This is a genomic window from Sphaerimonospora thailandensis (genome assembly GCF_016863115.1).
Taxonomy (GTDB): Bacteria; Actinomycetota; Actinomycetes; order Streptosporangiales; family Streptosporangiaceae; genus Sphaerimonospora; species Sphaerimonospora cavernae.
Map to the genome: position 1 here is coordinate 1 of NZ_BOOG01000048.1, position 57207 is coordinate 57207.

Here is a 57207-nt window from a genome sequence, read left to right on the forward strand (position 1 = left end):
GAAAACTTTCGGCAGTGGGCAAGCATTATAGGTGGGCATCACCAGTCACCCGCGGTAAAGCCGGCAGAGCACCGGCGCAGGGGGGATCGTCAACATGACTTGTACGTGGTGCGGTCGGAGTTCCCATGGCGGTACCTGCCGACCGATCTGCCGCAGCGGTTACCCAGTCGGCCCTGCTCCCGGCTTTATCGAGGAGGAACTGGACGACTACTACGCTCGTCGGCACCGCCGCGCAGCGGGCATCTTGCGAGCAATGCGGAGCGACTAGTTGGGGTCAGCGAACCTCAGGGGTCCTTCGGGAGCCAGATTCCACTCGTGTGCGTGAACGAGCGGAACCTTGCCCAGGGTAAGCAGGCGGCTCAGCACAGGTTCCATGTCCGCACTGTCCAAAGTGTCATCACTGCTGATGCCCGCGCCCTCCATCAACATCCCGGCTGCCCCCCAGGTTTCCACATAGAGCCGCCAGAGCTGGTCGAGCGCAAACGATGCGAGGTGCTCTCGGAATTCGGGCTTATCCGTGATCATCTTTCCTGAAGGATGCCCCCAGCCTCGGCGCATGATCTCACCCGCAGAGAAATGCAGCGCGCGACTTGTGGCAGCGTGGAGATAGTCGTAAAGGTCTTTCTGGCCGGCACGTTCAGCAATCCAGGCGCCGGGCGGTAGATCGCCACCTGGCCACCCATAGTGCTTCTTTAGCTCTCTCAGCTGAAGGCGAACTTCGTCTCGTTTGGCCTGCACAGCGTCGAGAAATGCCGGTGGATACCAAAGCATCCTCATGACGTCATCACCGACGTAGTCACGCTGAGCAAGCAGCGATCTCGTCGCATCCCAGTTGCCAAGCAGTAGGAACAGCCGTTGCGACTCCTCAAGTGTTAGCGACCCGAAAAAACTGAGGTATATGACGTCCTCGAGTGAAGCACGCACGAAGACTACAGCGAGATGCCCGAAATTTTGCCTAGTGAGCATTGCAGCGGCCCTCAGACTCTCCAGTTGACGGCGGAGAGCTACGTTTATCGCAAGCAACCGAAAGTCAGCCTCGACCTCCGCCCACCTGAGATCACCCACTGCGACAAGACGGCTAGCGACATCGATGAATGCCTCCACCGCTTCAACTCGCTCGGTGACGCCCGCGGTGTGGCCAACCAACCCTGTGAGGTCGGCGGCAGCCGCAGGCTCGGAGTGGGGTACGTCTCTAGAATCCTCCACAGGTTCTCCTCCTTTATGGGCTGCCCCGTGGCTTCCGGTCCTCGGGCCTGGCGGCCCTGCGGTCCGGGTCCACTTGGCACCGGATGACGAGGGCGGGACGTCGGACGTGGGTCGTCGGATGAGGTCCAGTCGATGAGCAGGGCCGGGAAGGTTCGGTGTCCATCCTTCGCTGATCGCCTTCCGGATGCACTGCGCGACGAGGGCAGGGCGCACGCTCATTGATTGTTCGAGGAGCCAGTTGTCGGGTCTGGCGTAGGGGAGCGTGACCAGGAGGACGCTGCCCGGCTTCTCCGCGAGTTCGACGGCGAAGGTCATGGGGGTCCAACCGTTCCCTTGGCAGTAGGTGGGCTTGTGGCGGACGCGCCAGCGGTACGCCACATCACTTACTGTGATCAGGCGCGAGCCCTTTCCGGGAAGCGTCACCGGACACCTCCTGATCTTGGTCTGTTCCGTGGCTGTTCCGTGGGAGCGTCAAAACCGGCGGCAACCGACGGAAGGTCTCGGCAAGCGTATTCCCTGGTCAGCGGCAAGATCTAGCGGTTATCGCAGGTCGCCCAGGAGTGCGGCGGAGAACACCCAGATCTACGAGGGCACCAACCAGGTCCAACGCATGGTCGTGGCCCGCCAACTCCTGAAGTAGCTCCTGACGCTCGAGAGCCCCGCTTCCTTCTACAGGAGGCGGGGTTCGCTGTCATCTTGGGACGAGCGGTTCCAATCCCGTGAGGAGGTCGCTGGCCAGGAGGGACGTAGCCAGCGCGACGGTCTCCGGCTCGCCGATCCCTTCCTCGGCCCGCCCTGCCATCAGGGCGCCAGGCGCGTCAGGCCCGGCCGCGAACAGTTCGGCGAGATAGGTGATCGCCTCTGCGGTCGTTTCGGCGCTGACCGGATCTTCGCGCAGGATTTTGAACACACGAACCAGTTCGGCAGTGTCGGTGCCAATCAGGATCCGGTAGGCGTCGTGGGCGTCCTTGTCGTTGAGGCGGTGCGGCGCGGCTATCCGCTCTGCGATCTTGTGAAGCTTGGCGACCAGTAGTGCCGCAGGCCCCGCGACTCTGGCCTGGTATGTACGTGAGTCCATCGGATCGAGGGCCGTGACCGTCATGCGGGGGCTGTCGACGACGGCGGCCTCAAGCCCCCGAGCGCGGCGAGCGGCCCGCCGGTCGTGAGGAGGAATCCTGGCGCCACGGGTGTTCTTCGTTCCCTGCCCGGCCAGGGCCTCAGGCACCATCAGATCGACGGGAATGCCCTCGGGGCTGAGCCAGGAACCGGGCTGGCTGCTGACGGGATCCCGATGGAAGCCCGCACGGGTCATGGCCTCCTCGAGGAGCGGGTCGTCGTCGAGTCGGCGGGGGTCGAGGGCGATGTCGCTGTCCTTGGTCGTCTCCGCCAGCGCGACGGGAATCCCGGCCGTACGCAGGTAGACCGCCTGGGCCCCGATCACGATCACCGCCTCCCGGTGCTCGTCGAGCGCCCCGAGGGCGTCGAGGAGGGCGGATCGGGCGCGGACGAGGAGGTCGTCCCTATCGACGCCAGGATGCTTCATTTCGCTTCATCCATTCAATGAGTTCTTCGGCTTCGGAGGGAGCCCGTCCTGGACCGGTCATCAAGTCGACCGCGACCTGTGCCGGTGCCGCGATCGAAAGCTGGGATGCGGTGACAAGGTGCCGTGTGAAGACGACGTCGATCTGGGGTTCGGCCAGCATGACGTTCGCACCGGCATCCGTACGGCGAAGACCCCACAACATCGCGGCCTGCTCCGCGTCCGCAACATAGATCATCGCCGAACGCGCGGGTGCGTACGGAGCCCATTCGGCAGCCGCGACCGTACCCGTGAAGACATAGGTGACGCTGCTTGCGCTCGCACGCCTCACCAGATCCGGCAGACCTCTCGGGGCGATCCACCGGGTGACCAGGCTGTTCCCCACGAACCCGTAGTCAATGCTCCAGCGGCGTAGTACAGAGACCCAGTCGGGCACGATCACCGCACCCGCGTCGTCCCGTACGATCAGACCCTCGCTCTCCAGGTACTCGATCACTCGATAGGTCGACCCCGTCGATACGCCGGCGAAGTCGATCAGCGTACGGATCGGCCAGGCCCTGTCGGCATCTATCAGCGCGCGCACGATCCTCGCGGCTGGAGCGCCCTTCAGAGTGCCCCGCGGCCGGCCGGGACCCCGCCATGGGTCCCGATCGGCTCCTCGATCCGCTATGTACAGCCCCGGGTGGCTCACGTTAATCCGGACATTCCCGGTGGCGTCGACGTAGGAAAGGCCCGCGTCGGAGAGGCGTCTGCGCACAGGCTCCGACAGGTACCGAGCCACGACCACCCCGTGGCTGTCAGGGAGCTTGCCCATGAGTGTTTCCAGGCGCTCTAGGAGGTGGGGAACGTCGCGGCTCTGAACCAGGCGTTTCACCTCCAGCACCAGCGTCGCCGTAGTGCCGCCTGGTGCCGTCACCGTCGCCAGCCTGTCGAGGTGGTCCCTGTGCGGCAGATCATCCTCGCGAACTCGCAGTGCCCATCCGTTCGGCAGGCGTTCGGTCAGAACGGCTATCCCTGCCCTGAGAACCTCCGCCGTGCGCAGAGGTGGTGACGCTTCCATACTCGCCCCCCCTTCGGTGTTCAGGAAAAAGCCTATCTCCGCTGCCTGTGGAGAGCATGTATTTTCCGAACACCCAGCAAGATGACCAGCTGGACTCCCCAGCGGATGGCCCGACCCGGCTTGGACGTAGATAGCTGCATTCAGCACCCAGTAGAAAAGATCATTCAGATCGGGTGGTCACAGGACCAGGCCAGCCCCACCTATGTAACCGTGGCTGTTCGTTCGCCCGTCCGCGCGGGCGCGGCAGCGGGATGGGCTGACTGATCGTCATCTGCCAGTCTGCGGTGGTGCGGCGGGTAGTTGCACCGTGACGCGGAGCTCGCCGGCGGGGCGTGGAGTGAGGGTGAGGGCTCCGTCGTGGGCTCGGGTGATGCTTTTGACGATTGCCAGGCCGAGGCCGACACCTGCGTGGTCGGTGCGTATACGTTCGGTGCCGCGCCGAAACGGCTCGACAAGCGTGGAAACCAATTGTGGGGCGAGCTTCTCGCCGGTGTTCTCGACAGTGAGCACCACAGTCTCGGGGTGAACGCTGGTCGTGACCCACACGGCGCCCTGTCCGTGCAGGTTGTGGACGATCGCGTTGTGCACGAGGTTCGTCGTCATCTGCAGCAGGAGCGCGTGGGAGCCGATCGTGGGGGTCATGCCGCCGGAGGTCTCGATGGTGAGGCCGAGTTCTTCTGCGAGCGGGAGGAGCCAGAGCGTGGGCAGCTCGGCGGTGCCCATCAGGATGGCGGGCGTGAAGGCGTTGATCAGGGCGATCAGCCCGTAGCCGAGACCGACGCCGACCAGTGTCCCGGTCAGCGACGCGAGCATCGTCTCGGTCCTGGTCATCGCGAACACGTTCTCCATCCTGCTCGCGCAACGACTCCGCGACTTCGCACTGCTGCGCTGCATCGGCACGACCCGGCGGCAGGTGGTGCGTTCGGTACGCCGCGAGGCGGCCGCCATCGGGGTGGCGCTCGCTGCTCTCCTCCTGGTCACCGGGCCGGCTCTGCTCGGGGTGGCGATGGTCCGAGGCGGTACGGCGCTCATGCTGGCCGGCGGAGGATCGGTGTTCGCCGGCGTACTCCTCTTCGGACTGGTGCTCGTCCCCCGCCTGGTTCGGATCATCGGCCCCGCCGGGCGGCTGGCGACCAAGAACGCGGTGCGCAATCCGCGCCGGACCGCCACCACCACCGCCTCCCTGCTGGTCGGCGTCACCCTGACGACCGCCGTACTCACCGGAATGGCCACGTGGCGTTCGTCGTTGGAGAGCAGATCGGCAGGGACCACCCCATTGATGTCGCGCTCACCGATCGGAGTCGGGTTCGCCTGGGTCGGCTACGAGACGGTCGTGAAGCGGGCTCTCAGCGACGCCGCCATGCACGTCCCCTGGCTGTCACTCGGCGTCGTCGTCCTCATCGCCGCCCTGGCCGGACTCCTCGCCGCTGTTCTCCCGGCACGGCGGGCCGCCCGGGTGACTCCGGCCGCAGGGCTGTCCCTCGACTGATACCTCCATCAACCGCTCAGGCGAGCGATCTCTGGGCAGCTTGATCCTCCCAACGGTAGGATTAAGGCATGGGTGAGCCGCTGAGGACCGACAAGATGAGCATCACCGTGCCCGCGGATGTCGCCGCCGAACTGCGGGCCCGGGCAGGACACGGCAACGTCTCGGCGTACGTCACGCATGCGCTGATCCGGCAACTGGAACATGATCGCTTGGGAGACCTGGTGGCGGAGCTCCGGGAGATCCATGGCCCGGTCACGGAGGAGGAGTTGGCGGCGGCTCGCGCCGAGTGGCCGACCACGTGAAGCGTCGGCAGAGAGTGCGCCCGCGCGAGCATGGTGCGCTCGTCCTCGACAACGAGGGCCTGTCATGCGCGGCAACGGACAGGGCGATGTACGTCCGGCTTCAGGCCGCACACCTGGACGGTCGGCGTGTACTCACGTCGGCCGCCATCCTGGCCGAGACGCTACGCGGCGCCCCACGGGACGCGGGCATGTATCGCGTTCTCGGTGGTGTGGTAGTCGAACCGGTGAGCCGCGAGATCGGCGAACAGGCCGGGAAATTGATCGGCGCGGCGGGGCTGGCCACAGACCAGGCTGTTGACGCCATGGTCGCGGCCACGGCAGTCGCCCAGGAAGGACCGGTCGTGATCGTCACGTCCGACGTGCCGCACCTGACCGCCCTGACCGCTGGTCACGAGCGCATCCACGTCGTCCACGTCGACAAGATCGGCGCATAATGTACCGTACGGTGCGTGCGGCCGTGCGCACGTCTACCCACAGTTGGGCGCCGCCGATCCGGTCGAATTCCGCGACCGATTCACCGACCGGACGGCGTCGATCGCCGCGGCCGAGCCGGCCTGGTTCGCCGAACTGACAGCGGCCAACGAGCTCGACCTGGCCGACCACGATCCGGCCTTCGCCGCGAAGTACGGACCTGACCTGCTGACGCTGTTCACTCGCGCCCGGCCGCTGTTGTCGACGGCGGCCTGGGCGGACTGCCAGACGATCCTGGCCGGGAAAGAGCCGACCGAGGCGGACTGACCGGCTCGACCACTCCACACGGGCCGGACAGCGTCACACTAAGTCCATGCCGAGCTGCAACGTCGCGCGGCTGAAGGTGGCGAGGATCCGCTGGTGGGTCTGCCGGGGGAGGGATCGGGTTCCGGGCTCGCCGAGTGGTGTGCCCGGCCGGGCCGGAGCCTCGCTCAGCAGGTCGTCGAGACCGGCGCGAGCCACCATCAGGAGTCCGTGCGTGGCGCGGGTGCAGGTGACGGCGAGCCGGCCGAACGCCGAGTTGAACTCGTCGAGGTGGTCGGCGCCGGAGAGCGGGTGGATGGCGACGGTGATGGCGTTGGTCTGGCCCTGCCAGGAGTCGACCGTCGAGGCGAGGAGCACGCCGTCCGGCAGGTCGTACTTCTCCGTGAGGCGTTCGACCAGGGCGGTCGCGTCGTCCACGGCCTGGTTCCGGGTGGCGAGGACGACGATCAGGGGGTCACCGGAGGGCGCGGTCGAGCTGATCCGTACCTCGTCCTGAGGGCTGCCGACGCCGTCGTACCGCCGCCGCACGACCGTGAACTCGTTCTCCAGGAGCGGCGTGAGCAGTTCCTCGATCACCCCGAGGAGCGGCGGGTCGATGTCGGCGGCCTCGGGGTCCGGCAGGCCGTCGACCTCGAGCAGCGTCGGGGTGCCGGTGGCGACGGACGCCCAGACCGCGCCGGCGGCCCCGGCCAGGACCGGCAGTTCGACGGTACGATCGCCCGGAGCGGCGACGCAGTCCAGCCGGTCCCAGTCGCTGTAGAAAGCCCGCCAGAGCGGAAGCTGGGCGGCCGTGGGGCGCCACACCGCGGGCAGATCGACGGTGAAGGTGCTGTCGTGGTCTTCGTAGGCGGTCGGCCAGGCACGGTAGGGGTTGTAACCGGGGTCGCCGCGCCACGGGTTCTGGCTGGGATCGATCGGCGGCAGTTGGCCGACATCGCCCACGCCGACGGAGAGCGGAGCCAGGCCCTCGACCATCGCGTACCGATGCAGTGGCAACTGCCACGCCTCGTCGACGAACAGGACGTCGTACGGCAGGTCGGCGTTGGCGGCGGGACCGAGATGATCGAGGAAGCGCTGCGCTTCACCCCATGCGCCCATCTTGTGCGAGGTTCCGAGGACCACCGCGCACGTCGGGGGGATGCCGCCGGTGGAGGTGGCGACCGAGACGTGATCGAGCACGTCCTGCGGCACCTCCGGCAGCCGGTTCGCGGCCACGAACAGGCAGACCCGGGAAGCGCCCAGCTCCTTGCCCAGCTCACCGGCGAGTGGGAACACCTGCTTGTTGGCGAAGGCGGTGACGCCGACGCGGGTGCAGTTCGGATGGTCCAGGGCTGCTTCCACCATGCGTACGAGTGCGTAGGACTTCCCGGCGCCCGCGGCGGCGCGCAGCAGGATCTTGTCGTGGTCCGCCTCACCGTCCAGCACGGACAGGAGCGTGGTGATGGCCTGCTGAGCGGCCTCGATGTTCCCGTTGGCCGCGGCTTCGTGATGGATCGCGTCGCCGACGGGCGGGGCGGGAGCCGCAAAGGTGATCGTCATGGGGTTTCAGTCCAGGTCGTCGATGGTCAGCCGGTCCGGGGCAGGCGTGGGCGAAGGCACCGCTCCCTCAGGCAGCGGTTCATCGTCACCGGGCCCGACGTCGAAGCGTTCGTCGTCGACCAGGGGCGGCCAGACCTCGGGGTTGAGCTCACCGCGGGCCCGGCGCTCCGCGAGCTCGTCCGACCACTCGGCCTCGGCGATGGCGTGCGGCCGACAGCACCATTTGTGGCTTTCGGGGTCGGCGGCGTACGTGTCAGGCGTGCACGTGGCCTTGGGGGCGGACTGGTTGTCCAGGGACGGCCGTGTCACGGTGATCTCATGGCCGGACCGCAGCGCCTTGCCGAACCAGTCGGCGTCGGCCAGGACCAGTACGTCACCGACGGCCAGGTCGGGCAGCACGGCGGGGTCCCAGCGGAGTCCTTCGACGCCGTCGATCGAGCTGAGCGCGCCGACCGGCAGCTGCCCGAACTTGAACGACCCTTTCTGGACCTTGATGGTCGTGCTCGGCTGCTCGACGAGGCCGCGGCCGTTCATGTGCAGCGCGACGACCCGTGACCCGCCGGCCAGACGTCGTGACCGCACCTCAAGGCGGACCGGGTCGAGATCGATTACCGTCGCGAGGGCCAGCTCGCGAATCCCGGCGTCGGCCGCCCTGTCGCGCGCGATCGAAGCGTCGGCCAGGCAGGTGAGCTGGTCGAAGCATTTCCGGTCGGCATCCAGCATATCGACCTGTGAGTTGCGCCAGCTCCGGTGCGTACGAGAGAAGCGGACGAGATCGGAGGCCTGCAGTGCGACCCTGCGGCCCCAGACCTCCTGCGCGTCGCCCTCCAGGACGCGGTGCACATCGCGTAGCCGGGAGATCGGCAGCCTGTCGAGAACGCTCTGCGCCCTCTCGATCACCCCGATGCGATAGTCGAGGGCCGCCTTCACCAGCGACTCGTACGCCGCTGTGTCCTTGTCGTTCAGCGCCCGGTGGATCTCGTCGGAGGCGGAGTTGGAGAGCCGGGCGCCGGGGGTCTCCGGCTGCGCGGCGATGGCGTCGGAGACCTGGCGGTGGTCCAGCGGGTCGGCGGCCTCGGCCCAGGTGACGAGGTAGTCCAACCGGCCGGCGTCCACGGCCGGACCGCCGGGCGTCACATGCGAGGCCATCACGGCCCGCATGTCGACGACGGGCGAGCGCAGGCTCATCGCCCGGGCCCGGTCCTCCTCCAGGAGGAAGCTGACCGCGAGCCGCTCGTCGGCCAGCAGCGGGTCCGGCAGCGTAGCGGGCTCCCCGTCGAAGGTCAGGGCCGGGCGGCCGCTGTCCAGGTCGTGCTGCCAGCGCAGCCGGCTCAACTCGATCCCGGCCAGGGAATCGGCGGCGGTGGCCAGCAGGTCGGCGGTCGGACGGTCCGGTACGACCAGGTGGACCGGACCGAGGCCGGCCTCCTGGATCTCCCGGATGGCCACGCCCAGCATCCGCATCACCGCCCGTCGGGTGATCGGCGAATGCGGGTCGGAGAAGACCCGCCGCACCCAGCGGTCCGGCCCGTCCGCCCCGACTTTCCGTACGGCCACGCCGTGTACGCCGAGAGCCGCGCCATCCGACTTCACGAGCACCAGGTCGATCGTGCCGGCCGACCCGCACGGGTCGGTACGGAGGCGCCCGGCCCATTGCGGGAGGCCGCTGATGGTGGCGCTGACCTGTGCCACGGTGCTGGGGGCCACGGTGCTGGGGGCCACGGTGCTCGGGGCCACGGTGCTCGGGGCGACGGTGTTCGGGGCGACGGTGTTCTGCGGTACGAGCCCGGACACGAACCCGGCCACGGCAGGCCGGCTGAAACGGTCGATTCCGATCTCGGCGAGCACGGCGAGCGGGTCGTCGTCGGCACGGAGCTCCTGCCGGCAGTACGCGAAGAGGTTGCAGGTCACGCAGCTGTGGGGGTCGAAGGCCGCCGTCAGATGAGCGAGGTACGCCGACAGTTCCTCCTCCCCCGGGGAGGATCCACCGAGCTTCGCCTTCGCCTCAAGTCGTTCATCCGCCCTCATCCGGACTTCGACCCGGTGGTCGTCCAACAACTCCACGACGGCCTCGGGCTGCAGGAAGGCGTTGCGCGGTACGGCCAGCGCGCCGTAGCGGTGCACCCGCATCCCGCTCGGCAGCCTGCTCCAGGCGGCGGCGGACTCGGCGCCCAGGGCGACCTGCAGGAACCCTTTGAGCATCCGGCCGTCGTCGATGCGTGAGCGAATCCGCTCGTAGTCCTTCGCGTCGCCCATGATGAGCCAGGAGCCGCCGCCCTCGCGGGGGCAGACGACCGCGAAGTCCGGTTGAACGGCGGTCGCGTCGGAGACATCCTCCAGGTTGACGTACGGCACGGCGAGCGCGGTCACCATGGTGGCCTCGCCGGAGGAGGTCGCCTTGGCGTGCGCCCGGGCGAGTTCGGCGGCCGTGACGGCGACATCGCCGTGACAGTCACGTCGGCGCACGGCTTCCGGGCGGGGGAGGTCGAGCTGTCCGACTGTCTTCGTGAGCAGTTCGGAGACGAAGCGCTCGGAGTGCACGAGGCTCTCGAAGGTTATCGCCCGCATCCAGCGGGCCTCCGGGATCCCGGCGGTGATGTCGGGATGGCCGACCTGCGCGGCCAGTGCCTTACGGGTCCTGCGGGTGAGGAACGGATCCGTCAGCCGGAACCGCTCGCATCCGGCATGCGCCGAGGCCGCGACGGCACTCGTGCCACCTCCTGACTGAAGTCCCCCCACGCTCTGTGCTCCTTACTTCCCTGTCGCTTCCGCTAGGGCACTGTAGAACGAGATCCGAGCAGATGGGACGCCAGCGCTCGCCCTGGCTCGCGATGGGTCAGGATCTGTCTGAGCGACACGAGGAGATGTCCAGCACCTCGGATTCCAAGACCTCCGCGGGTGTGCCATCACCCACGACAGCGAGCATGGCATCCAGCTCATCCGGACCCATGCACTGCGGCTAACTGAGAAGCGTAGATTTCCGACGTTTCTCAGTTGCGCTCAGTCGCACTCAGTGGTGTCTGCGAAGCTGCGGCGGTGACAACGATCGAAGCGGATTGGGAACAGCGGATCGCGACCCTGTGGGCTGGCATCGACGACCACGAGCCCGAGGAGTTTCTCGCGAAGGTCCGCGAGCTGACCTCAGAACGCGTGCCGGATGACGCGAACGCGCTGTTCGAGCTGGCCTCGGCGAACGACTCAACCGGCCACGGCGACCAGGCCGCTCCGCTCTACCGGCAGGCCCTCGACATCGGGCTGACGGGTGAGCGGCGGCGGCGTGCCGTGATCCAGTTGGCCAGCACCCTGCGCAACCTCGGCCGGGTCGAGGAGAGCGTGGCCCTGCTGACCGCCGAACGAGAGGCCGGCTCGGATCACCTCGATGACGCGGTCGCCGCGTTCCTGGCCCTGGCGCTCGCCGACGCCGGGCGGGAGAGGGAAGCCGCCTCGCTCGCGCTCGGCGCGCTGGCCCGTCATCTGCCCAGGTACAACCGCTCCCTCGCCTACTACGCCCAAGCCCTGCTCGACACCCCTGAACCCGCATGACCCCCCCCTTGGTCGGGGAGCCGGGTTTACGAATGACATGAACGTGTCATGACCCTTCTTGGCGCTTTTGCAGATCGGGTGGTCGAAGGAGGACGCGCGTGATGGGGACATCGGCGGCCGGAGTGCTGGCGGCGGCCCCGCCGGGAGGGGAGGGCTGGTCCGAGGTTGTCAAACTGGGGTTGGCGTTCGTCCTGTCCGCGCTCATCGGGTTGGAGCGGGAATGGCGGAACAAGAGCGCCGGCCTGCGCACCCACACCCTGGTAGGGGTCGGCGCGGCGCTGTTCATGCTGGTCTCCAAGTACGGCTTTGGCGATGTGATCACCTCCGAACTCGTGGTGCTGGACCCGTCCCGGATGGCCGCCCAGATCGTCTCCGGGATCGGTTTCATCGGCGGCGGTGTGATCTTCGTACGGCGGGACGCGGTGCGCGGGCTGACGACGGCCGCCGTCGTGTGGGTGGTCGCCGCGGTCGGGGCGGCGGCCGGGGCCGGTCTGCCCATCCTGGCCACGGGGGTGGCCGTCGGGCACTTCCTCGTGGTGTTCGGGCTCACCCCGATCGCCAACCGGCTTCCCCGCCCGGCCCGGCTGCCGTTCCAGCTCCGGCTGACCTACCTGGAGATCTCCGAGGCGCTGCCGGAGGTGCTGGAGACCTGTCGACGCCGGAAGTTCACCGTCTCCGACGTCAGCGTCGAACGGTCCGCCTTTCACGTAGAGCACGGCCACCTCATGGAGGCCGGCCGCGACAACGGCCGGGAGCATCTGCTGGGGGAGCAGGTCGCCGGTTCGTCCAAGACGTCGGCGGTGCTGTCCATGCGGGGGACCGGCTCGATCCCCGACCTGGTCGCCGAGGTGGCCGCCCTCTCCGGGATCGTCACGGTCAGCGGCGGTGTCAGCGAGACCCCCAACGAGTGACCGACCCCCATCCGCTCACCTCGGCAGGATCGGGCTCTCCTCGATGTCGAGCACCCGCATCACGATCTCGGCGGCTCTGCGCAGATCTGAGCTCGTCCCGACCAGGTCACCCCACGACCAGCAGAACACCACCAGCTCCCCTCTGGGCTCGGCGACGATCGTGTCGGTCATCGAGCACGAGTTCAGCGACGTGACCCGGATCGCCGGACGCTGGCGATACTCCACCAGGCGTACGGAGAACCGGTCCTTGTCGATGAGCTCGCCGAGGCCCTTCAGTGCCTCCTTGGGAGTGATTCGCATCGGCTGTCCCCTATCTCTCACGGTTGCGGACATCCAGAATCCCCCTGGAACATTACTTTCGGTAGACCTAATATCTACACAGTGCAATCAGTGGGATCGTCCGCCGGGCGCGGTGGTGTCCCGTGGGATCTGGTACGGCTAAGCCGTACGGCTGGGAGGATCGGATGCCGCCCGCTCGTCAACTCGACCCTGGCGCGTCTCCGCTGTCATTCTTCGGCGCCGAGCTTCGACGGTTCAGATCGCGCTGCGAGATGAGCCAGGAGGCGCTCGCCAACAAGATCAACTATGGGTCGTCCCTCGTTGGGATGATCGAGACCGCGCAGCGGATGCCGACCATGGAGTTCGCCGCCGCATGCGACGAAGCGCTGGAGACCGACGGCGTGCTGGGTCGGCTCTGGCCGCTCGTGTCGCGGGAGCGCCACCCGTCGTGGTTCGCCCCTTGGCGGGAGATCGAGCAGGAGGCGACGTCGCTGCGGACCTGGCAGCCGCTGGTCGTGCCCGGCCTGCTCCAGACGCCCGACTACGCCCGGGCGCTGCTGCGCTCCGAGGACGCGGTCGCGGCCCGGATCGAACGCCAGGAGATCTTGAAACGCGAGAACCCCGCGCCGCCGACGCTTCGCTGCGTCCTCGACGAATCCGTCCTGCTGCGGCCGGTCGGATCCATCGAGATCATGCGGGCGCAGCTGGAGAAGCTCGTGAAGGACGCGGAGAATCCCCGGACCTCCGTCCAGATCGTCCCGATGGGCGTGCATCCCGGCCTGCAAGGCGGTTTCGTCTTGGCGACCACTCCGACGGGTGCTGCCGTAGGGTATTTGGAGACGGCGGCGAGGGGCCAGGTCACTACTCACCCCGACGACCTCAACGTGCTCAACGAGGTTTACGAGGAGATCAGGACCGAGGCGCTCTCCCGCTCCGATTCGCTCGCCCTCATCACACGGACGGTGGAACGCACATGGACGTGAGCCGGCTCTCCTGGCGGAAGAGCAGCTTCTCCGGCACGAACGGCGGAGACTGCGTCGAGGTCGCCGAGCTTCCCGACGGCGGACGGGCCGTCCGCGACAGCAAGGCTCCCGAGGGGCCCGTGCTGCGGTTCACCCAGTCCGAGTGGGTCGCTTTCACCGTCGGCGTCCGCGCTGGCGAGTTCGACTGACCACCTGCTACTTGCAGATGTTCTGGGTGGCGGTCCGGGCCGAGGGGGTCGCCGTGGGCGTGGGGGAGGAGACCGCCACAGGAGCGACCGTCACCTTCTTGACGGTGTTGTGCCGCTGACCGAGCACTACCTCGATGCCGGAGACGTCCGGCTGTTCGCGCAGCTCGGCGCCGGGGATCGCGGCGGCGACCGTGCGGGCCGAGTCCGCGCGGCCGGGCGGGTAACGGACCACCGTGTTCACGAAGTCGCGCCTGGCCGTGTTGCCCGGTGTGGACGGCACCATGAATCCTGCGGCGACGAGTGCGGTCTTGGTGCGGGCGCCCAGCCCGGTGACCGTCGTCCCGTTGAGCACGCGGACCGCGATCCGCTCCGGTGGGATCGTGAGCGCGGTCGGCGACGGTGACGGCTGCCCCGACGCCCCGGCCGAGGGCTGACCCGACGGCCTGGCGGAAGCGGAAGCGGAAGCCGTACCGGAGGGTTTGGGCGACGTCTCGACCAGGGGTTGATCCTTGGCGATGCGCTGGAAGAGCTCCTGCGCGGCCGATTTGTCCCACAGCACCGCGGACTCGCCGGTCGGCGTCCGGTAGTTCACGTCGGACAGCGGCACGGTCGCGAACGCCACATCGTCCGTCGAGACGCCCTTGAGCTGGTTGGCCAACCCGAGCAGGTCGTCCGCCAGGGCCTTGTCGACAGTGATCGCCTTGAGTGCCGAGCCGACCATCCCGGTGAGCCTCGCCGGGTTGCTCAGCGTGCCGCCGCTGATCGCCTTGTTCAGCAGGGCCGAGATCACCTGCTGCTGCCGGTCGATCCGGTCGAGGTCGGACCGGGCCGTGGCACGGGTACGCGCGTAGGCCAGCGCGTTGACGCCGTCCAGGTTGTGCGTCCCGGGCTGCATGGTGAGCCGGGTCTTCGGGTCGTCGATCGGCACCGGGGTGCAGACGGTCACGCCGCCGAGCGAGTCCACGACATCGATGAAGCCGAGCACGTTGACCTCGATGTAGTGGTTGATGCGCAGTCCCGTCACCTGCTCGACCGTCCGTACGGCCAGTCTGGCGCCGCCGAACTGATAGGCGGAGTTGATCTTGTGGGCGCCCTTGCCGGGGATCTCGGTCCAGGTGTCCCTGGGCAGGCTGACGACCGTCACCCGCTCGTGATCCTCCGACAGGTGGATGACCATCATCGTGTCGGTTCGCTGACCGACCTCGCGGCCGAGATGGAGTTGGTTCTGCTGCTTTCTGCTGAGGTTGTCCCGTTTGTCGACGCCGACCAGGAGGATGTTCATCGCGCCGCGTGGTCCGGCGCCACCCGCGGTTCCGGCGTCCACCGACTGGATCTGCTTGGCCGCGTAGCTGGACGCCAGCCACAGCCCACCGGAGCCGATCATCACGACTCCCGAAAGGGTGCCAGAGATGATGATCGATCGGAAGTTTGTCCGTTTTTGGCGGGCGCGTCGGGCTGCGATCTTGACCCCGCCGTAGCCGTCGCCGCCTATGCGGACGCCGGAGTCCTCCTCTTGGTCGCCAGGCATTCCCGTCCTCCGGTTGCCGCCTCCACCCCCCCGTACAGTAGCGTGAGCGCAACCATGAAGCCCTTTTCCGACTCGCGCCAGCAGAGTCAGACGCCCACGCGCGGCTGGCCACCGGTCTCCGTGATCATGCCGGTGCTCAACGAGGAGCGGCACCTGCGCGAAGCCGTACGGCAGGTCCTCGACCAGGACTACGAGGGCCCGCTGGAGGTCGTCCTCAGCGTCGGCCCGTCCAAGGACCGCACGCAGGAGGTGGCCGACGCGATCGCCGCGGAGGACCCGCGCGTCATCGTCGTGCCCAACCCGACCGGCCGCACCCCGAACGCGCTGAACGCGGCCATCGTCGCGTCCCACAACCAGATCGTGGCCCGGGTCGACGGACACGCGATGCTGCCCCGCGACTACCTCCGCACGGCCGTGGAGACCCTGGAGACCACCGGGGCCGACAACGTCGGCGGCATCATGGCGGCCGAGGGCATCACCCCGTTCGAGCAGGCCGTCGCGTGCGCGATGACCTCGAAGATCGGCGTGGGCAACGCGCGCTTCCACACTGGGGGACAGGCCGGCCCGGCCGACACCGTCTATCTGGGCGTCTTCCGCCGTACGGCCCTGGACCGGGTCGGCGGCTACGACGAGCATTTCCAGCGCGCGCAGGACTGGGAGATGAACCACCGCATCCGGGAGACCGGGGGACTGGTCTGGTTCCAGCCGCGCATGCGGGTCACCTACCGTCCGCGGCCCAACGTCCGCGCGCTGGCCAAGCAGTACTTCCATTACGGCAGGTGGCGCCGGGTGGTCGCGCGCACCCACCAGGGCACGATCAATTTACGTTATCTGGCGCCGCCCGCCGCGGTGGCGGCCATCGTGCTCGGCCTCGTGGTCTCGCCGTTCTTCTGGCCGGGGTTATTGATCCCCGGTGGCTACGTTGCGGCGATCCTCGCCGGTTCCGTCGCCACCGGCCGGGGTCTGCCGCCGGCCGCGTTGGTACGGCTCCCGCTCGTGTACGCGGCCATGCATCTGTCGTGGGGCACGGGCTTCCTGACCAGCCCGCCCAGCCTCAGCAAGGAGCCGTCCGGCAGTCAGCGGGTCGGCAGGTCGCGGCAGGAGGCCGAGCGGGTCGGCCTAGAGGACCTCTTTGAAGACTGAGGTGTCCAAGGTGAAGTCGATCGGGTCGGGAATGTAGATCTCCCGCCCGAACGTCACCGTCGAGATCACCTGGTAACGCCCCTCCTTGGGCTCGCTGAACACGGTCACCGTCCCCGACTCGGCGAGGGGGTCGATGAGCAGCATCACGGGGACGCCGCCACGCGCGTAGATGTCCGGCTTCAACTCCCGGTCGTCGTGGGCACTGCCCGGGGAGACGACCTCGGCGACCAGCTTCAGACCGGACGACAGCAGTTCCCTGCCGCCCCACCGCGTGCAGTTCACCGGGGCGAGCACGAAGTCGGGCACGACCGGTTCGTGCGTGCCATCGATGCACACATCGACGTTGCGCGTCCAGGCATGCCAACCGCGCTCGTCGATGATCGGGATGAGTGACTCGAAAAGCTGCATAGCCGCCCTGGCATGCTCGATGGTGCCCAAGCGGCTTACGATCAGTCGACCGTCGATGATCTCTGCGCGGAGACACTCAAGGGGAGGCAGCGCGTCGAACAGCGCGCGAGGTGTGCTGGGCAGTGGCCGACCGGGAACTGGCGCCAGCGCCGGGCCGAGCGAAGTTTCCGAGTCCGCGACCATGGTTCGCACATCCCTTCGTATCCATGTCGATACGCACTGTAGACAACGCGAGTATTGCACCTGTCCCTGACAAGCGCATTCCTATGCGTGTACGGGCTCTCGCCGGGCTGCCCGGGCACAGGCGGTCTTGATCGCCTCCTCGAAGCGCGCCAGGGAGTCCCGGTGGTCCGGGCCGCCGAGCAGGTGGGCGCGCAGCCGCCGCCGGTCTTCCGCCATGACGTCGTCACCGTCCCCGAGCAGGCGGAGGATGCCGTCGAGCTCGTCGAGATCCCCGGTGAGCAGATAGGCCGCCTCGGTGCTCGGATAACGCGTGCGGAACTCCGCGTCCGGCAACCCGGCGACATTCGTGACGACGTACGGCTTGCCGCTGGCCAGGAAATCGGACACGACACTCGATATGTCGGAGATGAGCAGGTCGGCCTCGTTGAAGCAGTCATACAGGGCGAGCTCAGATTTGGTGACGGCCACATGTGGCACGGCCGAGCTCCCCGCTGAGCTTTCCGCCGCACGCAGCATCGCCATGATCTTCCGGTGGGCGGCCCGGGCGGCGGGCGACCGGTGGCCGGTCAGCGGGTGGGGCTTGTAGATCACCCGGACGCCCTGCCCCAGCAGGGCGCGCACCAGCGCCGGGCCCATCGTGACGATCGACGTGTGGAACAGGTCGTCGCTCCAGCCCTCCCAGGTCGGCGCGTAGAGAACCGTGCGGTACGGCACGGCCCCCTCGGCGTACGGGCTCGTGCTCGCGATGCCGGCGAGCTGGGGGCGGCCGACCTCGGCGATGTCCTCGTCACGGACGCCCACGTCCGCGCGGCGGTATCTGTCGCGTCCGGCCGGACCGGCCACCCAGACCTCGTCGTACACCCTGGTGAACGGGTTGAACGAGGCCTCCTTGTCGCTGTCGCCGTGGCCGATGAACACGCTGCGGACTCCCGGCACCCGCAGCATGTGGATGTTGTTGCCGGTGTTCGCGGGGAACAGGGCGACCCGGGCCGAGTCGAACCCCCGGAAGTTCATCAGGTCCACCGATGAGGGGACGCACACCACGGGCAGCGTCGTCGGACCCAGCGCGGCGACCATGGCGCGCTCCCGGAGGACGACGAGCACCCGCAGACCGATCCGCTCCAGCGTGCCGAGCCACATCGTGACCTGGTAGGTCGCGCTGCGCGGCCCGGAGAAGTAGAGCAGCACCTCCGGCCGGTAGGCCCGCACCCGATCCTCCACGGCCGCGACGATCCGCCCGCGGTCACGCAGGTGCCAGGCCCGGCGCAGACAGACCACGAGGGCGGCCACCGCGGCCGCCTCTATCAGGAGCGCCGCGCCCGCTCCGGCCACACCCGGCAGACCGGCGGCCGTGCCGTACTCGCCGGACGGCCCGCCGACCGACTGGCCGACCGACTGGCCGAACGACCAGACGAGCGTGCCGAAGGCGGCCAGCCCGACGGGCAGCGCGTCCAGATACAGCAGGCGCAGGCCACGCCACCGGACGAGCGCCTTCGGCGGCGGCGGGGGGATGCGCAGCGACGGCAGGTCGAGGTTCCTGGTCGTGATCGGCATCAGTTCGTGGCAGCGGTGCAACTGATTGGCGAGCCCGCTCTGCACGGCCCGCGCCCCCTGGAACAGGAACAGCCCCCCGGCGAGCAGCACGAACCACCGGGTCCGGATCCCGGGCGTCCGCGCGAGCAGCAGTACGGCCGCCGCCTCCCGCGTCATGAACCGGAGCGTCGTGCCCAGATGGGCCCGGCCGAGCGCGTCGGCCGCCCGTTTCGGCAGCGCTATCTCCGCCGCGTACGAAAGCGGCACCAGCGCGGCGAACGCCCACGGCAGCGGCCACAGCGCCGCCGCCGTCAGCGCCGGATAGGAAGCGAGCAGCAGTCCGGTGAGCAGGGCGTTGCGCCCCTTGAGCCATCCCCCCATGCACCGCTGCCTACCCACCACGGCGGCCGTTTGATCATCGTGTCATCGCAGGTCAAACCGTCTCAGACCCGGCTCAGCCGTACATCCACCACCTGCCCGGTGAGGCGGGACAGGAGGACGTCGAGGCTGGTGCGGGCGACGGCCTCGGCCGACAGCAGGGTCGTGGCGGGTTCGTCGCCGAAGGCGCGCAGGCGCATGGGAGTGGCGGTCCGCTCCGGGTTGACGCAGTTGACCCGGACCCCGTGGCCGGCCCACTCGTCGGCGAGGGCCTGCGTGAGGTTCACGACGGCGGCCTTGGAAGAGGAGTAGAGGCTGTAGGCCGCCCGGCCGCGCGTGTAGGACGAGGAGGTGTACAGCAGCAGGTGGCCGTCGCTCTCCGCGAGGTACTTGAACGACGCGCGGGCGACGTTGATCGGACCGAGGTAGTTGACCCCGACCGTCTCCTCGATGACGTGCGGGCCCGCCTCGTCGAGTCTGCCCATGTGCAGCACGGCGGCGGTGTTGACGACGTAGTCGATCCGGCCGGTCTCGCCGTACACGCGGGCGAGGGCGTCGGCCACCGCCGCCGGGTCCTCGACCCGGACGCCGTTCTGGGTGCGGGAGAACGAGTGGACGGCCGCGCCGTACCCCTTGGCGAGCTCCACGATCTCCGCGCCGATGCCGTAGCTCCCGCCGAAGACGACCAGCGTGCGCCCGGCCAGGCCGTCGCGGTAGGCGTCGCCGGTCAGGGCCGGGGCCGCGCTCTCGGCGAGCTGGAAGAGCTTGTCGGCGATGAACACGTCGACGGGGTGGGTGACCTTCATGTTGTGCTCGCTGCCCGGCACGATGTAGATCGGCACGTCGGGCAGGTAGCGCAGCACCACGCCGCAGTCGTCGGTCGCCGGCCGCTCGGCGAAGGCCGGGTCGGCGAACGCGCGCTCGTACGCCGCGCGGATCACCGACAGTCGGAAGCACTGCGGCGTCTGCCCGCGCCGCAGCAGGGAGCGGTCGGGGATATCGCGGATGATCTCCCCTCGTGGGCCGGGGGCGGCGACCACGATCGTGTCGGCGGACGGGATCGCCACCTCGACGGCCTCGTACCGTTCGAGCGCCGCGACGCACTCGCTGATGATCCGCGGCTCGACCAGCGGCCGGACCGCGTCGTGCAGCAGCACGTCGCATTCGGCGTCACCGATGGCGCGCAGGGCCCGCCAGGTCGACTCGGTACGGCTCGCGCCGCCCTCGACGACCTGGGTGACCTTCCGGTAGCCGTTCCGGCGCACCAGTTCCTCGGCCTCGCCGACGAAGCCGGGGGCCATCAGCACGACCACCTCGTCGATCTCCGGATGGCCGTCGAACACGTCGATGGTGTGCTCCAGGATCGTCTTGCCGGCGATCTTCAGGAGCTGCTTGGGGGTGTTGAGGCCGATCCGCTGGCCGACACCGCCGGCCAGCACCACCCCGACCCTGCGCAGACGCGATTCCGCGATCATGTTTTCCTCCCCGCATCCGAAGATACCGGGGCACCAGGCGGGGAAAGGTGATTGCCACCACGTGATCGCTCGGTTACTTTGCGAGGTGAGCATGCGGTGACCGAGGTGAATTCGGAATGTCAATGCGGGCCGATCCGGACAGATCCGGCACGGCGCCGGGGATGACTCCAGGCGGTGACGCGGTGGCGGTGGTCCTGGCGACCACGCCGGCCGCCGATCTGCCCTGCCCCGACGGCGCCAGTCTCCTGGAGCGGCTCACCCGCCAGCTCGTCACGCTGCCCGTCCGGGACGTCCATGTGGTGGCCAGGCCGGACGGCACCCGCTCGTACGCGGCCGGGCCGTACCAGATGCCCCACAGGCTGCCGGACACCATGAGCGACGGGCTCGCCGAAGACCTGCGGGTCGTGGCCAAGACGGCCAGGACCGCCACGTCACCGGTGATCGTGCTCGTGGCCGACGTCGTCGCCCACACCGAGGCCCTGGCCACGCTGCTCGCTGGTCCCTCCCGGCTCACCGGAGCCATCGTCGGGCCCCTCGTCGGGCCCATGGCCGAGGCCGGCGAGCGGTCCCCGCTGCACCCGCCCGTACGGACGGAGTCGGGCCGGGTCGTGTCGGCGGGCAACTCCTTTCACGAGGTCGAGCGGGCCGACGGCGTCTTCGGCGGTGTGCTCCAGGTGGGGGAGGCGCACCTGACGAGCCTCGCCGAGGTGGCGGAGGAGCTGGCCGACCTGGCGGAGCGCCGTCGTCTCGGCCGGGTGAGCGACGCCGAGGTGCCCGACCTGCTGCTGGCCGGGCTCGTACGCTCCGGGGTGCCGGTCCGATCCGTCACGGTCGGCGCGCTGCGCTGTGACCGGGTGGCCGACAGCGCCGGGGCGGAGGCGGCGATCAGCGGTCTGGCCGGGGTCGACGCGTCGCGGGCCCGGCTGGATGCGGCCGTCAAGACCGGCGACGGCTTCTTCACGACCTTCTTCGTCAGCTCCTGGTCGCGTCATCTCGTACGGCTCGCGGCCATGCTGGGGCTGACGCCCAACGCCGTCACCGGGATCTCGGTGGGTCTGGCGCTCATCGCGGCGATCTGGTTCTCCGACGGGCATCGGACGGGTCTGGTGGTCGGGGCCGTCGCGCTCTACCTGTCGTTCGTACTCGACTGCGTCGACGGGCAGCTCGCCCGCTACACGCGGCGGTTCTCCGCGCTGGGCGGCTGGCTTGACGGGATCTGCGACCGGCTGAAGGAGTATGTCGTGCTCGCCGGGCTGGCCTTCGGCTACCACGCGCAGTCGGGAGAGTCCGGCGGCGTGTGGCCGCTCGCGGTGGCCGCGGTGATCCTCCAGGTGGTCCGGCACATGGTCGACTTCTCCTACGCCGGGGCCGTGGCCGACTCCGGTGCCGGGGTCACCGCCGGGCCGCGTCGCCCCCTCGCCGAGCCCCGGGACGGGCCGCCCCCGACCGAGCCGCGGGACGAGCCGCCCCCGACCGAGCCGCAGGACGAGCCCCGGGGTGGGCCGGAGAAGCCGGTGCTGATCACGACATCCCAGACCGGGTCTTCTCCAGTCCGACCAGCCGAGGTCACATCGGTTGGGGCTTCCTCGGGCCTGTCGCCACGCGTGCGGAGCGCGGCGTACTGGCTCAGGAAGATCATCGTGCTGCCGATCGGGGAGCGGATGGCGTTGATCGCGATCACGGCGGCCCTGTTCGACGCGCGGGTGACGTTCCTGGCCCTCCTCGGCTGGGGCGTGGTCGCGCTGGCCTACATGTCGGCCGGCCGGATCAGGAGGTCGTTCGGATGAGCATGGCATCCGCGGACACGACGGCGGCGCCGCACGGCACCGTGGTGACCTACCGTGACGACGGGCCGCTGGCCCGGGCCATGGCCCTGTTGATCTCCGGTCAGATCCCGCCGCTCCCGCCCGTGATCGCGGGTGCCTTCGTGACGGGCGCCCTGCTGCTGGCGGGGGCGACGGGACGCGACGATCTCGCCATGTTCGCCCCGGCCGTGCTCCTGCTGCTGGCCGGATCGGGCGGCGCCCACGCGCACGACGGCCGTCTCGACTGGCTGGTGCCGCCGATCCTGCGGCTCACGGAGTACGGATTCATCACGGCCGTCGGTTTCGGCCGGTCCATCTCCCCGGTGCTGATCTTCGCGCTGCTCGGAGCGCTGGCCTTCCACCACTACGACGTCGTCTACCGGGTGCGGCAGCACGTCTGTCCGCCCCCGTGGCTGGCCGCGGTGGGGCTGGGCTGGGACGGCCGGCTGCTCATCGTCGCGGTCGCGGGCCTGTTCGACACGGTGACCATGGCGTTCGTGCTGCTGGCCGGATACCTGTGGGGCGTGTACGGCTGGGAGAGCGTAACCTGCTGGGGCGCCGCGCCGGGGGGTGGGACCGCCGCGTCGGGGGGTGGGGCGGCGGTGCCGGGAGCCCGAGATTGACGGTGTTGGCGGGGGGATTACGCGCACTGTGCCGAAAGCCAACTAACCTTTGGGGTTACTGCCTCACGCTCGACCTCAAGGAGTGCGCGAAATTGCTCGGAATGGTGCTGGCCGCCGGGGCCGGACGTCGCCTGCGGCCGTACACCGACACGCTGCCCAAGGCGCTGGTGCCGGTCGACGGTGAGACCACGATCCTCGACATCGCCCTGCGCAACCTCTCGGCGGTCGGCCTCCGCGACGTCGTCGTCATCATCGGCTATCAGGCCCAGGCGGTGCACGACCGCAAGGCCGACCTGGAGAGCCGCCACGGCGTCACGCTGACGCTGGTCCACAACGACAAGGCCGAGGAGTGGAACAACGCCTACTCCCTGTGGTGCGCCCGCGACTACTTCGCCCAGGGCGCGCTGCTGGTCAACGGCGACACCGTGCACCCCGTGTCGGTGGAACGGACCCTGCTCGCGGCCGAGAACGACGGCTCGGACATCCTGCTCGCCGTGGACGACGTGAAGTCGCTCGCCGACGAGGAGATGAAGGTCACACTCCAGGACGGCCGCCTCAAGAGGATCACCAAGCTGATGGATCCCGCCGAGGCGTACGGCGAGTACATCGGCGCGACGCTCATCCGGCCCGGCGCCGCCGACCGGCTGGCCGACGCGCTGCGGACGACCTTCGAGCGGGACCCGCAGCTCTACTACGAGGACGGCTACCAGGAGATGGTCGACCGCGGTGAGAAGATCGCCGTGGCGCCCATCGGCAAGGTCGAGTGGGTCGAGGTGGACAACCACGATGACCTCGCGAAGGCCCGTGAGATCGCATGGCGATACTGATCCTCACGGGTCTCCACGGGTCCCGGCGAGGAGCTCTTCCCCGCTCTTCCACGGACGACCTCCCCTCCGGCCGCCCGCGGGCCCTTATCGTCGTCTGAGGAGTTCTGATGCCGATTTTGGCAAGGATGCTGCCCGCCCCCCTCACGATGGAGGTGCGACGGGGCGCGATCGCGCAGCTCGGCTCGCTGCTCGCCGACAGCCGGGTGGCCACCTCCGGTCAGGTGGCGATCGCGGTCGGCCCGAACCAGGGTGACCGGATCGCCGAGATGATCGCCCCTTCGCTCGGCGACGCCAAGGTCTTCCGGGTGGCCGATGGAACGGTCGACGCGGCCATCGCGCTCGGCGGCGATCTGCGCAAGGGCGCGTTCGAGGCGGTCGTCGGAATCGGCGGCGGCAAGACGATCGACGCCACGAAGTACGCCGCGTCGCTGGCCGGGATCCCGATGGTCGCGGTGGCCACCAACCTCTCACACGACGGCATCTGCTCGCCTGTGGCCTCCCTCGTGCACGACGGGGGTAAACCCTCCTTCGGCGTGCCGATGCCCTTGGCGATCATGGTGGACCTCGACTTCGTCCACGATGCCCCGCCGTCCCTCGTACGGGCCGGCGTCGGCGACGTGCTCGCGAACCTGTCCGCGATCGAGGACTGGCAGCTGGGCAGGACCGAGCGCGGTGAGCCCATCGACGGAGTGGCGATCTCCATGGCCCGCACCGCCGCGGAGGCGGTGCTCGGGCGCTCCGACTCCATCGAGTCCGACGCGTTCCTGACCGTCCTGGCCGAGGCGTTGATCCTCTCGGGAATGTCGATGGTCATCGCCGGGTCGAGTCGGCCGGCCAGCGGCGGCGACCATGAGATCATGCATGCCGTGGACCAGCTTTTCCCCGGGACCGCCAGCCACGGTGAGCTGGCGGGGATCGGCACGGCCTTCTGCTTCTTCCTCCGTGAGGACGCCCACCGGCTCGGTCAGGTCAGGGGCTGCCTGCGGCAGCACGGGCTGCCCGTCACCCCCGGCGAGGTCGGCCTGTCGAACGAACAGTTCACCGAGGCCGTCATGCTGGCCCCGAGCACCCGGCCCGGTCGTTACACCATCCTCGAGCACCTTCGCCTGTCTGAGGCCGAGGTCAGGGCGAAAGTTGAGGACTATGTCCGCGCCATCGGTCGCTGAACTTCGCGCGGTCGCCCAGCCGCAGACCACGATGGATCGCCGCAGCGGCGAACACTGGGCCGGCCTGCTGTACATGAGGCGGCTGTCCATCTACGCCACCTGGCTGCTGGCCAAGACGCCGATCACACCCAACCAGGTGACCGGCCTGATGATCGGCTGCGGTGTGGCGGCCGGAGCCGTACTGGCCCTGCCGGGGATCTGGGCGGCGCTGGGCGCCGCGCTGCTGATCCAGGTCTATCTGCTGCTCGACTGCTCGGACGGCGAGCTGGCCCGATGGACGGGCCGCACGTCGATCACCGGGGTCTACCTCGACCGGGTGGGGCACTACTTCGCCGAGGCCGCGCTGCTCATCGGTCTGGGTTTCCGGGCCTCGCAGACGGTGCCGGACTGGTACACGGTGCTCGGCTTCGCCGCCGCGCTGGGCGCGATCCTGATCAAGTCGGAGACCGACCTGGTCGACGTGGCCCGGGCCCGCTCCGGGCTGGTCGCCGCGACCGAGGCGCAGGCGGGGCAGTTCACCTCCCGCCGGCTCGGCCTCGCCCGCAGGATCGTCGGAGCGACCCGGTTCCACCGGTTGATCCAGGCGGTCGAGCTGTCGCTGATCGTCGTGATCGCGGCCGTGCTCGACCTGTGGTTCCCCGCCACCCGGGTGCTGGTCGTCGCCTGTGCCGTCGTCGCGGGGATCCAGCTCGTGCTGCACCTGGTGAGCATCCTCGCGTCGCGGCGGTTGTCGTGACCACGCGGGGACGGGGACGGGGACGGGGGCGTCGATATTCTCCTGGGAACTGTCGTGGCTTCACCTGCGGTTCGGTAACAGTTCGCTGGCAGTTCCGATACCCTTTTGCTTCAGTGTATTCCTCAGCGATACGCGGCGGATTCCGGATGGCCTGGCCACACAGACTCGGTGATCATGAAATCGTGTGCAGTGCGCCCAACGTCGAGGCGATGACGCCGTGAAGATTTCGTGTGTCATCCTCACCATGGGCAACAGGACCGCCGAGCTTGACCGTGCGGTCACGTCCGCGCTCACACAGGCCGACGCCGACGTCGAGGTGGTGGTCGTCGGGAACGGCGCCGATGTTCCCGAGCTCACGGCCCGGCCGCTGCCGGGTTCCGCCGCCGCGGTCAAGACCGTACGGCTCCCGCGGAACGTCGGCATTCCGGAGGGGCGCAACCACGGCGTGCAGGAATGCACCGGAGACATCGTCCTCTTCCTCGACGACGACGGGTGGTACGCCGACTCCGCGGTCGCGGCGCATGTCCGCGACCGGTTCGCGCATGAGCCGGACCTCGCCGCGATCTCGTTCCGGGTGATGGACCCGGAGGGCGGCTCGGTGCAGCGGCGGCACGTGCCTCGGCTGCGCGCCGGCGACCCCGAGCGGTCGTCTCCGGTGACGACCTTCCTCGGCGGCGCCTGCGCGATCAGGAAGTCCGCTTTCCTGCAGGTGGGCGGGCTTCCGGAGCGGTTCTTCTACGCGCATGAGGAGACCGACCTGGCCTGGCGGCTGCTGGGCGAGGGCTACCGGATCGAGTACGACGCGCAGACCGTGATGTATCACCCGCTGGTGCTGCCGAGCCGGCACGCGGACTTCTACCGGCTGAACGCCCGCAACCGGGTCTGGCTGGCGCGCCGCAATCTGCCCTGGCCGCTCGCCGCGTGCTATCTGCTCAACTGGATCGTCCTCACGCTCGTCCGTGAGCGGTCCGCGACGGCGATCAAGGCGTGGTTCCGCGGCTTCGCCGAAGGGCTGCGCGAGCCGGCCGGTGACCGCCGTCCGATGGCCTGGCGCACCGCCTGGCGCATGCTCCGCCTCGGCCGCCCGCCCATCGTTTAGCGGCCCCGCTCATGCCTCCTCGGCGGCGGCGAACTCCATCGCCACGCGTTTGACGGTGGTGGTCATCAGGGCGTGCTTGGGCAGGCCGAGCTCGCTCAACTCCTTCGCGACCGGGTGGTTGCCCAGCCTGATCAGCGCGCCACCCGGTCGCCAGCGGATGCCGCTCGGGCGCACGATCCAGGGGACGCGACGGGTGACCCCGTCGGTGTGCGTGTAGGCGTCGATCATTTCGATGTCGTCCAGGCCGCCCGGCAGCGCCGCAGGCGGCGGCAGCGGGATGCCCGGCCGGATCAACAGGTCGATGACCAGTCGTCCGTCCTTGCGCACGATGCACCGCTTGTACGGCGTCGCGAGGCGGAGGTCGATCTCCGCCAGTTCCTTGGGGAACCCCCAGATGTTTCGACCCGCCTCCAGTGTGAAGCTCTGGGTGACCGGCAGCCAGTGGATGAAGGCGCCACCTCCGGTCGCGCCCAGATCTTTCAGACCGGCCATCGGTCCACGCCGGGGCGGCGGCCCCGCCTCCGGCGGCCGTACGAGGAACCCCACGCCGAACTCGTTGTAGGCGTCCAGGTCGGAGTCCCGATACTGCATGAACAGCAGCATGCAGACGGCCCTGCCGGGCAGCACCTCGGTGACGTCCAATCCGGAGTAGGCGAGGACCGCCCGGGCGGGATCGGCCCGCACGAGGTACGTGGCGGCGCAGAGCGAGGCGTCCCGCACCTTCACCGGCATGTCCACTCGGCGTCCCTGAACAAGATGGCTGGCGTGGCTCGGCATGGCGTCGTGTGGTGACATGCCTCCAAGTACAGCAAGCCCGGCGGCCGGATGACAGCCGTATCCTCCGGCGGGTCACGACCTGCATCCGGCTCTACGGGATCACAAGGGGGTGATCGCCGGGCAGGAGGGGCGAATCACCTCGCCTGTCCGGCGTATGTCTGTGCCTGCTGCGAATGGGGCTGCTGTGCCTGGGACTGCTGTGCCTGGGACTGCTCTGGTTGTGCGGGGGGCCGCTGGATGCGCGGCCTGCGGTAGAGCCAGGTCAGCCTTGGCTCGAGCAGATAGCGGAACACGGTTCGGGTGATCGGCAGGCACAGCACGATGGACAGCGCGAACGTGGTGAAGGCGATCGTCGCCACCCCGAGCGGGCCGTACAGCCAGGGGAAGCTCAGCCAGCCCATCTCCTTGGCGATCAGAACGGGCACGCCGTGCAAGAGGTAGCAGTACAACGTGCGGGTGCCGAGGTCGGTGAACCACGTCTCCCTGCGGGGGACCAGCGACAGCACGGCCGCCGACATGGCGAGTGCGGCGGCGAGCAGGGCGACCCGCAGCGCCATGCCCTTCCACCAGACCAGGTGCAGTTGGTGATAGCTGTTCTTCCAGTAGATCGGGCCGAGCTTGACCGTGTAGTTCTTCACCAGGTAGATGGCCACCGCGGCGGCGACGGCCAGTACGATCACGGACAGCACCCGCACCCAGCGCTGCTGGAGGAACTCGAAGAACTCGGGCTTGAGCACGAGGCCGATGACGAAGAACGGCATGAGCCCGAAGAAACGGTCCATGCTGAAGTCGCCGCTCAGGTTGGAGAAGCCCGCGAACAGGTAGATGGCCACGGCGATGGGCACGGGGTAGCGCATGCGCTTCCAGACCGGCGTGGACAGCCGCCAGAACAGCAGCGCCAGCAAATACCAGTTCAGCCAGGCCGGATCCATGATCGTGAGGGACCACTTCTGCCCCAGTGCGGTGCGGAGCAGGGCGTAGCCCACCTCGACGATCACGTACGGCACGAGGAACGTGTCGACCAACTTGTTGGTCTTGGCGTTGGAGTTCCAGAAGTTCTTGGACAGGTAACCGCTGATGATGACGAACAGCGGCATGTGGAAGACGTAGACGAACAGGTAGGTCGCCCGTGACGAGTGGGCGGCCAGGGTCGGCACCAGTGAGTGGCCCAGTGGCACCAGTGCGATCAGGAGGAACTTGACGTTGTCCAGATAGGGATCGCGCTGCCGCTTGCGGGAAGGCCGCGGGGCGGGATCCGGCTCCGGATCCGCCTGCCGCTCGTGATCCGTCTGTCGACTCCGATTCTGGTCGGCGGGCGGGTGGAGGAAACCGAACCCGCCCTGACGGGCCGATTGGCGCCCACCGAAGGGGTCGGCCTCCGGACCTCTGGGAAACCCTTGGAGCCCATGCGGCTCATGGGGCTCAGGTGTGGCGTTCGGGCGACCTGAGTCGTCTCCGTCATCCCAGGTCCTGGCCGGTACCCAGGCGGGCAGCGGGGGTGGCGCCTCCTCGGCGAGCGCGTCCTCCCCTGAGCCCGCCGGGCCGCCGGGTCTGCCCGCCGGATCGCCGTGCCCGGGCGGCCCCGCCGAGGTCCGATGCCACGGGTCCCACTGCACGGGGGGCGGCGCCGCCTCGCCCGCGAGATCCGGCCACTGCGGCGCGTGGAACTGGGACGACTGGATCTCCGTCGCCGGGCCGCCCTGGTCCCAGTCCCCGTACGGCTCAGGCCGGTCGAAGGGCGCCGGGGGAGCTGAAGGAGTTGCGGGGTCGGGATGACCGTCCCGGGAGGTGGAGAAGTAGTTGAAATCGGCGGAGGCCGGGGAACCGTCTGGCATCCCGCCGAGCCCGGCGACACCCCGCCTGCGCGGACGCCGTACCGGCAGGGGCTCCTTGTCGAGCTGCGCCCACGCCGCGGCGTCCGGCCCGGACGGATCATCCGGTCGGGCCGGGTTGTCTGGGTTGTCTGGATTGTCCGAGGCGTCGAGTGGGCCCGGCGTGGCCGGGGGTGTCGAGGCGGCCGTGGCCGCGGGAGCCGAGGTACTGGGGGAGCCCGAGGTCGAGGGGCCGGGGGCGTTCTTCGCGCGCGCGTGATCGTCGTCGTCCGCCGGGCCCGGCCACTCCGCGGTGATCCGGCTGATCACGCCGGTGGGGGCCTCCTCCTCGGCATCGGGGGTGACGCCGGACTGCGGGACTTGGACCGGAGGGCGATGACGGATGTCGCTCACGAGAGAAACGCTCAGCTATCTGTTGGAGGCTCGGGCTGGTGGGGCTCGGAGGGGCGGCCGCGCCCCGCGAATCCTCGGATCGTGCGACGCGGTCCTGTTCGGACACTAGCGAAGGCGGCCCGGCACATCACCCTGAACGGGCGAACAAGGCGCGTTCGCCGATCACCAACCCTAACGTTCCCAAGAACGACTGTCGCCCCTGGGGCGAAACGTAACCGAGGCGACACCCAGCCGCGGGATGGTCATCCAGACGTCGATGCTGAGCGACCAGGTGCCGTCGGGCGGGTCCACCAGAGACCGCTCGTCCTGGCGGGTGCGCAGGGCCACCACGCGGGCGGCCGTGCCGTACGGCTCGAGCTGGCCCGCCTCGGCCGCGAGCAGCACGGGAACGCGGCCGGTGGCCCGCACCCTGCCGATCAGCCGCGCCACGTCGGCGTACAACGGCAGGCTGGTGCCGGGCGGGAAGTCGACCCGGGCGGCGGGCACGCCGCACACCCCGCGCACGAGCGGGCCGAAGCGGTCACCGGTGACCCGCTCGACGAACAGCACGGACGCGTTCGGTGGGATCGCGGCGCACAGTCCGGCCGCCGCAGCGGCCTCACCCCGGTTGACCGGCGAGAACGCCGTGCCGATCGACGTGACGGCGGCCGGGACCACGAGCAGGACGGCCCCGGCCGCGGCCACCAGCGGACCGGCGCGGCGCCGCCCCGAGCGCCGGGCGCGCGCACGCAGCCACCGCAGCCCCCAGACGGCGAGCAGGATCAGCCCGGGGATCACCACGGGCACCAGCCGCCGCGAGGCCCACGGGTGATCGGGTGTGATGCCGGGCCGCCACAGCGTCGTCAGCGTCGTCCACCCGATGATCGCCAGCGGCAGCAGCCAGCCGAGCTCTCCTCTCCGGGCCAGGCGGCGTACGAGCACGGCGGCCGCCAGCGTGGCCAGCACGACCGCGGGAACCCCGACGTACCAGAACACCCAGTGCAGCGAGTCTTCGTAGTAGAGGCGGGTGCCGTCGACCGGCAGGTGGCCCGCCTCCTGCGTCTTCTCGATGAAATCCGCGGTCAGCCGGTCCTCCGGACTGATCGGGATCCGGCGCACGGTCTGCACCCAGGGGCGTACGGCGAGGGCCGCCATGACCAGCACGACGAGCCCGGCCGCGGCCTCGGGAAGCCATCGGGTCAACCGTCGAACCCGCTGCGGAACCCGCTGCCGGAGCGACCGCCGGGCGGCGATCCACGGCGCCAGGGCCGTACCGGCCGCCGTGAGCACCAGGACGGCGGCGCAGATGCCGAGCAGGGGCTTGAGCGAGCCGGAGAGATATTCCGCGTACGGCTTGGCGAGGGTGTAGCAGGCGGTGAGACCCCACAGCGCTCCCACGGCGAGCCCACCCAGCAGCGGCACGCCCAGCCGCCGGTCCACGTCGGCGAAGCCCGATGCGCCGCTCGTACGGCCATGGGCGCGGGCGCGTGCGCGGGAGATGCGGTTGAGCGCGATGAGCAGTCCGGCGAACGGCAGCACGGGCAGCACGTCGCGCAGGCCGTCGATGCGGACGAGCAGGGCGAGCCCGAACGCCAGCCCGGAAAACGCGGCGGCGATCGCGCCGGCCCGGTCTGTGCCGGCCCGGTCTGCGGCGGCCCGGCGCCTGGCGTCGGCCAGCAGGCTCAGGCCGCCGAAGATCAGAATCAGCGACGGGATCTCGCTGAAGGTGGTCCTGGAGGTGTAGAGAACGGGGAGGCTGACCGCGAAGGCGAGCGCGGCCAGGGGGGCCCAGCGGGCGCCGACCAGACGGGCCGTCGTCCCCGCGAAGGTCAGCACGGCGAGCGCGCCCAGCACCGGCGGCACGAGCAGCAGGCCGGGGATGCCCGCCACCCAGTCGCCGACGGCGTGGATCATCGGCGGCCCGGCCATGAACTGCGGGAGGATCCCGTCGTCGGTGCCGTAGAAGCCCATGCCGTCGAACCGCAGGGCCGGGTCGGGGCCGCCGAAGTCTCCCCGGGGGATCGGCAGCGAGCCGTGCCGCGCCAGCCAGACGGCGTACTCCGCGTAGGTGCCCGGATCCCGCCTGACCAGCAGTTGCTCTCCGTGGAAGATCCCGTTGAAGACGCCGGAGGCGACCGCGATGCCGAAAACGGCCGCCGTCCGCCCGGCCGTCGCCGAGCCGTCCACCTCGGGCATGCGCCGCAGGCCGTACCGGCACAGCAGCACGGCCGACGCGCCGCCGGCCAGCAGCATCGGCAGCGGCCGGAACCAGCCGAGCAGCAGCAGCGGCAGTCCCGCGAGCAGCCATCCGCCGAGGACGAGTACGGGCAGCGCGGACCCGACGGCGAGCACGCGGCCCGCCGACGGCAGGGGAGAACGGGGAGATCGGTCGGTGGCGATGACGCCGAGCGTAACCGCCCGCTGCGACAACGGCCCGCTCTCCGGCTTCGAATCGATCACGCGTCTCCCCGGCACGTTCCGGTAGCGTACGCCGATGACCAGCAGTGCGGCCGGAAGGAGTGTGTCGGTCTTGGCCCGGCGGCACGGGTGGTTTCCGCACAGCTGGTTTCCGCACAGCTGGTTTCTGGGGGTCCTCGGGCTGGGAGCGGCCCTGCGGATCGTGACCATGCTCGGGTACCGGCCGGCGCTGTGGTTCCCGGACTCCTACACCTATGTGGTGACCGCCATGCGGCCCCGGCCCGACCTCGTCCGGCCGGCCGGCTACTCGATGTTCCTGCGCCTGTTCGAGCCGTTTCACAGCTTCGCCCTGGTCACGTTCGTCCAGCACCTGCTCGGGCTGCTCGCCGGGGCCATGATCTACGTCACCGTGCTGCGGTGGTGCGGGCGCTCTCGGCGGAGTGTCCTGGTCGCCGCCGCGGCCACGGTCCCGGTCCTGCTCGACGCCTATCAGATCGAGATGGAGCACCTGCTCGTCTCCGACTCGCTGTTCACGTTCCTCGTCGTGGCCGCCGCCTGCCTCGCGCTGCGCCGCCCGCCGTCCACCCATCGGCCGTCGACGCCCGCGGCGGTCGCCCTCGGCCTGATCCTGGCCGCCGCGACGCTGACCAGGACCATCGGACTCCCGCTCATCGCGGTCTTCGCTTTCTTCCTGGTCTGGTACGGCTTCAGCCGCGCGCGAGTCGTACGACGGGACGTGCCGCGGCGGGTGGGGGCGTTCGCGCTGGCCGCCCTCCTGCCGCTCGCGGCGTACGCGGGGTGGTTCTACGCGGCCCACCACCGGGTCGGCCTGGTCGGATCCAACGGGGTCTTCCTCTACGGCCGGACGATGACGTTCGCCGACTGCTCGGTCATGCGGCCGCCCGCGGATGTGGCGGTGCTGTGCGATTCCCGGCCCCCGGCGGAGCGCCCGACCTCGCAGGATTACATCTGGAGCGACGACTCGCCCCTGGTCCGGCTGCCCGGCATCACATTCATCGAGGAGACCGACGCGCTGGCCGGGCGGTTCGCCTGGCTCGCGATCCGGAGCCAGCCGCTGGACTACTCGGCCGGGGTCCTGACCGAGTTGGGGCGGACGTTCACCTGGCGGCGGCATGTCTACCCCGACGCGGAGACCTACGGGTACTACGAGTTCCCCGCGTCCACGCCCGCACCGCCGGACCGGCATCCGGCGATCGTCGGGAAGGAGTTCGCCGAGCGGTACGAACGGGGATCGGTCGCGGTGCGGATCGCCGAGCCGTACGCCGGCTGGATGCGGGCCTACCAGCGGGTGGCGTCCCTGCCGGGGGCGTTGCTGCTGGTCGTGCTCGTCATTCCGTTACTTCGGCTGGTTCGGCCGGCGCGGCGCGGCGCGGCGCGGGGATCGGGGGTGCCGTGGGGACTTCCCTGGGCGACCGCCTGGGTTCTGCTGGTCGTTCCGGCGGCCACGGCGCAGTTCGATTACCGGTACGTGCTGCCCGCGACCCCGCTCGCCTGCCTCGCGGCGGCCCTGGCGATGAGCCCGGACGACCGACGTGACCAGCGGATCCGGTAAAACAGCGGTAAAGTGGACGCAATCGCAATACTGCAAAATGTCCTAGTTTTAGTATGCTCTGCCGCTGAATCACCCCGGGATCTCGCAGTGTGATCACAAGAGAGTGACCATGGTCCGGATCCTGCCGATCACGGCGCCTCGACTCGCCTCCGTGACCTAATCTCGTGAGCGCGAGGAGTGATCGCCAAGCAAGGAGGACACGTGCGCGAGCCGATCAGTAGCACCTCCGATCGTTCGCCTGTGCCTCTGCCGCACCCCGCGCCGAGGAGCGACCGATGAGCGAGCGTCGCCGCGCCTCCGCTCGCAACCAGCAACCCCCATCCGTTCCGGCCGACCAGAAGGTCTGGGGGCCGCAGAACCCCGGGGCGTACGGCGGCGGTGCGCCGAGTGGCGGTTACGACGCCCCGGCCGGCGCGCGTGGTCGGCGAGGTCGTCGCGGCGATTCCTCCTACGAGGGCTCGTACGGCGACTCGTACAACGAGTCGTACGACGGCTCGTACGGCGACGGCTCGTATGGCGACGCCTACCAGGATTCCTACGGCGGTCCGGAGGAGTACGAGCCCTCTCGCGGGCGGCGGCGCGGCGGTCACCCGGCCGGTGCGGACACCCGGACCTACGCGTCGGCCGACGGCGGCGGCCTCTACGAGGAGGACCAGCCGAGGCGGCGTCGCGGGCGCAGGGGCGGCGACGAAGAGTCGGCCGCGGCGTTCGAGGCGGCGGCCACCTCCGCCTACGACTCCGTCGATTCCGGTGGCTCTGGTGGCTCTGGTGGCTCCGGCCGTCGTGGTCGCCGCGGTGGTGGCGGTCGCGGTGGGGAGTCCGGCGATGGAGGGGGCGGCGCACGGCGCGGACCGGGCGTGTGGGGCTGGGTCAGCATCGTCATGACCACCGTGCTGGCCGCCGGCACGCTCACCGCGTACAAGACGTATCGCAGCACAATGGACCTGATCAGCCGCGAGAAGTCCACCGACGAAATCGACAAGAACCGCCCCGAGAACCAGACGGGCGCGATCAACGTGCTGCTCGTCGGGTCGGACAGCCGGGCCGGGGACAACAAGCGGTACGGCCAGAAGATGGTCAGCCTCGGCGAGCGCACCGACACGATCATGCTCCTGCACGTGTCCCCCGACCGGGACGGCGCGACGCTGATCAGCTTCCCGCGTGACTCGATGGTGATGATCTCCACCTGCAAGAACACGAAGACCGGTGCGGTGATGCCGCCGCACCTCGCGATGATCAACTCTGCCTTCTCTGAAGGGGGGATGATCTGCACCCGGCGGACCATTGAGGACCTGACGAAGATCCGCATTGACCACTTCGTGAAGGTCGACTTCACCGGCTTCAAGAACATCGTGAACGCCCTCGGCGGTATCGAGATCTGCCTGCCCCAGCCGGTGAACGACAAGAAGTCGAAGCTGAGCCTTCCGGCTGGTCGGCAGGTTGTCCGCGGCGAGGCCGCCCTCGGCTATGTACGGCTGCGGTACGGCATCGGGGACGGAAGCGACATCGGCCGGATCAAGCGCCAGCAGGTCTTCATCTCCCAGGTGGTGAAGAAGGCGACCAGCCGGGCCCTGCTCACCGACGTGGGTAAGCTGCAAAAATTCATCGAGGCCACCGCGGAGTCGGTGACCATGGACGACAACCTCAACACCGACACGCTCATCCAGATCGCGCAGAGCGCCTCGAAGCTCACGGCCAAGGGTTTCAAGGCCACGACGGTGCCGTGGATCCCCGATCCCAACGACCCCAAGGCGCGGGTCGTGTGGAAGCAGCCAGACGCGGACAACCTGTTCAACGCGATCAGGAGTGACACCGAGGTGACCCCGACGACGTCCCCGAGCGCCGCCGCCTCACCCGGCGCGAAGCCGAGCAAACCGCTTGCCACCAAGCCGCAGCAGGTCAAGGTGCAGGTGTTCAACGGCACCAACACCACTGGTCTGGCGAAGGAGGTCGCCGAGGCCTTGGCCGCCCAGGGCTTCGCGGTCACCGGCGTCGGCGACGCGCGCAGGCCGGACAACACCGACCAGCCCAAGACGATGATCCGCTACACCGGTCCGGGCTGGGACTACGCCAAGATCCTCACCGGAAAGATAATGGGTCAGATCGCGCCCGAGACGGGGAAGGTCCCGACCGGCCCGGCCACGCCCTTCACGCCCTCGTCGCCCCCTCCGGACGCGCCGAAGGGCAAGGTCCGGGGTCCGGTGCTCCAGCTCGTGATCGGCAACGACTGGGAGGGCGTCAAGACGCCGATCCAGGTCGGGGACAACGCCGTGACGTCCGAGACGAACATCTGCGCGAGCTGACCGTCACCCGCGGCGTAAGCCGTACGAGGGCGGGGTGATCCGAAGTGAGGCCGTGGTTTGGCCGGGAAGAGTACCCTTGCCGGACGTGAGACCGCCTGAGACCTCTGGAAGCGCCGTGTCTGCCGTCGATAACCCGTACGTGACGATCGTCCTGCCGTGCTACAACGAGCAGGACCATGTGATCGACGAGGTCGAGCGCATCTGCGCGGCCATGGACGACAGCGGGTACACCTACGAGCTGCTGGCCGTGGACGACTGCTCCACGGACGAGACCCTGGCCCGGCTCCGCGAGGCCGAGCCCCGGTTCCCGCACATGCGGATCAAGGCGTTCCACCGCAACGGCGGTTCCGGCACGGTCCGCAGGATCGGCACCCAGGAGGCCCGCGGCGAGATCGTCGTGTGGACCGACGCCGACATGACGTACCCGAACGAGCGCATTCCCGAGCTGGTCCAGATCCTGGAGAAGGACCACGCGATCGATCAGGTCGTCGGCGCGCGCACCAGCGAGGAGGGGTCGCACAAGTTCCTGCGCGTGCCCGCCAAGTGGTTCATCCGCAAGGTCGCCGAACGGCTGGCCGGGCAGAAGATCCCCGACCTCAACTCCGGCCTGCGGGCCTTCCGCAAGTCGGTGGCCAGGCCGTACCTGCGGCTGCTGCCCCCCGGCTTCTCCTGCGTCACGACGATCACGCTGGCGTTCCTGTCGAACCAGCACGACGTCCACTACATGCCCATCGACTACGCCAAGCGGGCCGGGAAGTCGAAGTTCAGCTTCGTCTCCGACGCCTACCGTTACATCCTGCAGGTGCTGCGGATGATCATGTACTTCAACCCGCTCAAAGTGCTGATGCCGGTGGCGCTCTGGCTGATCGGCATCGGCCTGGTCAAGGGCGTGTTCGACATGGTCACGGAGCTGTTCTACATCCGCACCAACACGATCACGATCTTCATGACAGGTCTGATCATCGCGGCGGTGGCGCTGCTGGCCGACCTGATCGTGCGTTCGAGAGGCGATTCGTGAGGATCGCGATCGTCGGCCCGACCTACCCCTACAAGGGCGGCGGGGCGCAGCACACCACGGAGTTGGCCCACCGGCTGCGGGCCGAGGGCCACGACGTGGTGATCGAGTCATGGCGGGCGCAGTACCCGGCGTTTCTCTACCCCGGACAGCAGACGATCGACAGCCCGGAGGGCGAGCCGTACCCGAACACCCGCCGCGACCTCGACTGGCGGCGACCGGACGGCTGGATCCGCTGCGGCAGGCGGCTGCGCGAGGTCGACCTCGTCGTCCTCGCCGTGCTCAGCCCCGTGCAGGTGCCCGCCTACCTGGGCATCCTGTACGGCCTGGGCAGGCGGGCGAAGGTGGTGGCACTGTGTCACAACGTGCTGCCGCACGAGCGCAAGCCGTACGACGTGCCGCTCATGAGGGCCCTGCTGCGGCGGGTCGGCGGGGTCGACGGCGGGGGCAACGGCGGGGTTCTCGTGCACTCCGAGCAGCAGGCGGCCCTCGCCCGCGGGCTCACCGACGCGCCGGTGCGGGTGGCCGCGCTGCCGCCGCACCTGCCCGCGCGCAGCCCGGGCGCCTCGGGTGGGCGCGAGCCGTACGGCAGGCTGCTGTTCTTCGGCATCGTCCGCCCCTACAAGGGGCTCGACCTGCTCCTGCGGGCGCTGACCCAACTGCCGGACGTCGGCCTGACCGTGGCCGGCGAGTTCTGGGGCGGACTGGAGGAGACCAGGGCCCTCATCGCGGAACTGGGGCTCGGGGACCGGGTCGAACTGCGGCCGGGGTACGTCGCCGCCGAGGACGTGCCGGGACTGTTCGCCGGGGCGGACGCCCTCGTGCTGCCGTACCGCTCGGCGACCGCCAGCCAGAACGTGTGGCTCGGTCACGAGCACGGCGTCCCGGTGATCGCCACCCGCGTCGGCGCGCTGGCCGACAACGTGTCCGACGGCGTCGACGGCCTGCTGGTGGAGCCGGACTCGGTGGGCGCGCTGGCCGAGGCGCTCAAGCGGTTCTACGAACCGGGCATGCCACAGCGGCTGCGCGCCGGAGTCACCCCCGTCGACCCCGAGCCCTACTGGACCACCTACCTCGACACCCTCCTCCTCCTCCCTCCATCCCCCTCCACCTGACCCACCCTCGACACCGGGCCTCGCGGTCGACGCCTCCGTGATCGCCGTCGCTGAGCGGTACGGCGTCGACCGGGTCGCCACGATCGACCGTCGGCACTTCGGCGCCGTCAAGCCGAGCCATGTCACAGCCCTGACGCTGCTGCCGTAGCCGTTCGTGGTCCAAGCCTGTGATTCGCGACGGGGTTGGGCCGGGCGAAGGTACTGTTGGGCACCGTGGAACGGAACCCTGATCGCGAGTGTGGCGGCAGCGGCGGTGATCGGTCGTGAGCGAGGGGCGGGCGGCTCAGCTCGAATACTCCGAGTTCCAGGCCGCGATGCTCGACGAGGCCAAGCGCCGCCGGAAGGCCGCGAAGATCATTGCGGTGCTCGCGCACTTCCTGGGCAGGGAGGGCGCCGATCCCGGCAAGGTCCTCGCCGGGCTCACCGTCGGTGATGTCGGCTGCTCGGCCGGGTTCATCGCCGACGAGCTCGCCGGCGCCGGCGCGAGCCGTACGTTCGGGGTCGACATCGACGTGCCGGGGCTGCGGAAGGCGGCCGACCGGTTCGGTGGGCGGGTCGGGTTCGTCTGCGCCGACGGCGGAGCGCTGCCGTTCCCGGACGGCTCACTCGACGTGCTGGTCTTCAACCACATCTACGAGCACGTGGTCGACCCGGACGCGGTGATCACGGACATGCACCGGGTGCTGGCCGACGACGGGGTGCTCTATCTCGGGCTCGGCAACCGGCTCGGCGTGATGGAGCCGCACTACAAGCTGCCCTTCCTGTCCTATCTGCCGCCGGCCGCCGCCGACCGGTACGTCAGGGCGTTCGGCCGGGCCGACCACTACTACGAGCGCTTCCGCACCCGCGGGGGCCTGCGGCGGATGCTGACGGCCTTCCACGTGTGGGACTACACGTTCCCGGTGCTCGCCTCGCCGGAGCGGTTCGCCGGGGGAGAGCTGTTCCCCGGTCCGGCGGGCCGTGCCGTACGGGAGACCCTGGCGCGGACGCCGAGGGCCGCGCTGCACGCCCTCCTGCCCGTCGTGCCGACGTACCTCTGGGTCGCCACCAAGACGCCGAGGCGGCCACTCGGCGGCGCGCTCCCGCAGCCGCCCGAGCCGGTACGCACGCCGTGAAGCTCGGCCAGCCGCGTGAGAGACGTCAGCCGGCCGAACCGTTAGGCGGCCGGGTGAGCGGACGCAAGGTGGTCCGCGTGCTGTTCCTGCTGGTCGCGCTCGGGTTCGGCGCCTGGGCGATCGCCGGGCGGTGGGCCGAGGTCTCCGACGGCTTCGCCCGGCTGTCCTGGCCGGAGCTGGCGGGGTCGCTCGCCGCCGTGCTCGGCGCGCTCGGCGCCGGGATGATGATGTGGCGCGCACTGCTGGCCGACCTGGGGTCGCCGCTGGCGTTCACCGACGCCGCCAAGATCTTCTTCGTCGGCCAGCTCGGCAAGTACATCCCCGGGTCGCTGTGGCCGGTGCTGGCCCAGATGGAGATGGGCCGTGATCACGGCATCCCGAGATCGCGCAGCGCCGCCGCCTTTTTCCTGACCTATCCGGTCTATCTGGCGAGCGGCCTGGTGGTGGCGGCGGTCACGCTGCCCGTGCCGGCGGGGGAGTCGGTGGCGCGGTACGCCTGGCTCCTGCTGCTCGTCCCGGTGTTCGTCGCCGCACTGCACCCGGCGGTCGTCAACGGGGTGATCGGCTTCGGGCTGCGGAAGCTGCGGCGCCCGCCGCTCGAACGGCCGCTCACGCGCCGTGGGGTGCTCGCGTCCGCGGGTTGGGCGCTGGTCGGGTGGGCGGCGTACGGTGTGCACCTCGCGCTCATCGTGCGCGCACTCGGGGCGTCCGGGGCGACGGCGGTGGTTCTGAGCTTCGGCGCGTTCGCGCTGGCCTGGTGCCTGGGCTTCCTGGTGGTCGTCGCGCCGGCGGGCGCGGGCGTCCGGGAGGTCGCCATGTTCGCCGCGCTGGCCCCCGTGCTCGATCGGGGCTCGGCGACCGCCGCGGTGCTCTGCTCCCGCCTGATCGTCTCCATCGGCGACCTGGTCTGCGCCGCCCTGGCCGGTCTCGCCTCCCGGCGGGCCGTTTCTCCCTCCGACGCCGTTGAGAACGCCAAGCGGCGCTGATATTCCGTACAAACAGCGGAGTGGACTGGCATTTCCGGGCAATGGTCACGGGTTCCGCGATTCCCTGACAGCCCCCTATGTGATTATCGCCACGGTTCGGGGGACGTCGGGAAGAGAGTGAAGGTGAGGGTGACCGGGGGACGACTCCCTGTGATCGGGTCGCCGATCCGCCGGCAGGACCATGGCCGCCCTCGCCCGATGACACCGCCGGACCAATGAGTCCCGCCGCCGGGGCTCGCCGAGGGGAGCGATCTGGTTGACACCCCGAGTGCTCGTCGACGCCGCGGCGGTTCCCGCCGATCGCGGCGCGCTGATCCGGTACGTCGATGGACTGGTCGCCGCCCTGCACGAGGCCGGTGCCGACCTCGCCGTGGTGTGCCAGCGTGCGGACGCCGAGCGGTACGGCAAGCTGGCCCCCGCCGCGCGGATCCTCGCCGGTCCGGCCGCCCTCACCAACCGGGGCAAGCGCCTGGTGTGGGAGCAGTTCGGCCTTCCCGTCCTCGCCCAACGCGCCGAGGCCGATGTGATCCACGCCCCTTACTACTCGATCCCGCTGCGATCCGGGCTGCCGATCGTGGCGACCATTCATGATGTGGCCTGCTTCACCGAGCCCGAGCCGGAGCCGGAGCAGTACGACACGGCCCGGGCGGCGTTCTTCCGCTCGGCCACGCGAACCGCCGTACGGCGGGCCAGCCGCCTCGTCGTGCCGTCCAAGGCCACGCGGGACGAGCTCGTCCGAGTGCTGGGGGCCGACCCGACCAGGATCGACGTCGCCTATCACGGGGTGGACGCCGTGCTGTTCCACCCGCCCGGCGAACGCGAGATCCGCCGGGTCGCCGACCGGATCGGCCTGCACGGTCATCCGTACATCGCCTATCTGGGCGGGATCGAGCCGCGCAAGAACGTGCCGAACCTGATCCGCGGCTTCGCCGAGGCGGTGGAGCACCTGCCGGCACCGCCCGCGCTGGTGCTCGCCGGCGGGCCGGGCTGGGACGGCGAGGTCGAGGCGGCGATGGCCGGGCTGCCGCCCAGGATCAGGATCGTCCGGCCCGGATACCTTCCCTTCGCCGATCTGCCGGGCTTCCTCGGCGGCGCGCTCGTGGTCGCGTTCCCCTCACGCAGCGAGGGGTTCGGGCTGCCGGTGCTGGAGGCGATGGCGTGCGGCGCGCCGGTGCTGACCACCCATCGGGCCTCGCTTCCCGAGGTGGGCGGCGACGCGGTCGCCTACACCGAGCCGGATGCCGAGAGCGTCGCCGCCGCGCTGCGCGCGCTGCTGGAGTCGCCGCGACGGCGGACGGCGCTGTCGTCGGCCGGGGTCGACCGGGCGCGGGAGTTCACCTGGCGGCTGTCCGCCGAGGCCCATCTCGCGGCATATCAGCGTGCGGCGGACGGCTGCACTAGTCTGCCGGGCTATGGGTAACTCCGGTTCGCGATCGCTTGAAGCGATCCTCCTCGTCGGTGGCCAGGGGACGCGCCTGCGCCCGTTGACGATGTCGATTCCCAAGCCCCTCCTGCCCACCGCCGGGGTGCCGCTGCTGGAGCATCAGCTCGCGCGCGCCGCGGCCGCCGGGGTGCGGCATGTGGTGTTCGCCACGGCCTACCGCGCGGAGATGTTCGCGGAGAGTTTCGGCAGCGGCGGTAGGTTCGGGCTGGAGATCACCTATGTGACCGAGGACGTTCCGCTCGGCACGGGCGGTGCGATCCGCAACGCGTCGTCGGCGCTGCGGTCGGGGCCGGACGACCCCGTCTTCATCCTCAACGGGGACATCATCTCCGGCCACGACATGGCGGCGCAGCTGGCGGCGCACGAGAAGGCGGACGCCGCCGTGACGCTGCACCTCACCACCGTGGAGGACCCACGCCGGTACGGCTCGGTGCTGACCGACGCCCACGGCCGGGTGGAGGCGTTCATCGAGAAGTCGCCGACCCCGGTCACCGATCAGGTGAACGCGGGATGCTACATATTCCGCCGCGGCGTCATCGACGAGATCCCGGCGGGACGCCCGGTCTCGGTGGAATATGAGCTGTTCCCGAAGTTCCTGGCCGAGTCGGCGCCGGTCCTGGGGCATGTGGACCCCGCCTACTGGCTGGATGTGGGGACCCCGGCCGCCTTCGTACAGTGCTGCTGCGACCTCACGCTTGGCCGCGTGCAGTCCCCGGCGCTGCCCGTTCAGGGGGTGCCCGCGCTGGTCGCGGAGGGGTCGGTCGTCGCGCCGGACGCCCGGGTGGAGGGCGGCTCGACGATCGGCGCAGGGGTGCTCGTCGCGTCCGCCGCCGTGATCGACGCGAGCGTGGTGATGGACGGCGCCGTGATCGCGGAGGACGCCCGGGTGACGCGGTCCGTGGTGGGGCGTGGCGTCAAGATCGGCCCGGGTGTCGTGGTCGAGGACGCGATCGTGGGTGACGAGGCCGTCATCGAGGCGGGCAACGAACTCCGTGGTGGCATCCGGATCTGGCCCAGGTCCGTAATATCGGGTACGTCGGTCAGGTTCTCCAGCGATATGTGATCAACGATGTCCGACCTCATGCCCGCGCCGGGGTCCGCGCCGGGGCCGGGGGTGCCGAAACCCGTCGCGCCGCCACGGCCGTCCGAACGCGCATGGCGGCCGGACGTGCCGATCGACGTGGCGCTGACGCTGGCGCCTCACCGGCGCGGAGGCTCCGACCCCGCCTGGCGGCGTACCCCCGACGGGGCCGTCTGGCGCACGGCCCGTACCCCTGACGGGCCCGCCACGCTGCGGATCGTCACGATCGAGCGAGCCGGAGAGGTTCGTGCTCAGGCCTGGGGGCCTGGAGCGGAGTGGTCGCTGGAGAGGCTGCCGGGGCTGCTCGGCGCCGACGACGACGTGGCCGGCTTCGCCGACCTGCTTGCGGCGCTCGCTCGCAGTGCCCGGGCGGGCGAGACCGAGCAGGCTCGGCGGGCGATGTTCGTCGCCCGGCTCGCCGCCCGGCATCCCGGGTTGCGGATCGGGCGATCCTTACGAGTCTTCGAGGCTCTGGTCCCCGCCGTGCTGGAGCAGAAGGTCGTCGGCAGGGAGGCCTGGCGGGCCTGGCGGTGGCTCGTCCGCCGGTACGGCGAGGCCGCGCCGGGCCCGGCACCCGAAGGGATGACGGTGATCCCGCCGCCCGAGGTGTGGCGGCAGATCCCCTCGTGGGACTGGCATCGGGCCGGGGCGGAAGCCGTACGGGCGAGGACCGTCGTCAACGCGGCACGCCACGCCGAGAAGCTGGAAGCAACGTGCGGTGGCGCGGGCTCGGCCGAGGCGGACCGCCTGCTGCGGGCGCTGCCGGGCATCGGGGTGTGGACGTCGGCTGAGGTGCGTCAGCGTGCCCACGGGGATCCCGACGCGCCGAGTGTGGGTGACTACCACTTACCGAGCATCGTCGGCTGGGCGCTGACCGGCCAGAAGACCGATGACGCGGGCATGCTCGCCCTGCTCGAGCCGTTCCGGGGGCATCGTCATCGGGTGATCAAGCTGATCGAGCTCAGCGGCATCCGCCCACCGGCCCGCGGCCCGCGTATGCCCGCCCGGGACTACCGCTCCTTTTAGCCGGGGGCTCTAAGTTTTTGGGGTTTTCCGGCTTCCAGCCTTGGCCGTCGCGGGTGTCCGCACCGAAGAACGGGGCGAGCAGGGCGATGGCGGCGATGAAGACGAGGATGGCCCAGGGCATCGGATCTCCTGTGTGTTGTGTGCGTAGCGTGACATTTCAAGTGTGCTTCGGTACGACTGTTTACGTCCAGCGAAATCTCCTTGGGTGGACTATTAAGAATCGCTGAAGATTGGTGAATCGATCAGACCCCGCCACAGGTGGACGCCCGCCGGTTTCGTACTGTGCATCCTGTGCGTAACGAGGTTGTGATCCCCACGGAGGCAGCGATGCGGCGGGCGCTCGCCCGGGCACGGGACGGCAAGACGCTCGATGCGGCCGAGGCCGCGATCCTGCTACAGGCCCGCGGAGACGATCTGGAGACCCTTCTCGGGCACGCCTCGAGAGTGCGGGACGCGGGGCTCGCCGCCGTCGGACGGCCGGGCGTGATCACCTACAGTCGCAAGGTCTTCATCCCGCTGACCCGTCTGTGCCGTGACCGCTGCGGCTACTGCACATTCGCCACGGCCCCGAACAAACTGCCCGCCGCGTTCCTGTCGCCCGACGAGGTGCTGGAGATCGCCCGCCGGGGAGCGGAGATGGGCTGCAAGGAGGCCCTGTTCACGCTCGGCGACCGGCCCGAGGACCGGTGGCACCAGGCACGTGACTGGCTGGACGCGCACGGCTACGACGACACGCTGTCGTATGTGCGGGCGATGGCGATCCGCGTCCTGGAGGAGACCGGGCTGCTGCCGCATCTCAATCCGGGGGTGCTGACCTGGCGCGACCTGCAGCGGCTCAAGCCGGTCGCGCCGTCGATGGGCATGATGCTGGAGACCACGTCGGAGCGGCTGTTCGCCGAGAAGGGCCAGGCGCACTACGGCTCTCCCGACAAGGACCCGGCCGTACGGCTGCGCGTGCTGGAGGACGCCGGGCGCTCCAGCGTGCCGTTCACGACGGGCATCCTGATCGGCATCGGCGAGACCATCGAGGAGCGGGCCGATTCGATCTTCGCCATCCGGCGGGTGGCCAGGGAGTACGGCGGCATCCAGGAGGTCATCGTCCAGAACTTCCGGGCCAAGCCCGACACCGCGATGCGCGGCATGCCGGACGCCGACCTGCACGAGTTGGCCGCGACGATCGCGGTGACGCGGCTCGTGCTCGGGCCCAGGGCACGGGTCCAGGCACCGCCGAACCTGATCGGCGACGAGTACGCCCTGATGGTCCGCGCGGGCATCGACGACTGGGGCGGCGTCTCCCCGCTCACGCCCGATCACGTCAACCCCGAGCGGCCGTGGCCGCAGATCGACGAGCTCGCGGCCCGTACGGATCGGGCCGGCTTCGAGCTGAAAGAGCGGCTGACGATCTATCCGGAGTACGTGCTGGCCGGGGAGCCCTGGCTCGACCCGCGGCTGCGCGAGCACGTGGCCGCGCTCGCCGACCCGCGGACCGGGCTCGCCCGGGAGGGCGTGGCGCCGACCGGCCGACCGTGGCAGGAGCCGGACGGTGGTTTCGCCGCCGGGCTGCGCACCAGCGGCCGGGCGGACCTGCACGTCGCCATCGACGCCGAAGGACGTACGAGCGACCGCCGGGACGACTTCGACAGCGTGTACGGCGACTGGGCGGCGCTGCGAGACCGTCTGCCGGGCGGCGGCAGCCGTACCGGCGTGGTCGACGGCGTGGTGCGGGAGGCGCTGCGGCGTGCGGAGAGCGACCCGGCCAGGCTGACCGACGAGCAGGCGGTGGCGCTGCTGGGCCTCGCGGGCGACCAGACCGGCGCCGACGCAGACGACGCGGGGCTGGACGAGCTGTGCCGGATCGCCGACGGGCTACGCCGGGACGCGGTGGGCGACGACGTCACCTACATCGTGAACCGGAACATCAACTTCACCAACGTCTGCTACACCGGCTGCCGGTTCTGCGCGTTCGCCCAGCGGCGGACCGACGCCGACGCCTACACGCTGTCGCTGTCGGAGGTGGCCGACCGGGCGCAGGAGGCCTGGGAGGCGGGGGCGACCGAGGTGTGCATGCAGGGCGGCATCCATCCGGATCTGCCGGGGACGGCCTACTTCGACATCGCGCGGGCGGTCAAGGAGCGCTGCCCGGACATGCACGTCCACGCGTTCTCCCCGATGGAGGTCATCAACGGCGCGAGCCGGACGAACCTGTCCATCGAGGACTGGCTGCTCGCGGCCAGGGAGGCCGGGCTCGACTCGCTGCCGGGCACCGCGGCCGAGATCCTCGACGACGACGTCCGCTGGGTGCTCACCAAGGGCAAGCTCCCGGCCGCCGAGTGGATCGAGGTGATCACCACGGCGCACCGGCTGGGCATCCCGACGACCTCGACCATGATGTACGGCCACGTGGACACGCACGAGCACTGGGTACGGCATATCCGGCTTATCGGGACGATCCAGGAGGAGACGGGCGGGTTCAGCGAGTTCGTGCTGCTGCCGTTCGTCCACCACAGCGCGCCCATCTACCTCGCGGGGATCGCCCGGCCAGGGCCGACCGCCCGGGAGAACCGGGCCGTACACGCGCTCGCCCGGATCATGCTGCACGGCGCGATCAAGAACATCCAGTGCTCGTGGGTCAAGCTCGGCGACGAGCTGTGCCGTTCCGTCCTCGCCGGCGGCGTCAACGACCTCGGCGGCACGCTGATGGAGGAGACGATCAGCCGGATGGCCGGATCCGAGAACGGGTCCTACAAGACGATCAGCGACATCGCCGCGATGGTCGCCCCGACCGGACGGCCGCTGCGCCGGCGGACCACGTCGTACGGCACGCCCGATCCCGAGCGCCTCGCCGCGGCCGAGCGCAGCGACGGGGTCTGCCGCAGTGTTCGCACCCCGCTGCGTCTGATCGACAGGTGAGGGTCTGCCTTATCGACCTTGACGTTATTGCTGTGAAAACGGCCTTCGCACAGCACTAACGTCAAGGTCGATTTCGGCGGCCCCGGCTCGCTGGGGGATTTGTCCCAAATTGTCGTGCGGTCCGTTGTCGTGCGGTCCGGCTGGCGCTTGGCCGGCCCCTATCGGCGGGTCACGATGAAGTCGGCGGGGTCGCGGCGCGGGCGGTCCCTTGGCGGAGCGGCGGGGTGGCCGATGGCCACGGCGCCCATCGGATCCCAGGCCCCCGGCAGGTCGAGCACCTTGCGCACCACGTCACGGCAGAACATCGTGGACGACACCCAGGCCGAGCCCAGGCCCTCGACGGCGAGCTGGATGAGGAAGTTCTCCACCCCCGCTCCCGTCGCCACCACGAACATCTCCCGCTCGGCGGCGTTCCTGCGCTCGTCGCGGTAGGTATGCGAGCCGTCCATGACCAGGCAGGGGACCGCCAGGTAGGGGGCGTTCCGCAGCACGTCGCCCCGCCTGATCCGCCGGGCGATCGACTCCTCGGAGAACCCGTCCGCCCGCAGGTCCTCGATCCAGGCGTCCCGCATCGCGTCCAGCAGTGCCGTACGGGCTGACGCGGTCTCCAGGAGGACGAACCGCCACGGTGTGGTGTGGTGCGGAGCCGGGGCGGTGACGGCCGCCGCCACCGCCCGCCGTACGGCCTCCGGATCGACGGCCTCGGCGGTGAACTCGCGGATCGTACGGCGGGCGTGGACCACGTCGGCCGAGCCGTACCGGAACATGTCCGTGTCGGCGGGCCGCACCAGTGCGCGGGCGCCGGGGCCGTCGTCGGCGGTGACCAGGCCGGGCAGGCCGCGCACCACGGCGACCGGGACGCCGTCGAGCTTGCCCTTGACCAGCTCGGCGGCGGCCGCCAGCTCGTCGATGAGCGCGGTGACGGTCGCCGACAGCTCGTTGCCGTACGGATCGAACCTTCCGCGGAAGTCGTCGAGCGGCCGGACGCCCGCCGCGCCGATCGCCACGTCGGTCAGGCCGTGCCGCCACGGCCGGCCGAACGTGTCGGAGACGATCACGCCGACCTGGACCCCCAGGCGCTCGTGCAGCCCCCGGCGGATCCGCCGGGCGGACTCGTCGGGGTCCTCGGGCAGCAGCAGGATCGTGCCGGGGGAGGTGTTGGAGGCGTCGACCCCGGCCGCCGCCATCACGAAGCCGTGCCGGGTCTGCGCGATCACGGTCTCGCCGCGCCGGGCGACCACGCGCGCCGTCTCCTCCTCGATCGCGGCGGTACGGACGTCGCCGTGTGTCGTACCGCTGCCGCTCTGTGCCGTACCGTCATCGCCTTGTGTCGTACGGCTCTGGCGGATCCGACCCTCGGCCTTGCTGATGATTTTGGAGGTTATGACGAGGATGTCGCCGTCGGTCAGGCCGTCGGTCAGGTCGGGTACGGCTCGCGCGACGAGGTCGGCGACGTCGTCGCCGGGCCGTACTTCGGGCAGTCCGGGCACGCCGGTGATGGCGATGTGGGTCACGGGTTCCCTCGGTGCAAGATCATGGACGGTGTTCTACCTGTTCAGAGCGGTCGGCTGCGAGAAACTGCAAGATCACGGTGGTCGAATTCGCTGGTCGGCGGGCATGCCTGCGAGAAACTGCAAGATCACGCGGGGGATGTGTGTGGGTCATGCTTGGAGGGTGGTCGCGAGGGTGAGGGCGGCGGCGGCGATGTCCCTGGTTGCCTCGGGTGAGTCCATGAGCAGCGGGCGGGCCTCGACGGTCACGCCGTCCAGGGAGACGCCCTTGTCCTGCTCGGCCACGAGCCACCCGTCGACCAGGCGCGAGCCGTACAGCTCGAGAACCGCCTGGGCGCTGGTGCTCACGCCTATCGCGGTCAGGCAGGCGTCGGCCATGCCGCGGACCGGCGCCCCGCCGATGATCGGGGAGACGCCGACGACGGTCTTCTCCTCCAGCGCCGTCCGGATGCCGGGGATCTGCAGGATCGTGCCGATGCTGACGACCGGGTTCGAAGGCGGAAGGATCACGAAATCGGCGTCTCGGATGGCCTCCAGGACGCCGGGAGCCGGACGGGCGTCGTCGGCACCCACGAGCACGATCTGCTCGGCCGGTACGGAAGCGCGCAGCCGCACCCACCACTCCTGGAAGTGGATCGCCCGCCTGCCGCCTTCGTCGGAGACGACCACGTGGGTCTCGGTCTGGTCGTCGGACATCGGCAGCAGCCGCACGCCCGGCCGCCACCGCACGCACAGCGCCTCGGTCACCTGCGAGAGCGGATAGCCGGCCGCCAGCATCTGCGAGCGCACGATGTGCGTCGCGAAGTCGCGGTCGCCCAGGCCGAACCACTGTGGCTCCATCTCGTAGGCGGCCAGCTCCTCCTTGACGGTGAAGCTTTCATCGGCGCGTCCCCAGCCCTGCTCCTCGTTGATGCCGCTGCCCAGCGTGTACATGACGGTGTCGAGGTCGGGGCAGACACGCAGGCCGAAGAGTGTGATGTCGTCTCCGGTGTTGCCGATCACGGTGATCTCGGCGTCGGGCGCCGCTGCCTTGAGGCCGCGAAGGAAGCGAGCGCCGCCGATTCCTCCGGCGAGGGACACGATTCGCATGTCTCTCAGTCTTCCATCGAGCCGTCTCCCCGCGTGAGGGGCCACCATGAGATGCAGGGATAAAGGGGATTAGTGGGCTCTCGCGACTTATGAGGTTCTTGCCGCGGCATACACCAATGTCGGCTGTGTGCAAAACTTCCCCGAGCACCGTTTTGACCGTTGGGGGTTGCCATGCTCAAGGCCGACAACGACCGGCTGCGCGAGCCGGCCGCGTTGATCATGCTCGCGGCGCTGGTCACGGGCACCCTCGTCGGCATCGCACAACTGCTGATCGGTGAAAGCCCGATGTCCACCTTCGGTCTCCGGGCGCCCCTCGGTCTGGCGGCCCTTTCTTCCCCGACGTGGACCGCCCTCGCCGCAGGCGCGGTGCTGCTCGTGACCAGGTTCGGCGCGCCGACGCCGCGCGCCCGTCTGGTCGCGCTCGGCTCGGCCGGGACGCTCGGCCTGGGTGTGCTTTTCAGCCTGATCAGTGTGCCGGGCGTGCTGTTCGGTGGTGACTGGACCTTCCGTACCCGGTTCGAGTCCCTACTCACCGGGCTTCCCCAGATCGCCCTGGCCGTCATCGGGATCGTCTTCGCGATCAGGTCCGCCGCCAACCTCCAGACCGGCGGCTCCTCCGCCGTGCCGAAGCAGAGCTTCTATGGGGGATCGCAAAGCGACGCCTACGGTCCGCAGGGGCAGGCGTACGCCCCCGGCCCGCAGCAGGCCGGTCCGCAGCAGGTCGGCCAGCAACCGGTCGGCCAGCAACTGGGAGGGCACCCCGACGGCGCCTACGGGGCGGGTTACGGTCAGGGTCCGGCCCCCCAGTCCCCACAGCCCGTTCAGCCTCCACAGCCCGCCCAGCCTCCACAGCCCGTTCAGTCCCCTCAGCCCGCCCAGCAGGACCACGGCGCACACCCCGGAGCCATGCCGCCCGCGCCCACCGCTCAGGGCCAGTACGGCCCGCCCGGCCCGTACGGCGATCCCCATGGGCTCGGCCGGCCCGGTCCCGGCCCGATCCAGCAGGGCGCGGCTCAGCAGGGTGCAGTTCAGCAGGGTGCAGTTCAGCAGGGTGCAGTTCAGCAGGGTGCAGCTCAACAGGGAACAGTTCAGGAGGGCACTGCCCAGCAGGAGCAGGGATCGGGCCAGGGACAGGCGACGCCCGCCGTCGCTCCCGCTCTCGCCGCCTCCTATCCGCAGCTTCCGGCGCCACCGCCGACGACCGGCGCGACAGAGCAGCAGTACGCCCACGACTCGTACGGAACCGCGTACCCGGCGCAGGACCGTGGTCAAGGGGCCTTCAGCCAGGACCACTCCCAGGATCCCTACGCCGCTCAGGACCCCTACGCCCAGAACACTCCGTACACGCAGAACACTCCGTACGCGCAGAACACCCCGTACGCGCAGAACACCCCGTACACGCAGGACGCCGCGCACACCCAGCATGCCCCGCACACCCAGGAGTCCTCCGGGCAGCCCGCTCAGCAGCAGCCGTGGTCGGCCTTGGCCGAGCACCAGGGGCAGGACCGTCAGCCGTCCCCGCAGGACTTCCAGATGGGGGCGCACTACTCCGAGCAGTTCGGCGCCGCGCTCCCTCCGGCCCCGTCGAACCAGGGTGCGTCCGGTCAGGCTCTGCCGGGTCAGCCCCCGCAGGGCCCGATGTTCGACCAGTACGGCTACGCCGGCCAGCAGCAGCCCGGCGCTGAGGCGGGCTTCGGTCAGGGCGCCTACTCCGAGTCCTCGTACGGATCGCCCGCCGCCTCGCCCGCCTCGCCCTACGAGCAGGGGCCCTACGAGCAGGGGCCCTATGAGCAGGCGCCCTACGAGCAGGGGCATTACGAGCAGGGCCTGCCGTACAGTCAGCAGGGCGGCTCGCCGTTCAGCGGATATTCGGGCCCGCAGTTCGCCAGGCAGGCGGCCGAGCAGGCGCCCGCCGCCCCGGCCTTCGACTCCGGCTACGAGACGACCCACGACGACTCTCCGAGATACGAAGGTGCGGCCGACCCGCGCGAGCAGCAGCTCGCGCAGGCGTACCAGCAGGCGCAGAGCTACCAGCAGCAGGCCAGGCCGAGCGACTACTCCAGCGGCCCGACCGGGCCCTTGGACTCGCCGCAGAGCTACCAGGACTTCTACGACAGCCCGCTCGGTCACCCGCAGACGTCCGACCGTCCGGCCCACCCGGCGTCCGGGGGCGAGGCCGCCGACCAGACCGTGCGCTTCGACCCGGTCGCCTACCAGGGAGATCCGCTGAGCGGCCCCAGCCCGACCGGGGGTCCGGGCCGCCGGGAGGAGCCCATCGACCCGACCGCGATCTACGCCCCCGACCGGTCGCAGGCAAAGTATGAGGAAGGTTCCGGCAGCGATCAGTCAGGCCGCGGAACCGACCCCAACCTCCCTTGGTATGGTTCCGAACGCTGATCAGAGCGAAGAGCAGTACGGACGAACCGGGGCAAGCGTGTCTTTCCCCGGGTATCGTTATGCCGCTTGACGCCACACGCACCACGTGCGTGTAATTACAGACATGTTGTTACGCCTTCCCACGGGTGGGTACAGGGGAGGCGTTTTATGGGGGGCTCCATGTGGGCGGGCGAGCGACAGGGAGGTGTGCATTGACCGATCTGGTCATGGCACAGGCGCTCGATGGCGAAGATCTTGGTTGGCAGGAACGCGCGTTGTGCGCCCAGACCGATCCGGAGGCGTTCTTTCCCGAGAAAGGCGGCAGCACTCGGGAAGCCAAGAAGGTCTGCCGCTCATGTGAGGTGCGGGCCGAGTGCCTGGAGTACGCGCTCGAGCATGACGAGCGGTTCGGGATCTGGGGTGGGCTGTCGGAGCGTGAACGTCGCAGGCTGAAGCGTCAGGCCGGCTGAGCGACCCGCTCGGGCGCGCCCGTCTTTCGGGTTTGGGGCGTTTCCGCTGACCGGACGGTCTGGCTTTCTGCCGGTTTTCTATGCGTGTGATCGGATGAGTCCGCACTTGCCGTATCGTGGTCGGCGCTAGCCGTACGACCCCCCAAGGATTCGACGTGCACTCGGTCACCGCGATCGTCGTCGCCCATGACGGCGCCCGATGGCTCAAGGAGACGCTGGCGGCGGTGCTGCGACAGACCCGGCCGCTTGACCGCGTCGTCGGTGTCGACAACGGCAGCCGCGACGGCAGCGGGCGGATCCTGGTCGAGGTGTTCGGCGCCGGCAGTGTACTGAGCCTTCCGAGGTCGACCGGCTTCGGCGAGGCCGTGCACGAGGTGCTGCGGCGCCTTCCGGCCGCGCCCGCCCAGACGCAGGCGGGTCACCCGCAAGGACAGGTGCGTGAGTGGCTGTGGCTGCTTCACGACGACTGCGCGCCCGACGCGAAAGCTCTCCAGGCGATGCTCGCGGCGGCCGACCAGGATCCGAAGGCGGCCATCCTCGGCCCGAAGCTCCGCGACTGGCTCGACCGGCGGGTGCTGCTGGAGATCGGCGTGACGGTCAGCAGATCGGGTCGGCGCGACACGGGCCTGGAGCCCAGAGAGTACGACCAGGGTCAGCACGACGGCGCACACGGTGTGCGGGACGTGCTGTCGGTCTCCACGGCCGGCATGCTGATCCGCCGCGATGTCTGGGAGGAGCTGTCCGGGCTGGACCCGGAGCTTCCGCTCTTCCGCGACGATCTGGACCTGTGCTGGCGGGCCAGGACGGCCGGCCACCGCGTGCTCAACGTGAGCGGCGCCGTCGCCTGGCACGCTGAGGCCTCCGCCCGGCGGCGCAGGCGCGTCGCGACCAGTGATGAGCACCCGCGCCGGCTCGACCGGCGCAATGCGCTGTTCGTCATCATGGTGAACCTGCCCTTCTGGGCACTGCTGCGATCGATCATGCGCAACGTGTGCGGGTCGCTCGTACGGACGCTGCTGTTCCTGCTGGCCAAACAGCCCGCCAACGCCCTGGACGAGGTGGTCGCGCTCGGTTCGGTCATCCGCCATCCGCTGCGGCTGTACCGGGCGCGTAAAGCACGCAGGAAGGGCAGGAAGCAGGGGTACCCGGCGGTCCGGCGCCTGTTCACCCCGCCGGGCGGGGCCTTCCGGCGGCTCACCGACATGGTGCAGAGCTTCCTGGCGGGCTCGGGGCCCGTCGAGTCCGCGGGTCGCCATCACGCGGGGGCCGCGGGCGGTGAGACGGACCAGGATGACGGGGAGGAACTACTCGCCGACGCGGGCATGCTCCAGCGGGTGTTCGGCAATCCGGGCGTGCTGCTCTGCCTCGTGCTCACCGCCGTCACGCTCGTGGCCGAGCGGTCGCTGCTCGTGGGCGACCTGTCGGCGGGCGACCTGCTGGGGGGCGGCGCGCTGACGCCGGTCGTGGGCGGGGCCGGGGACCTGTGGCGGCTGTACGCCGAGGGGCATCACGCCGCCGGTCTGGGCTCCGACACCTGGGCCCCGCCGTACGTGGCGGTGCTCGCGGCGCTGTCCGCGGTCGCTTTCGGCAAGACCTGGCTCGCGGTCGGCGTGCTGCTGCTGGGCTGTGTGCCACTCGCCGGATTTGCGGCTTATGTCGCGACCAAGAGGATGATTCCGTACAGGCCGGCCCGGGTCTGGCTGGCCGCCACCTACGCGCTGCTGCCGGTCGCGACCGGCGCGATCGCGAGCGGGCGGCTCGGCACGGCGATCGTCTTCGTGCTGCTTCCGGTGTACGCGGCGCTCGGCACCAGGGTGGTCGCCGGTTCCCGCCGCGCGGCCTGGGGGTTCGGCCTGCTGCTCGCCGTCGGGACGGCCTTCGTCCCTCTCGTCTACATCCTGGTGGCGGTGCTGGGCGCGCTCGCCGCGGTGTCCTTCGGCGGCATCCGGCGGGGCACGCGGACCTCGCTGGTGATCGGCCTCGGCACCCCGATCCTCCTGCTGTTCCCCTGGCTTGCCGAGTTGGTGCGGGAGCCGGGCCGCATCCTGCTGGAGGTGGGCCTGCGCGACCCCGCCCTGGCCGACCCCCGCCTGCCTGCCGAGTCCCTGCTCATGCTGAGCCCCGGCGGCCCGGGCGTGCCCCCGTTCTGGGTGACCGCCGGTCTGGTCGCCGTCGCCCTGGCCGCGCTGCTGCTGCGCCGCGACCAGATGGTCGTGGTGATCGGCTGGGGGGTCGTGCTCTTCGGCGTGCTCGTCGCCATCGTCGTCAGCCGCGTCACGGTCGACGGAGTCCCGGTCTGGCCCGGTGCGCCGATGGCACTGGCCGCGACCGGCCTGCTGCTGGCCGCCGCGCACCCGGCCTACCGCATCACGGAGTTCCGCGCGGCGGGCGGGCTGCGCCGCCTGGGCGCGCTGCTCATCGCGGCCGTCGCCTTCGCCACCCCGGTCGCGGCCGCGTCGCTGTGGGTGAAGTCGGGCGCGGGCGGCCCACTGCGGCACGACGTCCCCGACCCGATGCCGGTCCTGGCCGCGGTCGGATCGGCGGACGGGCAGGGCACGCTGCTGCTGCGCCAGCAGGACGGGCGCGTCGCCTACACCGTCCTGCACGGCAGGGCCCCCCTGATCGGCGAGGGCGACCTGGAACCACCCGACGACGATCACCGGCGGTTCACCGACGCCGTGGCCGGGCTCACCTCAGGCCGTGGCGGTGCCGATGTCCAGACGGTCGCGTCCTTCGGGGTTCGGTTCATCACCGTGCCCGCCCCCGTAGACCCGGCCCTGCGGCGAGCGCTGGACTCCGAGCCGGCCCTGGTGCGGATGAGCCTGTCGCAGGCCGGCGGGCTGTGGCGGATGGCCCATCCGGCCGCCCTCCCCACACCGCGGGCCGCCGACGACAGCCGGCATCGGGCCTGGCTGTGGGCTCAGGGAGGCATGCTCGCCCTTGTGCTCATCCTCGCCTCGCCGGGCCGTACCAACCGGGAAGAGGAGTACGGCGGAGCCGACGTGCCGGTGGAGGAGAGCGCGAGGAAAGACAGGGCGAAGAGGAACAGGGCGAAGGCGGACAGGGCGAAGGCGGACAGGGCGAAGGCGGACAGGGTGCGCGCATGAAAGGACTGATCGAGAACCGCTTCGGCCTGCTCGCCCTGGTGCTGGTCGCGCTGGCCGCCCTGTACGGCGCGGCCTACGTCGGCCGGCCCGCCCCGGTGGTGCAGCGGCAGCCCCAGGCGGTGAAGGCTCCGGTGGAGGCCGTGTCCGTGGTGTGCCCGGCCCCGGGCGGCACCAGGATCAGCGTCGTGACTCCGCCCCATTCTGAAGGGCCCGATGCCGAGGGCTCCGATGACAAGGGCCCCGGTGGCAAGGGCACGGGTAGCGCCACGCTCACGCGGGTGCACGCATCGGCCGAGGCCGCGGGCGCCAAGACGGGGAAGGGCGGGGGATCCCCGAAGCCGGAGGCCGTGATCGACAGGCCGGGCGTGCTGTGGCAGCGGGAGATGCCCGCCGGCGGTGGGCCGATCACGGTAGCGGCGTCCGGCTCCATGGCCCCCGGACTGGAGAGCGCGCAGACCGCCCGTGATACCTCCGGGACCCAGCGCGGGCTGGCGGGCGTCCGCTGCGTCGAACCCGGCGCCGACGCCTGGTTCGTCGGCCCGGGACCGGCCGGGGCGGATGTGCGGCTCTATCTCGCCAACGCCGACGCCGCGCCCGCCGACGTGTCGGTCATGATCTATTCGGGTGAGGGCCCGGTGCTCAGCGACCGGGGGAACGGGGTGATCCTCCAGCCGGGTGAGCACAAGGCGATCGAACTGCGCGATCTCGCACCATCGCCCCTGGTCATGGCGCTGCGGGTGAGCACGGGCAACGGGCGGGTGGCCGCCGCGGTCAAGGTCGTCCTCAGGAAGGGCGTCGACTGGCTGCCGGTGGCCGCTGCGCCGTCCACCACGGTGGTGGTCCCCGGCATTCCCGGCATCGCCGGCCGCCGCGAACTGTACGTCACGGCACCCGGTGAGGAGGACACCGTCGTCCAGGTGAAGGCCGTGCTCAAGGACGGCTTCTACGCCCTCAAGAACAAGGAGGACGTGGACGTGCCCGCGGGCTCCACCGCGACGATGGACCTGACGACCGGCATCGGCGGACAGCCGGCGGCGCTGGTGCTGACCTCGGATGTGCCGATCGTCGCCGGCATGGTGATCACCGGGACCGGCGCCGTTCAGGACGTCGCGTTCACCGCGGGAGCGCAGCCGATCGACCTCGGCAGCGTGGTGGCCGACGGTCGGTCCTCCCGGAAGCAGACCTCGCGTCTCGTGCTGTCGGCCCCGTTCGCGGCGGGCGCCGTACAGATCCGGATCCTGCCTCAGAAGGGGACCGTGCCGAAGCCGATGGAGGTGACCGTGCCGGCCGGCCGGACCAGGGAGGTCAAGCTCAAGCCGCCCGCGGGGTCCGGGTCCGCCTTCGCCGTCGTCGTACAGCCGCAGCCCGGTTCCGGTCCCGTGTACGGCGGACGCGTGCTCGACGAGTCGACCCGAGACGGCCTGCTGATCACCGCACAGCCACTCGCCCTCGCCCGGATCTGGACGCTCGTCCCGCCCACCACCGACTCCCCGGCCGCCGTTCTCCCCTGAAATCCCGCGCGGAAGGTCAGTGGCGGTCGTCGTATCCGGGGTCGATGGTCTCCGGGGCGAGCCCGAGGAGACTGGCCACCTGCTCGACGACGACGTCGAGCACGAGCGTGCCGAGCTGGTCGCGGTCACGGGCCCTGGCCTCGAGCGGGCGACGGTAGACGATCACCGCGGCCGGGTCCTTCCCTGCCGCGGACTCCGCCCGCCCGAGCGGGATGGGATCCGACGAGAGCCTGGTCGGCCCGTCGATCAACTCGTGCGGCGGAGGGACCTCCTCCACGGCGAACTCCACCGATGCCAGCTGCGCGCCCCACCGGGGCTTGAGCCGGTCCACCGCGTCGAGCACCAGGTCGTCGAAGCGCTCACCACGCGACTTGGCGATCGGCACATGCGACGGTGCGATCGGTCCGCGCATGCCGCGGCCGTGCCGGTCGCGTCGCCGGACCCGCCGCTGGGGATCCGGCCGGCCGCCGCGCTCGCTCCGCTCGCTCACGCAGCCA

The 57207-nt window shown here is 70.1% G+C and carries 46 protein-coding genes; 29 read left to right on the forward strand and 17 right to left on the reverse strand.

Features of this window, described 5'->3' with window-relative positions; genetic code table 11:
* Positions 1 to 264 precede the first annotated feature (264 nt).
* The 4 genes from Mth01_RS22535 to Mth01_RS22550 form a co-directional block, all read right to left on the reverse strand.
* Positions 265 to 1521, reverse strand: coding sequence for a DUF5677 domain-containing protein (locus Mth01_RS22535; RefSeq protein WP_204017919.1), 1257 nt, complete (start codon positions 1519 to 1521; stop codon positions 265 to 267).
* A gap of 376 nt (positions 1522 to 1897) precedes the next feature.
* The gene (locus Mth01_RS22540; protein ID WP_204017920.1) at positions 1898 to 2749 is read right to left on the reverse strand and encodes a hypothetical protein; all 852 of its coding nucleotides are present in this window, start codon (positions 2747 to 2749) and stop codon (positions 1898 to 1900) included.
* A complete protein-coding gene (locus tag Mth01_RS22545) occupies positions 2727 to 3953 on the reverse strand; it encodes a hypothetical protein (RefSeq protein WP_239089910.1) in 1227 nt (408 codons plus the stop codon). Before Mth01_RS22545 ends, Mth01_RS22540 begins: the two co-directional genes overlap by 23 nt.
* Before the next feature lie 120 nt (positions 3954 to 4073).
* A complete protein-coding gene (locus Mth01_RS22550; RefSeq protein ID WP_275409005.1) occupies positions 4074 to 4619 on the reverse strand; it encodes a sensor histidine kinase in 546 nt (181 codons plus the stop codon).
* Positions 4620 to 4656: 37 nt separating this feature from the next.
* Here Mth01_RS22550 and Mth01_RS22555 point away from each other — a divergent pair, with 37 nt between their 5' ends.
* From Mth01_RS22555 to Mth01_RS22570, 4 genes are all read left to right on the forward strand, one after another.
* The gene (locus Mth01_RS22555) at positions 4657 to 5295 is read left to right on the forward strand and encodes a hypothetical protein (protein ID WP_308440833.1); all 639 of its coding nucleotides are present in this window, start codon (positions 4657 to 4659) and stop codon (positions 5293 to 5295) included.
* 68 nt (positions 5296 to 5363) lie between these two features.
* Positions 5364 to 5597 (forward strand): CopG family transcriptional regulator, encoded by a 234-nt coding sequence (locus Mth01_RS22560; RefSeq protein ID WP_204017923.1) that lies wholly within the window; start codon positions 5364 to 5366, stop codon positions 5595 to 5597.
* Positions 5594 to 6031 (forward strand): type II toxin-antitoxin system VapC family toxin, encoded by a 438-nt coding sequence (locus Mth01_RS22565; RefSeq protein WP_204017924.1) that lies wholly within the window; start codon positions 5594 to 5596, stop codon positions 6029 to 6031. Before Mth01_RS22560 ends, Mth01_RS22565 begins: the two co-directional genes overlap by 4 nt.
* Positions 6032 to 6074: 43 nt before the next feature.
* Positions 6075 to 6335, forward strand: a complete 261-nt coding sequence (locus Mth01_RS22570; protein WP_204017925.1) for a hypothetical protein — start codon at positions 6075 to 6077, stop codon at positions 6333 to 6335.
* Between the two features lie 33 nt (positions 6336 to 6368).
* Here Mth01_RS22570 and Mth01_RS22575 read toward each other — a convergent pair whose 3' ends face one another.
* Entirely contained in the window at positions 6369 to 7871 is a 1503-nt protein-coding gene (locus Mth01_RS22575; protein ID WP_204017926.1) for a hypothetical protein, read from the reverse strand.
* Positions 7872 to 7877: 6 nt separating this feature from the next.
* Entirely contained in the window at positions 7878 to 10610 is a 2733-nt protein-coding gene (locus Mth01_RS22580) for a hypothetical protein (protein ID WP_204017927.1), read from the reverse strand.
* Between the two features lie 297 nt (positions 10611 to 10907).
* Here Mth01_RS22580 and Mth01_RS22585 point away from each other — a divergent pair, with 297 nt between their 5' ends.
* The gene (locus Mth01_RS22585) at positions 10908 to 11414 is read left to right on the forward strand and encodes a tetratricopeptide repeat protein (RefSeq protein ID WP_204017928.1); all 507 of its coding nucleotides are present in this window, start codon (positions 10908 to 10910) and stop codon (positions 11412 to 11414) included.
* Between the two features lie 101 nt (positions 11415 to 11515).
* Positions 11516 to 12325: an MgtC/SapB family protein gene (locus Mth01_RS22590; protein ID WP_204017954.1), complete on the forward strand. Its 810-nt coding sequence runs from the start codon at positions 11516 to 11518 to the stop codon at positions 12323 to 12325.
* Positions 12326 to 12340: 15 nt separating this feature from the next.
* Here Mth01_RS22590 and Mth01_RS22595 read toward each other — a convergent pair whose 3' ends face one another.
* Positions 12341 to 12625 carry a hypothetical protein gene (locus tag Mth01_RS22595; protein WP_204017929.1) on the reverse strand — a complete coding sequence of 95 codons (285 nt, stop codon included), beginning with the start codon at positions 12623 to 12625 and terminating at the stop codon, positions 12341 to 12343.
* 164 nt (positions 12626 to 12789) lie between these two features.
* Here Mth01_RS22595 and Mth01_RS22600 point away from each other — a divergent pair, with 164 nt between their 5' ends.
* Together Mth01_RS22600 and Mth01_RS22605 are read left to right on the forward strand one after the other, a co-directional pair.
* Positions 12790 to 13587: a helix-turn-helix domain-containing protein gene (locus tag Mth01_RS22600; protein WP_204017930.1), complete on the forward strand. Its 798-nt coding sequence runs from the start codon at positions 12790 to 12792 to the stop codon at positions 13585 to 13587.
* Positions 13578 to 13775 carry a DUF397 domain-containing protein gene (locus tag Mth01_RS22605; protein WP_204017931.1) on the forward strand — a complete coding sequence of 66 codons (198 nt, stop codon included), beginning with the start codon at positions 13578 to 13580 and terminating at the stop codon, positions 13773 to 13775. The genes Mth01_RS22600 and Mth01_RS22605 overlap by 10 nt, the downstream gene beginning before the upstream one ends.
* Positions 13776 to 13782: 7 nt before the next feature.
* Here Mth01_RS22605 and Mth01_RS22610 read toward each other — a convergent pair whose 3' ends face one another.
* Positions 13783 to 15159 (reverse strand): LCP family protein, encoded by a 1377-nt coding sequence (locus tag Mth01_RS22610; protein WP_239089911.1) that lies wholly within the window; start codon positions 15157 to 15159, stop codon positions 13783 to 13785.
* A gap of 198 nt (positions 15160 to 15357) precedes the next feature.
* On the opposite strand from Mth01_RS22610, the gene Mth01_RS22615 reads away from it, so the two are divergent.
* The gene (locus Mth01_RS22615; RefSeq protein WP_204017933.1) at positions 15358 to 16446 is read left to right on the forward strand and encodes a glycosyltransferase family 2 protein; all 1089 of its coding nucleotides are present in this window, start codon (positions 15358 to 15360) and stop codon (positions 16444 to 16446) included.
* On the opposite strand, the gene Mth01_RS22620 is transcribed toward Mth01_RS22615, so the two are convergent.
* The 3 genes from Mth01_RS22620 to Mth01_RS22630 form a co-directional block, all read right to left on the reverse strand.
* Positions 16423 to 17037: a Uma2 family endonuclease gene (locus Mth01_RS22620; RefSeq protein WP_204017934.1), complete on the reverse strand. Its 615-nt coding sequence runs from the start codon at positions 17035 to 17037 to the stop codon at positions 16423 to 16425. The two genes, Mth01_RS22615 and Mth01_RS22620, sit on opposite strands and share 24 nt — an antisense overlap.
* Positions 17038 to 17118: 81 nt before the next feature.
* Positions 17119 to 18951 carry a CDP-glycerol glycerophosphotransferase family protein gene (locus Mth01_RS22625; protein ID WP_204017935.1) on the reverse strand — a complete coding sequence of 611 codons (1833 nt, stop codon included), beginning with the start codon at positions 18949 to 18951 and terminating at the stop codon, positions 17119 to 17121.
* A gap of 62 nt (positions 18952 to 19013) precedes the next feature.
* Entirely contained in the window at positions 19014 to 20423 is a 1410-nt protein-coding gene (locus Mth01_RS22630) for a bifunctional cytidylyltransferase/SDR family oxidoreductase (protein ID WP_204017936.1), read from the reverse strand.
* A gap of 116 nt (positions 20424 to 20539) precedes the next feature.
* Between Mth01_RS22630 and Mth01_RS30185 the strand changes: the two genes are divergently transcribed.
* From Mth01_RS30185 to Mth01_RS22660, 6 genes are all read left to right on the forward strand, one after another.
* Positions 20540 to 22210: a CDP-alcohol phosphatidyltransferase family protein gene (locus Mth01_RS30185; protein WP_275409006.1), complete on the forward strand. Its 1671-nt coding sequence runs from the start codon at positions 20540 to 20542 to the stop codon at positions 22208 to 22210.
* Positions 22207 to 22851 carry a DUF5941 domain-containing protein gene (locus Mth01_RS30190; protein WP_275409007.1) on the forward strand — a complete coding sequence of 215 codons (645 nt, stop codon included), beginning with the start codon at positions 22207 to 22209 and terminating at the stop codon, positions 22849 to 22851. Before Mth01_RS30185 ends, Mth01_RS30190 begins: the two co-directional genes overlap by 4 nt.
* Before the next feature lie 92 nt (positions 22852 to 22943).
* Positions 22944 to 23678, forward strand: a complete 735-nt coding sequence (locus tag Mth01_RS22645; protein WP_204017937.1) for a phosphocholine cytidylyltransferase family protein — start codon at positions 22944 to 22946, stop codon at positions 23676 to 23678.
* A 125-nt stretch (positions 23679 to 23803) separates the two neighbouring features.
* Positions 23804 to 24844 carry an iron-containing alcohol dehydrogenase family protein gene (locus tag Mth01_RS22650; protein WP_204017957.1) on the forward strand — a complete coding sequence of 347 codons (1041 nt, stop codon included), beginning with the start codon at positions 23804 to 23806 and terminating at the stop codon, positions 24842 to 24844.
* Positions 24822 to 25580, forward strand: a complete 759-nt coding sequence (locus Mth01_RS22655) for a CDP-alcohol phosphatidyltransferase family protein (RefSeq protein ID WP_204017938.1) — start codon at positions 24822 to 24824, stop codon at positions 25578 to 25580. The genes Mth01_RS22650 and Mth01_RS22655 overlap by 23 nt, the downstream gene beginning before the upstream one ends.
* Positions 25581 to 25797: 217 nt before the next feature.
* The gene (locus Mth01_RS22660) at positions 25798 to 26679 is read left to right on the forward strand and encodes a glycosyltransferase family 2 protein (protein ID WP_239089913.1); all 882 of its coding nucleotides are present in this window, start codon (positions 25798 to 25800) and stop codon (positions 26677 to 26679) included.
* Between the two features lie 9 nt (positions 26680 to 26688).
* Here Mth01_RS22660 and Mth01_RS22665 read toward each other — a convergent pair whose 3' ends face one another.
* The 3 genes from Mth01_RS22665 to Mth01_RS22675 form a co-directional block, all read right to left on the reverse strand.
* Complete coding sequence (locus Mth01_RS22665) at positions 26689 to 27474, reverse strand: acetoacetate decarboxylase family protein (protein WP_239089914.1); 786 nt, start codon at positions 27472 to 27474, stop codon at positions 26689 to 26691.
* A gap of 116 nt (positions 27475 to 27590) precedes the next feature.
* Positions 27591 to 29681 (reverse strand): acyltransferase family protein, encoded by a 2091-nt coding sequence (locus Mth01_RS22670; protein WP_204017940.1) that lies wholly within the window; start codon positions 29679 to 29681, stop codon positions 27591 to 27593.
* Positions 29682 to 29852: 171 nt separating this feature from the next.
* The gene (locus Mth01_RS22675) at positions 29853 to 32120 is read right to left on the reverse strand and encodes a hypothetical protein (RefSeq protein WP_204017941.1); all 2268 of its coding nucleotides are present in this window, start codon (positions 32118 to 32120) and stop codon (positions 29853 to 29855) included.
* Between the two features lie 34 nt (positions 32121 to 32154).
* Between Mth01_RS22675 and Mth01_RS22680 the strand changes: the two genes are divergently transcribed.
* The 10 genes from Mth01_RS22680 to Mth01_RS22730 all read left to right on the forward strand — a co-directional run bounded on the left by Mth01_RS22680 (position 32155) and on the right by Mth01_RS22730 (position 46646).
* On the forward strand, positions 32155 to 33651 hold the full coding sequence (locus Mth01_RS22680; RefSeq protein ID WP_239089915.1) for a hypothetical protein: 1497 nt from the start codon (positions 32155 to 32157) through the stop codon (positions 33649 to 33651).
* 275 nt (positions 33652 to 33926) lie between these two features.
* A complete protein-coding gene (locus Mth01_RS22685; RefSeq protein ID WP_204017942.1) occupies positions 33927 to 35954 on the forward strand; it encodes an LCP family protein in 2028 nt (675 codons plus the stop codon).
* 85 nt (positions 35955 to 36039) lie between these two features.
* Entirely contained in the window at positions 36040 to 36972 is a 933-nt protein-coding gene (locus Mth01_RS22690; protein ID WP_204017943.1) for a glycosyltransferase family 2 protein, read from the forward strand.
* Positions 36969 to 38084, forward strand: coding sequence for a glycosyltransferase family 4 protein (locus tag Mth01_RS22695; RefSeq protein ID WP_204017944.1), 1116 nt, complete (start codon positions 36969 to 36971; stop codon positions 38082 to 38084). Before Mth01_RS22690 ends, Mth01_RS22695 begins: the two co-directional genes overlap by 4 nt.
* Positions 38085 to 38347: 263 nt before the next feature.
* Entirely contained in the window at positions 38348 to 39199 is an 852-nt protein-coding gene (locus Mth01_RS22705; protein WP_204017945.1) for a class I SAM-dependent methyltransferase, read from the forward strand.
* 53 nt (positions 39200 to 39252) lie between these two features.
* A complete protein-coding gene (locus Mth01_RS22710) occupies positions 39253 to 40185 on the forward strand; it encodes a lysylphosphatidylglycerol synthase domain-containing protein (RefSeq protein WP_204017946.1) in 933 nt (310 codons plus the stop codon).
* Between the two features lie 256 nt (positions 40186 to 40441).
* Positions 40442 to 41605, forward strand: coding sequence for a glycosyltransferase family 4 protein (locus Mth01_RS22715; protein WP_239089917.1), 1164 nt, complete (start codon positions 40442 to 40444; stop codon positions 41603 to 41605).
* Positions 41598 to 42692, forward strand: coding sequence for a mannose-1-phosphate guanylyltransferase (gene manB / locus Mth01_RS22720; RefSeq protein WP_204017947.1), 1095 nt, complete (start codon positions 41598 to 41600; stop codon positions 42690 to 42692). Before Mth01_RS22715 ends, manB begins: the two co-directional genes overlap by 8 nt.
* 6 nt (positions 42693 to 42698) lie before the next feature.
* Positions 42699 to 43736 (forward strand): DNA-3-methyladenine glycosylase family protein, encoded by a 1038-nt coding sequence (locus tag Mth01_RS22725; RefSeq protein WP_239089918.1) that lies wholly within the window; start codon positions 42699 to 42701, stop codon positions 43734 to 43736.
* Between the two features lie 291 nt (positions 43737 to 44027).
* Positions 44028 to 46646, forward strand: a complete 2619-nt coding sequence (locus Mth01_RS22730) for a bifunctional FO biosynthesis protein CofGH (protein ID WP_275409008.1) — start codon at positions 44028 to 44030, stop codon at positions 46644 to 46646.
* Between the two features lie 158 nt (positions 46647 to 46804).
* Here the strand turns inward: Mth01_RS22730 and Mth01_RS22735 are convergent, their stop codons facing one another.
* Both Mth01_RS22735 and cofD read right to left on the reverse strand, forming a co-directional pair.
* Positions 46805 to 48160: a coenzyme F420-0:L-glutamate ligase gene (locus Mth01_RS22735; RefSeq protein WP_204017948.1), complete on the reverse strand. Its 1356-nt coding sequence runs from the start codon at positions 48158 to 48160 to the stop codon at positions 46805 to 46807.
* Between the two features lie 147 nt (positions 48161 to 48307).
* Entirely contained in the window at positions 48308 to 49246 is a 939-nt protein-coding gene (gene cofD / locus Mth01_RS22740; protein WP_204017949.1) for a 2-phospho-L-lactate transferase, read from the reverse strand.
* Between the two features lie 159 nt (positions 49247 to 49405).
* Here cofD and Mth01_RS22745 point away from each other — a divergent pair, with 159 nt between their 5' ends.
* From Mth01_RS22745 to Mth01_RS22760, 4 genes are all read left to right on the forward strand, one after another.
* Positions 49406 to 51643 (forward strand): hypothetical protein, encoded by a 2238-nt coding sequence (locus Mth01_RS22745; RefSeq protein ID WP_204017950.1) that lies wholly within the window; start codon positions 49406 to 49408, stop codon positions 51641 to 51643.
* 206 nt (positions 51644 to 51849) lie between these two features.
* Positions 51850 to 52092: a WhiB family transcriptional regulator gene (locus tag Mth01_RS22750; RefSeq protein ID WP_200926223.1), complete on the forward strand. Its 243-nt coding sequence runs from the start codon at positions 51850 to 51852 to the stop codon at positions 52090 to 52092.
* Between the two features lie 155 nt (positions 52093 to 52247).
* Positions 52248 to 55199: a glycosyltransferase family 2 protein gene (locus Mth01_RS22755; RefSeq protein WP_204017951.1), complete on the forward strand. Its 2952-nt coding sequence runs from the start codon at positions 52248 to 52250 to the stop codon at positions 55197 to 55199.
* Positions 55196 to 56710: a DUF5719 family protein gene (locus tag Mth01_RS22760; protein ID WP_204017952.1), complete on the forward strand. Its 1515-nt coding sequence runs from the start codon at positions 55196 to 55198 to the stop codon at positions 56708 to 56710. The genes Mth01_RS22755 and Mth01_RS22760 overlap by 4 nt, the downstream gene beginning before the upstream one ends.
* A gap of 16 nt (positions 56711 to 56726) precedes the next feature.
* Here Mth01_RS22760 and Mth01_RS22765 read toward each other — a convergent pair whose 3' ends face one another.
* Complete coding sequence (locus Mth01_RS22765; protein ID WP_407695969.1) at positions 56727 to 57200, reverse strand: metallopeptidase family protein; 474 nt, start codon at positions 57198 to 57200, stop codon at positions 56727 to 56729.
* Between the last annotated feature and the right edge of the window lie 7 nt (positions 57201 to 57207).

What these genes read in the sequence shown, in the direction of transcription:
- Mth01_RS30190 (WP_275409007.1), top strand. Translation starts at nt 22,207, where the DNA reads ATGAGCATGGCATCCGCGGACACGACGGCGGCGCCGCACGGCACCGTG.
- Mth01_RS22605 (WP_204017931.1), top strand. Translation starts at nt 13,578, where the DNA reads ATGGACGTGAGCCGGCTCTCCTGGCGGAAGAGCAGCTTCTCCGGCACG.
- Mth01_RS22655 (WP_204017938.1), top strand. Translation starts at nt 24,822, where the DNA reads ATGTCCGCGCCATCGGTCGCTGAACTTCGCGCGGTCGCCCAGCCGCAG.
- Mth01_RS22630 (WP_204017936.1), bottom strand. Translation starts at nt 20,423, where the DNA reads ATGATCGCGGAATCGCGTCTGCGCAGGGTCGGGGTGGTGCTGGCCGGC.
- Mth01_RS22725 (WP_239089918.1), top strand. Translation starts at nt 42,699, where the DNA reads ATGTCCGACCTCATGCCCGCGCCGGGGTCCGCGCCGGGGCCGGGGGTG.
- Mth01_RS30185 (WP_275409006.1), top strand. Translation starts at nt 20,540, where the DNA reads ATGTCAATGCGGGCCGATCCGGACAGATCCGGCACGGCGCCGGGGATG.
- Mth01_RS22535 (WP_204017919.1), bottom strand. Translation starts at nt 1,521, where the DNA reads ATGACCTTCGCCGTCGAACTCGCGGAGAAGCCGGGCAGCGTCCTCCTG.
- Mth01_RS22540 (WP_204017920.1), bottom strand. Translation starts at nt 2,749, where the DNA reads ATGAAGCATCCTGGCGTCGATAGGGACGACCTCCTCGTCCGCGCCCGA.
- Mth01_RS22685 (WP_204017942.1), top strand. Translation starts at nt 33,927, where the DNA reads ATGAGCGAGCGTCGCCGCGCCTCCGCTCGCAACCAGCAACCCCCATCC.
- Mth01_RS22615 (WP_204017933.1), top strand. Translation starts at nt 15,358, where the DNA reads ATGAAGCCCTTTTCCGACTCGCGCCAGCAGAGTCAGACGCCCACGCGC.
- Mth01_RS22595 (WP_204017929.1), bottom strand. Translation starts at nt 12,625, where the DNA reads ATGCGAATCACTCCCAAGGAGGCACTGAAGGGCCTCGGCGAGCTCATC.
- Mth01_RS22750 (WP_200926223.1), top strand. Translation starts at nt 51,850, where the DNA reads ATGGCACAGGCGCTCGATGGCGAAGATCTTGGTTGGCAGGAACGCGCG.
- cofD (WP_204017949.1), bottom strand. Translation starts at nt 49,246, where the DNA reads ATGCGAATCGTGTCCCTCGCCGGAGGAATCGGCGGCGCTCGCTTCCTT.
- Mth01_RS22620 (WP_204017934.1), bottom strand. Translation starts at nt 17,037, where the DNA reads ATGGTCGCGGACTCGGAAACTTCGCTCGGCCCGGCGCTGGCGCCAGTT.
- Mth01_RS22665 (WP_239089914.1), bottom strand. Translation starts at nt 27,474, where the DNA reads ATGTCACCACACGACGCCATGCCGAGCCACGCCAGCCATCTTGTTCAG.
- Mth01_RS22625 (WP_204017935.1), bottom strand. Translation starts at nt 18,951, where the DNA reads ATGGGGGGATGGCTCAAGGGGCGCAACGCCCTGCTCACCGGACTGCTG.
- Mth01_RS22650 (WP_204017957.1), top strand. Translation starts at nt 23,804, where the DNA reads ATGCTGCCCGCCCCCCTCACGATGGAGGTGCGACGGGGCGCGATCGCG.
- Mth01_RS22560 (WP_204017923.1), top strand. Translation starts at nt 5,364, where the DNA reads ATGGGTGAGCCGCTGAGGACCGACAAGATGAGCATCACCGTGCCCGCG.
- Mth01_RS22600 (WP_204017930.1), top strand. Translation starts at nt 12,790, where the DNA reads ATGCCGCCCGCTCGTCAACTCGACCCTGGCGCGTCTCCGCTGTCATTC.
- Mth01_RS22680 (WP_239089915.1), top strand. Translation starts at nt 32,155, where the DNA reads ATGACCAGCAGTGCGGCCGGAAGGAGTGTGTCGGTCTTGGCCCGGCGG.
- manB (WP_204017947.1), top strand. Translation starts at nt 41,598, where the DNA reads ATGGGTAACTCCGGTTCGCGATCGCTTGAAGCGATCCTCCTCGTCGGT.
- Mth01_RS22575 (WP_204017926.1), bottom strand. Translation starts at nt 7,871, where the DNA reads ATGACGATCACCTTTGCGGCTCCCGCCCCGCCCGTCGGCGACGCGATC.
- Mth01_RS22610 (WP_239089911.1), bottom strand. Translation starts at nt 15,159, where the DNA reads ATGATCGGCTCCGGTGGGCTGTGGCTGGCGTCCAGCTACGCGGCCAAG.
- Mth01_RS22590 (WP_204017954.1), top strand. Translation starts at nt 11,516, where the DNA reads ATGGGGACATCGGCGGCCGGAGTGCTGGCGGCGGCCCCGCCGGGAGGG.
- Mth01_RS22550 (WP_275409005.1), bottom strand. Translation starts at nt 4,619, where the DNA reads ATGCTCGCGTCGCTGACCGGGACACTGGTCGGCGTCGGTCTCGGCTAC.
- Mth01_RS22760 (WP_204017952.1), top strand. Translation starts at nt 55,196, where the DNA reads ATGAAAGGACTGATCGAGAACCGCTTCGGCCTGCTCGCCCTGGTGCTG.